This is a genomic window from Streptomyces sp. NBC_00012, from assembly GCF_045040875.1.
Classification (GTDB): domain Bacteria; phylum Actinomycetota; class Actinomycetes; order Streptomycetales; family Streptomycetaceae; genus Streptomyces.
In genome coordinates this window covers 343,625-399,776 of sequence record NZ_CP108309.1, presented here as the reverse complement: position 1 = coordinate 399,776, position 56,152 = coordinate 343,625, and the positions used below count along the sequence as shown (strand labels likewise).

Below are 56,152 nucleotides of genomic sequence, written 5' to 3'. Positions count from 1 at the left end.
GCGTTACGCTGCATTCGGAGTCCTTCCGTCTTGCTGATGCTTGGACGCCGCGCAAGGAGCCCTCTCGACCCATGGCCTAGGAAACCGCGTCGAGGAAGCGGGGCTCCTTTTGCGTTGGTGCGAAGTGTAGTTGGACGGTGCGTCAGACCGGTGATTCCGCAAGGGGACTTGACAGCACCAAGGGGAAATTTCAGACATTCTAGTACAGTGTTGGCTGGATTCTCTGGCACTGCGCATCACGAGATCTTTCGAGACCTCTCAAGGCTTTTCGAGACCCACGGACCCCGGCAGCGACTCCCGTCACATTCCCTTGTCGCTCTCATGAAGGGCGTGTCGTGGCATGCGTCGGCCCCACCAGCGGGGTGGCTGGTGGGGCCGGGTTGAGCCGCTGCGCGCCTGGGGGTGCCGCACGGTGGGCTCGGATGTGGTGGTTTGCGGCACGGCCCGTTGTGCGTCGTCCGGGCGCGGGGACACCGTGAGACTCGGCAGTCCGGGCCGTGCAGTACCAGCGTGGCGTACGACGGGCTGTTTGTCCGGGCTGGTATGCCCCGGTGATTCGCCGGCCCCGCCGGGAAGGCGGGCGGCCACCGTGAGCCAGGTGGTGCGGGCAGTGCGGGTCTGAGGTTCCCCCGAGATGTGGGGATGGGTGACAGAAGGTCAGATGGGTCTCATGAGAGGAGCCCAGACGATGCCTGCGCCGAGGAAGTACCCGCTGGAGTTGCGTGAGCGGGCGGTACGGATGTACCGGACCGCCGAGCCGAAGCCCGTGATCCGCCGCATGGCCGAGGAACTCGGCGTGCACCACGAGGCCCTGCGCAACTGGATCCGCCAGGCCGAAGCCGACGCCGGCGAACGCGACGACCTGCTCACCACCGCCGAGCGTGAGGAGCTTGCCGCCCTGCGCAAGGAGAATGCCCAGCTCAAGCGTGCGAATGAGGTACTGCGGACGGCCTCGGCTTTTTTCGCGGCCCAGCTCGACCCGACCCGGCCCAGGTGACAGCGCTCGTTGACGGGCACCCGCATCTGGGGGTCGAGCCCGTACTCCGGGAACTGAACATCCCTTCCTCCACCTACTACCGGTGGCGCCAGGCCGAGAAGGAACCGTGCGAACGGCGCCGCCGGGACGCCGAGCTGACCGGGCGGATCCGGCAGATCCACGACGAGTCCGGCGGGATCCACGGCTCACCTCGCGTGCACGCCGTCCTCAAGCGTGAGGGCGTCCACGTCGGCAGGAAGCGCGTCGAGCGGCTCATACGGGAGGCCGGCCTGGCCGGGATCAGCCCCCGCCGGGGCAAGGGTTTCACTCGCCGTGACCCGGACGCCGATCTGGCCCCTGACCTGGTGCAACGCGACTTCACCGCGAATGGGCCGAACCGGCTGTGGGTTACCGACTTGACCATGATCTCCACCGGGGAGGGGCCGTTGTGGCTGTCCGCGATCCGCGACGCGTTCTCCCGCCGGGTGGTCGCCTGGGAGACCTCCGCCCGCGCGGACGCCGACCTGGTCCTCACCTCGCTGGAGTATGCCCTGGCCAGCCGCGAGGTCGCCCCCGGTGAGCTCATTCACCACGCCGACCACGGCTGTCAACCCGGACTCAATCGGTTGTCGCAACACCGGCTTCTTGAGTCAAGAGTAGGTGTTCGTTGAGGGCTTCAGCGGGTGTCTTCCATCCGAGGGTTTTGCGGGGGCGGCTGTTGAGGGCGAGTGCAACGGCTGCGAGGTCGTCTGTCTGCCATCGGGACAAGTCCGTGCCCTTCGGAAAGTACTGCCGCAGCAACCCATTCGTATTCTCGTTCGTGCCGCGTTGCCACGGGCTGTGCGGGTCCGCGAAGTAGATTTCGAGGCCGGTGTCGACGCGGAGCCGGGCATGCTGTGCCAGTTCTTTGCCGCGGTCCCAGGTCAACGAGCGACGCAGCTGCTCGGGCAGCGTGGTGATCGTGGAGGCGATCGCGTCCCTGACGGCCTCGGCACCCAGACCGGCCAGCGCCGGCCCGTTCTTCACCCTCGGCCCGGTGCCAAAGCCTTCCATCCGGGGCAGGTGCAGCAGCATGGTAAACCGGGTCGTGCGCTCGACCAGAGTGCCGATCGCGGACTCGCCGGTGCCGATGATGAGGTCGCCTTCCCAGTGTCCCGGGACTGCCCGGTCCTCGGCCTCGGCCGGTCGTTGGCTGATCATCACCTCGGGGGTGACGTGCCCGTTCGCCACCCGTGGCGGTCCGCACGTCCGCGTCGACGCCGCCAGAGGTGAGTGGACACGATGGACTCCACCGCGTACCCGGCGCCCGGACCGACGATGTCCCGGGCCGGGAGTGGCGCCCACTCGGAGAGTGGAGCCCACCGTGGCGAACAACCGGATGGGAGTGGAGTCCACCCCGGCGCCATCGGATGGGAGTGGACTCCACTCCGGCGAGCACCGGCCGATGGGGGAGTGCTCGCCCTTCCGGCACCCGGTGCGCCACTCGCTCCGGTGGCGCGCATCGCGCGGTGACGATGCATGGCATGTGCGCACCGGTGCGCGTACGGACGATGCCGTGCGCTCCCGGCGGCCGCACCGGGTACGTACGGGAGGTGATGGTGCGCGCACCGGTGGACCCGGGCGCGCGCACCACATCCTCGCTGCGCCGCACCAGCGCACCGCCTGCCCGAGTCGGTGCGCACCACCCGGCCAGGACCGCCCTGCACGCCAATTTCCTGTGACCTGCCGCACAATCGGGGGTTGGTCAAGACGGCGGCCAGGGGACTGTGTGATACGGGAACTCGGTTCGATCCGGCTCTTCTTAGCGGTGGCATCGCGCGCCACTCGGAGCGCGCCGCGCGCCGCAGTACGCGTCAGGGAACTGGCGGTGCGCGCACCACGATGGGCGTCACCGGCCCGGGAGTGGACGACATCGTGCGGAGTGGACCCGATTCGGTGGGCACCACCGCACCCGATGCCCGGACGGTGGACTCCACTCGATGCACGACATCGGCCGGGAGTGCACGACATCGCGATGGGGGAGTGCACAGCATCGAGCCTCCGCCAACTTGAAGTCACAGGTCAAAGGGCCGGTGTGACCGATACTCGGGGCGCTCACTCTGGTCGTAGGCGGCAGTCTGCGCAGTAGATCATCTGTCAGCGATTGACTTCGAGATTCGTCAGGACGAGCAGGGCGCGCAGGAGGCGAGTGGCGCGGGCGGGGCCGAGCTGCTTCGGCTCGCTCACCGCCAGGAGCAGCGCGGGACGAGATGAACATGTCGCGGGCCGCCGACTACGGCGAAGTGGTGGCGCATCGCGGGGCGGGCGGCGAGGATCATCCCCATGGGTCGGGGAAGAGACTGGGGCGTCCATGCAGGGGTGGCCTGCTGCGTGGCCGTGGTGGTCTGGTTGGGCGCGCTGGCGGTGCGGGACGGTTGGGGAGAGGCGGATCCCGTCGCCAGTGTGCTGGGAGCCACCTCGGGCATCGTCGCCCTCATCGTGGCGTTGCGCGGGTCCGGTGCCGGCCAGCCCTCCGGGGCAGGGCTCCCACCGTCCACGGCGCCGGTGGTGCCCGACTGGGTGGTGGACAGGGCCGAGGTGAGAGATGTTGTAACAGCGGTGTGCCGTCGGCGGGGTGGTGGGGCAGTGGGCATCACCACAGGTCTCCATGGCGCCGGCGGTTTCGGGAAGACCATGCTGGCCAACGTGGTGTGCGCGGATCCTAAGGTCCGCCGCTATTTCCACGGTCGTGTTTACGTTGTCACGATCGGTCGCGAGGTGCGCGGTCGATCTGCGATCGCGGCGAAGGTGGCCGAGGTGACCCGGTATCTCACCGGCGACGCACGAGATATCGGCCAGGACCCCGACCTGGCAGGGCAACACCTGGCAGGCCTCCTTGCGCAGCGGCCCCGCATGCTGCTCGTCTTGGACGACGTCTGGGAGCCCGAACAACTGACACCGTTCCTGCAAGGTGCTTCTCGCACGTGCGTCAGGCTGGTCACCACGCGAAACCCTGGGGTACTGCCATCGGGATCGAGAGCGGTCACAGTTGACCGGATGTCGTCGCGACAGGCACTGGCTGTCCTAACGCACGGTCTGGATCTGCCTGACTCAATCGCACGCGCTCTGGTCGACGCCACGGGCCGGTGGGCGCTGCTCCTACGCATGGCAAATCAGCGTCTGGCCACCCAGGCCGCCACCGGCGCCGACCCCGCCGCTGCTGCCTACCAGCTCTTGACCAGGCTACGTGCACAGGGTCCGACCGGTGCCGACGATCCCGATGCCCCTTTGGACCTGAACGATCCCAAGCGTCGCAACGCTGCTGTGCGCGCGAGCATTCAGGCCGCCACCACCCTGCTGCCGACCGACGGCGCACGACGCTTCGCCGAACTCGGCATTTTCGCCGAGGACGAACCCATCCCCGTACCCCTGGTACTCCGGCTCTGGCAGGGCACCGACCATCTGGAAGAAGCCCGGGCTCGAGCCCTGTGCAAGCAGATGGCGGACTTGTCCCTCTTCTCTCTCGACACCACTGTGACCGGAGGCGTCATACGGGTCCACGACGTCGTCCGGGACTACCAGCGCGCCGAACTCGCCGGTGATTTGCCCGCGGTGAACCGCACGTTCGTGGATTCTTTGGCCGTGGACCTGCCCTTAGCTGTCTCCGCCTCGGACACTACGGCGCCTGTGGACAGAGCCTGGTGGCAGACCGATAGCCCCTACCTGCGAGATCACCTCATCGCACACCTTGTGGACGCTGGCCGGACAGAGGTTGCGCTGGCCCTGGCCGGCGACCTTCGCTGGATCAGGGCACACCTGGAGCGTCTGGGACCCAACGCCGCCATCCGCGACCTCGATCGCGTTCAAACCCCCGCCGCGCGCACCATGGCACGGGATCTGGCCCGTGCGGCGCACGTGCTCACGCCGACCGAACCACCCGAGGCCCTCGACGCCGTGCTCCACAGCCGACTTGGGCCGCTTCCCCATTGGGACACGCGCCACATTCCCCTCCCCACCTCCCACCCCACGCTGGTCAATAAATGGGCCCCACCGGACCTGCCCGACCCCTTGCTGATGCGCAACCACACCGACACGAACCACGGCGCGACCGCCTTGGCCGTCAACGCGCACGGCACGTGGTTCGCCACCGTCGGCCAGGACGGTGCCGTCCGCATCCGAAGCGTCAGCACCGACACGGAGATCAGGACCCTGGGAGGAGCCCAGAATGGCCCCCTGAGCACGCTGACGATCGGCCCGACAGACACGTGGCTGGCCACCGCCGGTGCGGACGGAAGCGTACGCGTGTGGGACACGGCGTCCGGAGCTCACGTGCATACCCTCGCTGGGAACACCAGCTGGGTGACCGCGCTGGTCGCGGATCCGAACGCGGCATGGCTTGCCACAGTCAATCGCGACGGCACCACACAACTGTGGAGCACCACCTCTTGGAGGCGGCTTCACACACTCGCCCTACCGACCGGCGCGCCAGCTACCTGGTCCCCGAACGCCGTGCGGGCGACCGGCGTGAGCCCTGATGGGACCCTGCTCACCACAGTCGATTCCTCCGGCACGGCGCGGACCTGGGATACCGTTGACGGCACCCTTCTGACCACCGTGACCTGCGGTACGGGACCAGTGCGCGCCGCCACAGTCAGCCCGGACGGCAGGTGGCTCGCCATCGCCAGAAGCAGCGGCACGGTAACTCTGCACACCACTGATACCGGCACCGAGATTCGGACGCTGGCAGCCCATTCCCGCGCCGTGGACGCCCTATCCATCAGCCCCGACGGTGCATGGGTGGCCACCAGTAGCTCTGATGGCACGGTGCGGCTGTGGGACGCCGCGACCGGTGCCGAACTCAACGCCCTGGCCGGAATCGATCACGTGCGGAGCATTGCTGTCAGCCCCGACCGAACTTGGCTTGCCGCCCTCACCCGAGACGGTGCGGTACGCATCTTTGACACGTCCGTCAGTACAGGGCCGACCGGCGGAACACGCCCGGTCGTCGCCGTGCGTACCCTCGCGATCAGCCCGGACGGCACCTGGCTCGCGACGACCGGCAACGATGGGCTCGCCCGCACATGGAACCCCGCGACAGGGGAAGAGACGGGAACACTGGCCGGCCATCGTGGCCACCTCGACGCGGTAGCCGTCAGCCCGGACGGCACCATGATCGCGACAAGCGCAAGAGACGGATCCGTACGCCTGTTCAACCGCATCACCGAACAGGAGTCGGTATCGAGTCGGCGGGGCAGGGCCCGAGCACTGGCCATCCGACCGGACAACACGTCGGTTATCACGGTCAACCGGGACGGCACAGCGAGCAGCCGAAGCTCTTCGATGGCGTACGGGTTCGCAGACCGCCTCGGCAGAGCCAACTCTGTGGCCGTCAGTTCCGACGGGACCTGGTTCGCGCTCGCCGCATCGTCCAGTATCGAGATTTACAGCGGGGACAGATGGTGGCAGGCGGAACGGCACGAGCTTCGCGACGGCGAGCGAGCAGCGAACACCTGCGTGGCGATCAGCCCCGATGACAATTGGCTGGCGGCTGGCCAAGACCGTGGAGTGATCCAGATCTGGGACGCGCACAGCCGCCAGATGCTACGGACGCTCAGTGGCCATAGCGGTCGATTGAACGCGGTGGCCATCAGCTCGGACGGCAGCATGATCGCGTCGGCCGGTGCCGACATGACGGTGCGAATCTGGGACCCCGGCCAGGAGCAGGCACTGACCCTCATGCGTACCCGCAGCTCCCTCCACGCCATTGTGTTCGGACCGGACGGAACGTCCCTGTACGTCGGTGGCGACCAGGGCCTATTCGGATACTCCCTCGATCAGGCCACAATAAGACGGTCCTGACGTAGGAAATGGGTCATAAGCAACCGGGCCTTGACCCAAGGCCGGGTAGCTAGGGCTGGCGGTGCGCGCACCGTCCCCGTACCGGGTGCGCACCGCCGCGCGCACCACGATGGGCGTCACCGGCCCGGGAGTGGACGACATCGTGCGGAGTGGACCCGACTCGGTGGGCGCCACCGCATCCGACTGCAAATAGAGGGCTCTACCTGCGGATTTCCCGCCCTGGCGCACGGTTTGGGGTTTCATGGCCCGCTGGGCCGCCGCCGGCGTGATCGGACAGATCCGCGACCACCTCTCCGGGCGGATCCGCCGTGAGATGGGCAAAGGCCCCCGGGCGGTCGCGACCGTGATCGACTCCCAGAGTGTCAGGGCCGCCGAGACCGTGGGCAGGGATTCGCGCGGCTACGACGCGGGCAAGAAAATCAACGGCCGCAAACGGCACTTGGTGGTCGACACCCGCGGCCTGCCCCTGCTGGTCATGGTCACCCCGGCCTCGCTCACCGACCGCGACGCAGCCAAGGAACTCCTCTTCCGCCTCCGCCTGATGCATCCCGAGATCACCATCGTCTGGGCGGACTCCGCCTATGCCGGAAAGCTCGTGACCTGGGCAAAGAAGTATCTCAGCCTCACGATCAAGACTGTGAGCCGTCCCAAGGGCGCCCCCGGGTTCATCGTGCTTCCCCGCCGCTGGGTCGTCGAACGGACATGGGCCTGGATGATGCACGCCCGCCGGCACGCGCGGGACTACGAACGGCTCGTCCAGCATTCCGAGACCTTGATCACTTGGGCGGCCATCACCCTCATGACCAGGCGTCTCACCCGAAGCGGACGGACGAGGAAGCAAGAGCCCTGACCAGCCGGACTGTCAGCCCGTCTCCCGGCGAGGGAAGAAGCGCCTCCGCAGTCGATCACCGACTTCACCTACGACAATCACCAGCACAGCACTCGCCGCACACCCCGCGAGGTCCGTCGGCTGGTCGAGAACCTTGGCCAAGAACCAAAAGGCCGCGGTAATAGCCGCCCACCACATAACCCACAAGCTGATCGCGGACCACCAGCGCCGTCTCTTCACGCCATCAAGATACGTCCCTCACGCTCTGATCTGAGCGGCCCGGGGTCAGAATCAGGTGCTCGCCTTCAACAGCACCATCATCGAGACCGGCACTCTCGGCGTCGCTTGAATTCTGGTTCTGGATCACTTTCCGTGCTCAGGCCACGGAGGGTCACCACAACCGCAATCATGAACGGCCTCCCGCCGCGAGGAGGACCCGCTTGCGGAGCAGATCGAAATTGGCCCGGCCGAACATCTGTCGCTTGAGCATCTTGATCTTGTTGTTGTGACCTTCGACGGCGCCGGAGCTGTAGCGGAGGCTGAGGCCGGCGACGACGGCGTCGAGGTCCTGGCCGAGGCCGTTGACGAAGGTGTGCAGGGCTGGCAGTTCGTCGGCCTGGACGTGCTCGATCCACTGGCCCAGCTGCCGACCCTGGCGGTTGTTCATGAGCTCGGCGAACGCGCGCACGTGTTCGGCGGTTCGGTCGAGCTCGGGGCAGCGGGCGAAGATCTTCTTGAGCTGCTGGGCCTGGTCGTCGTCGAGGCGGTCGGGGCGGCGGGTGATCCAGCTGGTCACGTCACGCGTGGACGGGTTCTTGCGGGGCGGATCGTCGTGCGGGAAGGCTTCCCGGAGCCGTTGCACGTACTTCTTGACGACGCTTTCGCCGCCGCGGTAGCCGCGCTCGCGGAGTTCCTCGAACAGGCGACGGGCGACGGTGCAGCCCTCGGCCCACCGCCGGTGCAGGTAAGGCTTGTAGGGATCGAGGATGCTGGTGCGGCCGGTCCAGCGTCCGACGAGTAGTTCGTCCGCGGTAGCCGCATGGGCGAGTCGGCGGACAGTATTGCGAGCCAGGTGCAACGCGGCCACCCGCGGCGGGCAGCTCGACTACCGGGCCTCGATCGCCCGGTGGAAGGCGGAACTGGCGGCACGGCGTCCGAAGACGCCGAAGCTCGTGGCCGATGAACGGCTGCGTGAGTATGTGCAGGACCGGCTCGCCGGGGATGTACGTCGTCCGGACGGAACACAGGTCACCGGGCCGAAGACGCCTCGGTGGAAGGGACGGAACAAGCCCCGCCGTCAGGACCGGCGGTGGGCGACGGCCTGGAGTCCCGAGCAGATCGCGGGCCGGCTCAGGACGGGTTTCCCCGATGATGAGTCCATGCGCATCTCGCACGAGGCGATCTACCAGGCGCTTTACATCCAAGGACGTGGAGCCCTCAAGCGTGAGCTGGTCGGCTGTCTGCGTACCGGGCGTGCGCTGCGGGTTCCCCGCGCCCGAGCCCGACGGCGGGCGAACGGGCACGTCACCCCCGAGGTGATGATCAGCCAACGACCGGCCGAGGCCGAGGACCGGGCAGTCCCGGGACACTGGGAAGGCGACCTCATCATCGGCACCGGCAAGTCCGCGATCGGCACTCTGGTCGAGCGCACGACCCGGTTTACCATGCTGCTGCACCTGCCCCGGATGGAAGGCTTTGGCACCGGGCCGAGGGTGAAGAACGGGCCGGCGCTGGCCGGTCTGGGTGCCGAGGCCGTCAGGGACGCGATCGCCTCCACGATCACCACGCTGCCCGAGCAGCTGCGTCGCTCGTTGACCTGGGACCGCGGCAAAGAACTGGCACAGCATGCCCGGCTCCGCGTCGACACCGGCCTCGAAATCTACTTCGCGGACCCGCACAGCCCGTGGCAACGCGGCACGAACGAGAATACGAATGGGTTGCTGCGGCAGTACTTTCCGAAGGGCACGGACTTGTCCCGATGGCAGACAGACGACCTCGCAGCCGTTGCACTCGCCCTCAACAGCCGCCCCCGCAAAACCCTCGGATGGAAGACACCCGCTGAAGCCCTCAACGAACACCTACTCTTGACTCAAGAAGCCGGTGTTGCGACAACCGATTGAGTCCGGGGAGTCCTCGCCCCTCCAAGTGGAAGTCGATCTGGCCTTGTCCGGGTGGGCCGGGAAGTTCCAGCACGGGTTCCTCCCAGCGCACCTGCGGGTGCAGGCCGGCCAGTACCGCACCGACACCGAGGTGTGCCATGGTGTGCACCCGCCAGGCACGGTCCGCGTCCAGTACGGCCCGCATACGGTCGACAAACGGGGTTACCGCGACTTCGTAGTAGGCGGACAGGGTGTCGGTCACCACGTCCAGCGTGTCGCGGTCCCCGTCGGCCAGCAGCTGTGCCCAAGCGGGCAGACGGTGGTGGCTCGACAGACGGCGCAGTTCTGCCTTGAGACGTCTTCGCGGCGTGCCTCGTATCGCGTCGAACACCCCCGTGGTGGGGGATGCGTGGTCGGGGCCCGGGGTGAGGAAGTCCGGAGCCCAGCCGGAGGCTGGCACCAGGGAACCGAGCAGCGACGCCCGCGCAGGCAGCTGCTTTCCGATACCGTGCCGCCACGCGGAGAACCGTGGCCCCGAGCCGCGACGGAGCGCTTGCAGACTCATCACGGCCTCACTCACCGGCAGCGAGCTGTTGTAGCCGATCGTCACCCGCGCCAGATCTTCCGAAGTGAAGTGGATTCGCAACATAAAGCCCCCATGTCCGAATTTCTGTGCGTGGTACGTGCTGGCCAGGGACATTCGGCTACAGCCGACGGTCTTTGTCGAGAGCACGCCCGGCCAAAGACGATGTGTCCAGGCCCAATTCAAGGCCGAGCATCGAGTAAGCGCTCGGTCGGGAGACGGCAACGGAGAAATTCATCTGCTTCGTGGCAGGAGAAAGTAAGCCCCGCGCGAGGCTTCTCTACTGCGCGACCGCGCCCGCATTGGGTGAAAAGGTCCGCAGAGAAGGAGAAACTATGCGTGCACGAATCTTGCTCACCGGCGCTGCACTGGGAGCCGCCCTGCTGACGGGTGGTACGGTCGCGACCGCGCAGGCGGCACCTGCCCCCTCCGAGACGCGGACGTACGTCGACGTCGGTACCTTCTCGTCCCAGAGCGCATGCCTGTCGTTCGGGTCGGCCGGCACCTACTCCGACTGGTACTGCAAGAAGAGCAGCACCACCAGCAACTGGCACCTCTGGGTGAACCTGGATTCGTAGGGCACGTCCGGGGCTTTGTGCGAGCCCTCTGCCTCACGTGGGTTGAGCCGGTCCTCGAAGAAGGGTGAGGGCTGGTTCAACGCCTCCGGGACTTCGGACGACGGCAGCGTCCGACACATGACCATCCCTACTAAGAGCGCCCGGCAGTAGGCGTGCACTGGTAGTTGGACTGGCTCCTCGGATGTGGAGCAGGCACGAGCCGGGGTGATCATGGAGTTCTCTACGCTCAGTGATCACCGGAGGGCTCCTGCCTGTCCTGCCATCATGCCTGCTCGAACCGTTGTGGAACCATTCGCAGCCCTGCTGCCCGAGCACGTGGACACCCGTTCCCTGGGCTGTCACAACTCAGGTGCGGTCTGGGGGGGGGCATTGGCGACTGCGAGTTCCGCGCTCACGTGGGATCCCTCGCCACGGCCGGTGGTGATGCACTCGATCAACAGAGCGTGGGCGGCGTTTCCGTGTCTGGCACCATGTTCGTGGGCAAAGCTGACCGATGAGAATAAGGTGAGATCATTCCAACACCAGACGAGCTTGAGGGCCGAAGCTGCTACGTGCTCGAGACCGCAAATGACGCCCAGATGGCTTGGAGCGTCTTCTTCGTCTACGGAGACCGCGAGCACATCCGCTTCCTGCTACGGAACATCTTCGTTGAGAACGACGATCCGGACATGGTCGACGCACACTTTGACCAGACGGCTGACCTCTGGTTGATCGAAAACGGGCGTCGTGTCGGACACGTCGATCTGCATTCCCTCATCTCGATTCCTGACGATGCAGGCACGGGACGGGTGTTGGTCGACTGGGTCCGCTTCGACGAGCTCGTCCCGGCCTTCCTGACCGGTTTGGTACTACGCCATGGCGAGGAGCTGCGGCTTCTGGACGCTCGAGACGATTTCGCCGACACTCAGAGCAACTTGCCTCTCCTGTACCCCGACACGCCGATTGGCTACGGGATGCAGGTGTGGGTGGACGGGGATCTGACCGACCAGCCATACGAGATCTATCCGGACCCTGATCCCGCAGAGAGCGGCTGATGCGTTCCCGCCTCCGCGAAACTGGGGGTCCGCGCGTGCTTGTACCGTCCGTCCGACATTAGACGTCACTTGAGCCTCCGGGTGGTGGGGCGTCCGTCCCAGCGGTAGAGGCGAGTAGCGCGGCGGATGAGGATGCGGAGTGTAACCAGAGTGGCGGCGAGGTAGAGGTAGAAGTCCACGACCTTGCCGCTCCTCTCGGTGCAGCGTCGTAGCTTGCCGTAGTCGTTCATCCATGAGTGCGTACGTTCCACCACCCCAGCGGAGCAATGCTCAAGACCTAATAGCTGTGCACGGTGACGGGTGACCCCTACTCAAGACCTGGAGCCGGACTCCTCTCCACAGGCAGAGGGCCCCGTCACCGTGCACCTGCCGAAGCACGTCGAACATCTCCACGATGACGTCATGATCGTGACCTGAGCCGTCCGTACGGCCACCTCTCCCTCACCACGATGAACGCGGCGACGCAGACGCAGTCCAGGAGGACGAACCGGATGGTGAGACCGCCCGGGAGGTCGCTTTCCGGTGTGTTCAGTACGGCGTTGACGACGACGATGAAGACGGACAGGGAGGCGATGGCCGCGGCCCGGTCCCACAGCCAGGCGCGGCCGGGGCCGGGCAGGATCCCGGCGGCGAGGGCAACCTTCGCGATCATCGCCTCGATGGCGATCTGCAGCTGGGCGAAGAGGAATGCAGCGTCCAGGGCGATGACGAACGCGCAGGTGAGGAACGCGGCCAGGAGCATGAAGAGTGCGCCGCCGACCTTATCCATCGAGGCCTTCTTCAGCGTGCCCGCGTTCGTCACGCAAGCCTTCTCGAACGCCGCGATGGGGCCCGCTGTGTGGACCTGTTCCAGCATCTGGGAGGTGGTGGCGTCGACGGTGGTGTCGACCATCCAGTTCTTGACGTTGTCGGGCAGCGCGATCCCGAAGCCTGGCAGGTCCTTGAGGAAGGACTTGCTTCTCCATCTTGGAGTCGACGAGCTGGTCGAACACGGCCTGCTGGATCCGCGAGTCGCGGAACTTCTTCCCGCAGCTGCCCTCGAAGGTCCGCCCGTAGGACAGGAGCATGGCCGGCCGGGCGACGAACGCGTCCACGAGGGCATCGGTGATGGGCCGGGCCAGCGCGCTCGGCGACGAACGGACCTGCGCGCGCCCACGGTCGACCCGGAAGGCTTCTTCTCCCACCCGTTGTCGGTGGTCGGCCGGCTCGTGTCGATGGCCTCCTTGTCCAGGACCAGGGCGGCGGTCTCGACGGCCAGCACCCGCACCGTGCCCACCACACCGGTGTCCTTGCTGAGCAGGAGCTGCGGGGGCGAGGCGAGAGCTCCGAGCGCGAGCGCGGAAATGACCAGGGCCGCCGCCATCTCGCCCCAGCCGCGCACGCGGTTCCCGAACAGCAGATGCCACGACGCGACGACCATCGTGAAGGTGAGGAACAGCGCCGGCAGACCCATCTGCACGACGACCCCGCCGTACAGCGACGTCGAGACCTGCAGCGCCGGCTTGAGCATCAGCCCGGCCAGGGAGAAGGCCAGGCTCCAGGTCAGGAGGAAGCAGGCGAAGCTGACGATCCACTTGTTCCCCATGAACGCCATCTCGACGAGGAACCCCTCCACGCTCAGGTCCCAGTCGTTCCAGTCCCCGGTGTCGGAGTAGATGCGGTACGAACTGACGGGATTCCCGTCCCGGTCGGTCACATTGAACGCGGACAGCACCCCGCCCTGTGCGGCCCGGTCCCTCTTGTACTTCGCCACGAGCTTGTCGAACTCGGTACGGGCAGCCTTCTCCTTCTGCTTGGCCTCCTTGTTCGCGTCCCGGATCAGCGGGGAGTCGTCCGGCCTGCCCGAGGCAGCCGGGTCGGGCACCATCGGGCTCGGGTCGAGAGGGTTGTCCGGGCCGGGCAGCGTCGGGCCCACCGAAGGCGTCGGCGACGGCGTGGGGGCCGCGCTGGCCGTCACGGTCGCCAGCACCAGCGACGTCAGGCACGACAGCGCCAGCAGCGCCAGGCCCACGGCCATGGACCGCCCAGGGCGCAGCCACCGCTTGATCCCCTGCAGCACCCGTATGCCCCGGTCCCGGGTGCGTGCTGTCGGTGTTCCCGCCGGTGCGGCGGCCCGCCTGGTCATGCCGCTGCGCTCTGCATGGGCTGGGAGTGGATGTGAGCGACGGCCTGTTCGTCGGCGGGCAGCGTGACCTGCATAGCGCCGATCCGCCCGGTCAGATCGCGGTGCAGGCACTCGCCGGCCCGCGCCGCGCGTTCCTCGTCGCTGAGCTCGGGGCCATTGGGCGACAGCCCGGTCGTGACCAGGGCGATGAGGTCTTCGTCGTCCGGGTTGCAGCCAAGGAAGCGCAGGGCCCGGCGGGCGAGGTTGGTGTCCGTGTGCCGGAACACGAACTTGCGGGGGATCAGACCGCGCAGGATCTGCCCGTTCTCGTTGTCGGCCGGGCCGATGTCGTCCTCGTCATGCCCACCGAAAAGGGCACCGGCATTGTGCTTGCGCCCGTCCTTGACCAGCTCCAGCGCCAGGGCCAGGCCCTCCGGACTGGAGGTCAGCCACCAGCACTCGTCCCACACCACCAGAGCGAACTCGTCCAGGTCCGCGTACGCGACCTTCCGGGACAGGGCAGCGATCAGGTACATCACCCGCACGCCCGAAGATCTTCTCGAACTCCATCTTGTCCAGCCGGTCCCCACCGCCGCGCAGTTCGCTCTTGGTGGGCAGCGCGAGCGAGGACACCGAGAAGACCAGGGTGTCGGCCGACGAGTCGCGGACCACGGGCAGCGATTCGTCGAACACCGCACGGGCCAGGTCCTTGCGCCTGACCGCGGACAGGCGGCGGGCAGCCATCGCCGAATGGGTGTCACCGGACGCACCGCGGTTGGTGAGCTCCTCGACCAGGACCCGCATCGACGGGTGGGGATCGGCCAGCACCGCCTCGACCGCCTCGGACAACGCGATGCCCTCATCACTCATCGGAGCCAGCCCCAGCAATAGTGTCAGAAAGCTCTCGGTGAAGCGCTGCGCTTCCCGCCCGGTGAAGATCCTCAGCGGGTCGAGGGAGACGGCGGCCTGGTCGTCGATGGTGATGCACTCGGTCTCACCCGGGCATGCCTGTGCGTAGCGGAGCCATTCCTGGCGCGGGGTCCGGTCCACGATCACGGCCCGGCCGCGCCGCGTACCGCCCCGCACCCGCCGGCCCGCGGCGAGCACGGAGTAGACGGCCGACTTCATCGCGGTCGTCTTGCCCGCACCGAGCTCCCCGAGGAATGCGGCGGTTGCCGAGGTGTTCTCCCGCGGGCCGCGCGTCCAGTCCGTCAGTACCGGACGGACCCCGCCGCCGGCCAGCTGCAGCCCGAACAGAGGCCCCGCGGCGTCGCCGAGTCCGCTGCCGGTGAACGGGCCGGCCATCGCGAAGTCCCGTGCCACCAGGTACTGCGCGTACTGGGCCATGACCTGCGGGGTGCGGGTACCGGGCAGCATCCCGTGCCAGAGATTTTCCTGTTCGCCGCGCGGCCGGGCGAAGGTGTACTCGTTGCCGGCGAAGTGCCCGGCGAGCTCCCCGGCCCGCCGCTCGGCCTCCTGCGGGGTGCCGCCCCACACGCACAGGGCGGTCATGGCACGGACCTCGACCTCTGTGCTGGAGGCGGTCAGCCGCTCGCGGTACTCGTCCAGGCTTCCCACCGCCTTGTCGACGCTGGCCGGGACACCCGCGGTCTCACCGTCGTACTCGTTGTACTGGTTGGCGAGCTCGCGCGCCTGACGCCGAGTCTTCGCCTCCGCCTCGGTGCCGGAAGAGACACTCAGGCGCACCACCCAGTCCACCGGGAACGAGAACGCGTCCAGCGACGACAGGTACTCGGACCCCGGGGACGCGAACGCCTCGGGCATCTCGGAAAGGGCGAGCATCACCTGATACGAGGGCCCCCACTCCGTGGTCACCTCCAGCCACCGCCGCGCAAAGGGATTCGCCCGCCCCGCCTTCCGCCGCCCCGCCTGTTGTGCGGTCCGGCCGGAGCCGGCAGCGCCGCCACTCAAAGCCTCTTCTTCGAGCAGGTTGCCCCCCTCGGCGAGCACCACCTGGCCGAGCGCTGCCGCACCCCGGCCCCGGCCCCGCATCCGAGGACCTGCCCCGTCCGGCAGGACTGGTTCGAGAATGCCGCGACGGGCACTGTGCCCGTAGATCCACAAGACCTCAGCAGTCGTCGCCGGACGCAGAGCAATGGCCGACGGCCACACCGACGCCACCCGCTGCGCCTGGGCCAGGCGCTCGTCCTCCTCGCGCGCCGACACCGGCCGCGGCAGCAGCCCCAGCTGCAGGGCAACGTCCGCACGCGCCGCCGCGAAGACCTCCCGCGCCGACTCCCCGCGCGTCATCGGCAGCGGCACCGCCAGCCAGTCCGTACGCCCCGCCAGATCCAGCTGCTCCAGCTGCCCCCGCAACACACCGGTGGCCTGCCGGTACCGGGGAGAGGCCACCAGGTCGATGCCCTCGGCCATTTTCGCGACCACGCTCGCCGGGTCGACGGCCGGACACAGACTCAGCAGCATCGACTCACCCTTGAGCGCCTTGACCAGCGCCTCCAACTGCTTCAGCCGCTGCTCCTTCGCCCGCCGCGACGTGTGAGCGGCATCCGCTCCCGCCACCCGGTAGTCTGCCCAGACCTGACCGTGCACGGTCCACATCATGTTCCCGGCCACATGCCGGATCGGCATCCGCATCGCGGATCACTCCCCTCGCTGCGCCACGGGCGCATCACTCGCGCTGAACTGGTTTTCGCGGCGCCGGGCGGCGAGCAACGCCGCCGCGACCGGCGCCGGCCGCCGGCCAGCCGCTCCACGGATTACGCCGACGTCCTCCTGGGCGACGGCCACAGGGACGGCTCTTGCCGTGGTGCTGCGGCCGACGCCCATCGCACGGGAGGCCGCAGCCTGTGACCGAGCCGGACGGAGCACGGGACGGCCCGCGCTCCCGCTACCTGCTCCGGGCTGCGATGCGGCCCAGGTGACGCTGCACACCCCGATCAAAGCCCGGTGACTGCCCAGCGCCCTGAGCGGACGCCCGCCCAACCGCCCCCCGGACGGCCTCGTCACCAGTGAGGCGGAGCTCGCGGCCACGGCCAGCGGATTACGGCCGTCGACCCGGATGTGGCGCACCAGCAGCGACAACCCGTAGGGCCCACCGAGCGCGATCGCGTAGTTGAACAGCCCGAAATACGCCCACAGCCCTCGCGTCAGCACCAGGCCCGCGAGCGAGACGGCCAAGACCACGATCTGCGGCACCGTGTACGGGCCACCCCAGATCCGTCCCCGCCCACCGGGCCACTTCCCGATCATCAAAGGGTGACGGCGCGCCCGGGTGTAGCACCGGCCGACCAGCACCTCCGGCGACGACTCCGCAGCGCCGCTCATCGCAGCTCACCGAACATCTGCCACACCGTCGCCGCGCTGACGAACACGGCCCCCGAAGCAGCCAGCAGGGAACGGATCTTGGCCCACACGTACGACACGGCGAATCGAGCGAACAGCACCGCCACACACCCGGCCAGGAATCCGTTCATCGCCGGTCACCGGGCACCGGCTCGATGACCCGGACCACCGAGTAACCGGCACCCGCGCTCTTGGCAGTGCCGCTGTCCGGCGCGATTTCCTCGCCCACACTGTCGCGGAACACCGCCGCGTTCATCACCGCGAACCACAGCGCGGCTCCGCCGGCGAGTGCCACGCCGGCGGACACCACCGACTTCGTCTTGGCCCAGGCAGCCACCACTGCCGCGACCACCATGAGCCCCATCACCGACCCGACCAGCAGCTCGGTGATCTTCTGAGTGAGCTGGTCGACGTCGTCGATCGCCCCGGCCTCCCCCGGCGCAAGACCCGGCAGGTCCACCTCCAGCACCGTGCCCAGGGCAAGTGATCCGATAACGCTGCTGCGGGAACGGGGTTTGTGACGGATCTTGTGAGCCATCGCCGCATTTCAGAGGCACTCCCGCGCTGTTCTGCCGGCGGAGAACACCGGCCCGACCGGGCTCGACGATCACTACGGTCCAGTCTCATGACGACGATTACAACGCGCACGGTCGAGTACCCGGCCGACGGCCTAACGATGATCGGGCACCTCGCGCTCCCGGCCGGCGTCGACCGCCGGCCCGCGGTGCTGCTCGGACCAGAGGGTCCGGGGCTCAGCGACGTCGAGCGCCGCCGGGCCGATACGCTCGCCGAACTGGGATACGTAGCGCTGGCCTTCGACGTCCACGGCGGGCGCTATTTGGGCGACCCAGACGAGATGCTGGCCCGTTGCATGCCGCTGCTCGCCGACCCCGACCGGATGCGGGGCATCGGCCACGCAGCGCTCGACGTGTTGCGCGCCGAACCGCGGACCGACCCCGACCGGATCGCCGCCGTCGGCTACGGCACTGGCGGCGCCATCGGGCTGGAACTCGGGCGCGACGGCGTCAACCTACGCGCGATCGGCACAGTCAACGCACTGACCACAGGCCGACCGGGCGAGACGGCGCGCATCCGCTGCCCAGTGTGGGCCGGGGTCGGGTCGGAAGACCCGATCATGCCACCCGCGCAACGGGACGCGTTCACCGCCGAGATGCAGGCCGCGGGCGTCGACTGGCGCCTCGTGGTCTACGGCGGCGCCTTGCACGCCTTCCACCACCCGCCGGTCGACCACACCGTGCGTCCCGGCGTCGGCTACCACCCACGGCACGCGCAGCGAGCCTGGCGCGACGTCATCGACCTGCTCACCGAGTGCCTGCCCGTAACGGAGTGATCTGGTCGGCTCTGTCACGTTGACTGACCGGCCTGGGATGATCTTCTGGTTGGTCGTGCTGGGAGGGGTCGTCCGTGGACAGCGCGCCGCCGTCGTGCAAGGGGCACCGGTACTCGGTGGAGATCATCGCGCACTGCGTGTGGCTGTACTTCCGTTTCCCGCTGTCGTTCCGCGAGGTCGAGGAGCTGATGCTCGAGCGCGGCGTGCTCGTCTCCCACGAGACGGTCCGCCGCTGGTGTACGAAGTTCGGGCAGGCCTACGCCAACGGCCTGGGCCGCCGGCGTGTGCAGCCGGGCGACAAGTGGCACCTGGACGAGGTCTTCGTGAAGATCAACGGTGAGCTGAAGTACCTGTGGCGGGCCGTCGACGCCGATGGCTGGCTCTGTACGCGACAGGGAAGGGACAGCAGATGTTCACCGCTTTGGGAGGCAGTTCCGAGGGCCGCGGCGTTCGAGTTGTTCACGGGATGCGGCAGCGCCGGTTGCCGGTGCTCAGTGGCGGTACGCGGCTGTCGCGATCTCGACGAAGGATCGGATCAACGGGTTGGTGTCACCTTCGTTCCACACCGCGACCACTCGGCTCGGCGTCATGTCGATCAGCGGTACCACGGCCAGCTCTGCGGGCAGGTCGTGTCCTAGCGGGGCCAGGCCGACCGTGCCGTTCCACAGCACGGCCTGCAGGCATTCCTGGACGGCGCGCACCACTGGGCCCTCGCGCGGCCTGCCGCCGTTCCAGTACGACTGCCAGATGGGGTCGGTGCCCTGCGGGAACTGGAACCAGCGGCGGTCGCTCAGCTCGGCCAGCCGCAGCCGGTCGTGGCGGGCCAGCGGATCGTCGGCGCGCAGGACCACGCCGACCGGATCGGTTCGCAGCGCACGCACCGTCAGGGCAGTCTCGTCGAACGGCGCCCGGGTCAGGGCGATGTCGACCAGCCCGGCGCGCAGCCCGCACGTCGGGTCGGTCAGGTCGGTGTCGCGGATGCGGATGTCGATGCCGGGGTGGCTTCGGCCGTAGGCGGCGGCCAGCCTGGATACTCCCGGGTCGGTGCCATCGCCCAGGATGCCGACAGTGATGGTCGCGACGCCGGCCGCTGCGCTCACGCGTACACGGACGCGGTCGGCGTGGTCGAGTAGGGCCCGCGCCTCGTCGAGCAGCACCGTGCCCACCGAAGTGAGCGTGACGCCGGTGGGCGAGCGGGCGAAGAGCAGGGCCCCGACATCGGCCTCCAACTGCTTGATCGCCCGGCTCAGCGGCGGCTGACTCATGTGCAGTCGGGTGGCGGCCCGGCCGAAGTGGAGTTCCTCGGCGACCGCCACGAAGTAGCGCAAGGTCCGTAGCTCCACGCTGCAACGATACCCACGGGGTATCGGCGCTGCGGGATGGGTCTTGGACACTGGCGGGGTTCCGGCGGTGCACTCGTGAGCATGACCGAAGAAGCGAAGACCAGCGAGCCGCAGACCGACCTCGCCGTATCGGTGGTGGGTCCCGGCGACGGCGAGACGATCGTTCTGGGCACCACGCGCATGCGCGTTCTGGAGGACGGCAGCCACACTGGGCACCGCCTCGCGATCGCCGAGTCCGTCCTCGCCCCGCACACCCAGGGACCGCCGCAGCACCGCCACGCCCAACACGACGAGGGCTTCTACATCCTCTCCGGCACCGTGCGGTTCACCGTCGGGGACGAGGACTGCGACGCCACCACGGGCACGCTCGTGATGGTTCCGCCCGGTACCCCTCACACCTTCGCCAACCCGACCGACCAGCCCGCCGTCATGCTCAGCACATTCACCCCCGACCTGTACGTGCAGTACTTCCGAGACCTCCAGGAGGTGCTCGCCGGCGGCCGGCCGCTGACGCGACAGGCCAACATCGACGCGATGAGCCGCTACGCGACCGAGCCCGCCACCGACCTCGCCTGAAGTCGACGGATTGAACGGCTCGGCCGCCCTCCTTTCGACCGCGCGGCCGTGCCACTCCCGTCTTTCGGCGGGTCCGACCCCTCGGACGACGGACCAGGCCTTCTCCAGGGCTCTTCTGGCCATCGACGCAATCGCGTGGCTGGCCCAGCGGCCCGGAATCGAGGTCGTGTGCCGCGCGCTGGTGCTCGATGAAGACCTGCGGTGCCCTCGCCAAGAAGCGCGCCTACCGGGCCAGGACGCAAACACCCGCCGACGGCGAGCAGGGCCGCCCCAAGGGTTGATCACCGAGCCTCGGCGCCCCTGCCCGCACCCGGGTCTGACGACGAGAACCCCCGCAGAGGACTGCGGGGGTCTGGTGCTGTCGTGAGGGTTGCCGTAGCGGCCCTGTACGTGGGTGCACCCTGCCCTGGGTTCGGAGGGCGGGGTGCGGGCTGTCCCGCGGGCAGGAGCGTAGCCGCTACCCGTGATCAGGTGGGGCGGGGCAGGTCGACGGGTCCGGGGCGGCCGGGTGGAGGGGGTTGTCGAAGGTGCGGAAGATCGCTGCGGATGTCTCGGTGCGGCGGGCTGTCCGGGCAGTGTCCGAGGTGCAGGTGCTGGTGCCCTGGGCTCCTCGTGGTTCAGGCATCAACGGGAATCGGCAGTCCGCGAGAATGCCAACAGGAGTGCGAGTGCGAACAGGACCACCGTGACCAGCCACGCAGTCATGCTGTCGGAAGGGTAGAGGGTAATGGCCCACCAGGTGTGGGTCGCGTAGTCATCGGGGTTGTAGACGCGGCCGAGCATGAGGTTGATGTTGAGGAGCATCAGTCCTGCTCCTGCTGCCGTGGCTTCGTTGGCGAGGCGGCGTGTGAGGAGTGCGAGGGCCAGAAGGAGAGTGACGTTGCGGGCGATGTCCATTCCCACCACCAGCCCGGCCGCGTGGGCGAGGGCCGCGGTGAGAATGATGGCACCTTGATCCAATACCGTTAGTTTAAGGTGCCCTTGATGTAGGTGTGATGGTTTGTCAGGTGCGAGGAGAGTTTGGTGCCGGGGGCTCGCGATGTCGTGAGTGTGGGGCTGTTGGCGCGGGTGTATCCGGCGGCGGAGATCGAGCGGGCGATCGCGGCATGCGGGCGGTCCGAGCAGCGGTCCAGACTGCTGCCGGCCCGGCTGGTGTTGTACTTCGTGCTCGGGCTGGCACTGTTCTCCCCGGACCCGTATCTGGAGGTCATGCGCAAGATGACCTTCGGGCTTCGTCAGGTCGGTCTGATGGGGGCCTGGCGGGAGCCGGCCAAGTCCTCGATTTTCCTGGCTCGTCGGCGCCTGGGCTGGGAGCCGTTTCGGGAGTTGTTCGCCGGCTCTGTGGTGCCGCTGGCCGAGCCGTCGGACACGTGGGCGTTCTGGCGGGTCTGCGGCTGATGGCGGTGGACGGCACCTGCGTTGACATCGCCGATACCCCGGCCAATGACGAGGCGTTCGGCCGGCACGGCGGACGGCCCAAGCCTGGGAAGCGGCCCTACAAGCGGGCCGCGTTCCCGCAGGCCCGGATCGTGGGGCTGGTGGAGTGCGGCACTCGCGTCATCGTGGACGCTGCGATCACGGAGTACAGCACGCACGAGACCACCGCGGCCAAGGATCTGGCCCGCTCCATGCGTCCGGGGATGCTGGTCCTGGCCGACCGCGGCTATCCGGGAGTTGGCCTGTGGCGGGTCTGGTCGGCCTCGGGCGCCCAGTTGCTGATGCGACTGGCGATCAAACGCTACAGTCTGGCCCCCGACCAACTCCTGCCGGACGGGTCATGGCTGACCACCCTCTACGGGTACACCGACCGCCGGCACGAGCACGGCATCCAGGTACGCGCGGTCGCCGTTCATCAACTCGAGTACCGCAGAACGCTCTTCGGCCGTCAGGGCCGACGGCTGCATCTGCGGGGCACGTGTTCTGCGTGGTGGTGGGGGCCGGAGCCGACGGTAATGCGTGGCGCGGGAGCGGCCGGTCAGCCGACAGGCGGCCGTGATGCCCAGCTGAACCTCGACGCTGGTGAACGCCTCGTCCACGACAGGGCCGGCGGCAGGCTTCAGTCCGCGCTCTCGGAGATCATTTCCAAGAGCGCGGAAGCTTTTCCCATCACCTCGAGTGCGGCCTTGTTCCGTGCCAGGTCCCTCTGCAACCGCTCCACCTGCTGCCGCAGCTTTTCGTTCTCCACCTCCGCGGCGGACTTCTTCGCACGGGCCGGGCTGGTCCGGCGGTCGACCAGGTTTTCCAGGGCCCCGGCATCCCGGGCGGCCCGCCACTCCTTGACATGCGAGTGGTAGAGCCGTTCCCTGCGCAGGACCGCACCCTTCTCGTTCCTGGGCGCGGCGTCGTACTCGGCGACGATTCGCAGCTTGTACTCCGAGGTGAAAGTGCGGCGCTTCGGCCTCGGCGCCGGCTCGGACCCGACGGGCTCTGTACTGGGCATAAGGGACGGTTCTCCTGTCGTGCCCTCTCAGGCTAACCCCGCAGAACGGGATGTCTCACCCAAGGCTGACAGAGAGGGATCGAAGCCGGAGGTGAGATGGAAGAAGAGGCGCCCGTCCTGGTAGACGATCGGCAGGTCCATTCCGGGCCCGGCCAGCTGTGACTGCATGTATGAGACCGCAAAGCCCTTGGGGAGCCTCAGGAGCTGCGTCCGCTTTCCGTCCGCGGCAGCAAGGTGGAGCACGCCGCTCCCGTCCCTGGTGGGGCCGGCGTTGCTGTAGGCGAAGAGCCCGTTCGCGTCGGCGCGCATGGGCAGCATCCTCTCCGCCCAGCCCAGTGCGGGTCACCCCCACTCGCACCCGATCCCGTCCCCATCGCGGTACCTGCCGTCCGGCGAATGCCCAGGCCAGCGGCCCAGTTCGAAGCGCATTTCGACACCGGAGGTCAATAACAGCTCAGCGGAAGGGACCGTTGGTCGCGAAGGCGTGGGCAGCAAAGCGCTTGCCCATTCGGCGGTACGCGGCGGCGGTGGGGTGAAGGCCGTCGGTCAGGTCGTCTGCCTCGTCCGGGCCGAGCAGCGCTCGTCCGTCGAGACAGTGGAGGTGGGGATCAGACGCCTGTCGTGCCGCAGCGATCCGGGCCAGCTCGGCACGGACCACCGTCAGCGACAGTGCGCCGCCGGCCACATCGGCCGGGTCGCCCAGGGCAGCGATCCTCCCGTCCGGTCCGGTCTCGGTCGGGCCGGGAACCTGTTCAAGGGCCGGACAGCTCACCGGGGAGATCAACAGCAGCGGGGTGTCCGGGTGACCGTCCCGGATCGTGTCCAGAAATCCGTGTACCGCCGGGCCGAACGTCCGCAGCCGGAAGGCGGACAGGCTCACGATGTTGATGCCCACCTTCAGGCTGATCAGGTCGGCGGGCGTGTCGCGGATCGTCCGGGCGACATAGGGATCCAGCAGCGCGTTGCCCGCCTGGCTGAGGTTGATCACCTCCACCCCTCCGAGCGCAGCTGCCACCACCGGCCAGGTCCCGGTCGGGCCGTCAGCCTCGATGCAGTGGCTGATGGAACTGCCGTGGTGCACCCAGCGGCGCCGCCCGTCCGGCAGCGGCGCCAGCACGTCGCCGTCAGCGCGCAGTGCCACCAGTTCCGTAGGGGTCTGCTGCGGAAGCCACAGCTCGACGTTCTTCATACCGGCCGGCAGTCCGGCGAACCGTACGGTCCCGGGCTTGCCCGGGATGAGTCGCTGTACGGCCCCGGGGCCCGCCATCCGCAGCACGTTGCCCACCGGCGCCTGCCGACGCCCGGCCAGGGCACCGTCCACCAACAACTCCAGCATCCCGGTTGGGCGAGGGTGGGGGTCGGCGTCGAGCTGGCCGGTGGAGGTGAGTACCTCGAACTCCAATGCGCGCGCATCGGTGCGGAACACCAACCGCACCCCCGAAGGCATCACGGTCACCCCGTAGACCGACGGGTCCTGGTACTGCTTCTTGGTCCACGCGGGCAACCGGCGCGGCATCACCCCTGCCGCTGTGGTCTCCAGGTCCAGCGCACCCCGTAACTCCACCGGCCCGCCCACCAATGGAACCGCCCGCATCGCCACCATCACCGCTCCTGTCCCAGGTCAATGCGCTCCGGAGATGGCATCGGCCCGGTGCCTCCGTGGTTCATCGACGCCCGCCGAACTCCCAGTCGTGGACCTCGATGTCCGCGTACCGGTCCGGAGTCAGGGCGGCGCGTGCCGAATCCGGGTTTGGGGCCCTGAGCAGCACCGCCGTACCCAGCCATGTGTCGCCCTCGTCGGACAGCAGCGGCCCGTACGCGATCAGCTCGTCCTGGTCGGGCGGCAGGGCGAGGTCTGCGGCCAGGCCCTCGCCGAGGCCGAGCACCAGGTACCGGTTGCCACCGCTCCGGCCACCGGGAAAATCCCACATGGTGCGCCCCAGCACGTTGCGCCACCGGCGCAGCAGCACGTCCCGGTACGCACCGGCCTGGTAGTTGGGCTCGTCGAAGGCGAACGCACGGGCAGCGGCGGGATCGGGCAGATCGACGATATGCACGCTTCCAGTGGGCGTTTCACCATCATCGGCGAAGGTCGGACCGCGAGCGATCAGCTCCTTCGCGTACCGGTCCATGTAGGACCAGTGCTCCTCCAGCAACTCCTCGCGTAACGCGAGGGAGCCCAGCCGGTCACGGTGGTAGCAGAAGTACTCCATGACCACAGACCCTTCCTCACCAAGGGCACCATCTCAACCGGCTTTGTCGCCGAAGACCCCGCGTTCCAAATGAAACAGCATTCCGTCAAACGGCGTAGCCACCACGGCTGCGCGGTCTCAGCCAAGTGGCATGCGCTGCTCTGCAGTCGAGTGACAGAGATGGTCTACATGATTATGTGGCATTCTGCGTATATTTGCATCTCTACTGCGGGTCGTCCAGGGACTTCCGGGTGTCAACTCGAGTTCCAGCCAACTGCTGGCCCCTGCTGGGCAGCAGACGCTTCGGCAACGCCATCACCGTCGAGGGGCCCGGCTCCCGGCTCTTCACCCGTGATCACTACGTACTGACGGGCCTTCTCATTCCCCGAGCTTGGGGGGCGCTGTGATGCGGTGCTGGGTCGGGGTGATGCCGCGGAGGCGCTTGAAGGCGACGCTGAGCGCGAAGGTGTTGGCGTAGCCGACTTGCCGGGCGATCGAGCCGACCGTAGCCTCTGTTTCGCGCAGCAGGTCGGCCGCCAAGTCGATGCGCCACGAGGCGAGGTAGGTCATCGGCGGTTCGCCGACTTGTGCGGTGAAGCGACGAGCCAGCGCAGCGCGGGACACTCCCGACTCGGCCGCCAGGCTCGCCACGGTCCACGGATGGGCCGGATCGTCGTGGAGAAGTCGCAGAGCGTGGCCTACCGCTGGGTCCTTCATTGCGCGATACCACGGCGGCGCGTGGGCCTCGGACTGGTCGAACCAGGTCCGCAGCGTGGAGAGGAGCATCAGGTCCAGTAGCCGGTCACGCATCACCTGCTGCCCGGGTCTGTCCGTGACGAACTCCTGGACCACCAGATCAAGCAGCGGGCAGCGGCCGTCGGCGTCGGGGATCACCAGCACTTCGGGCAGTGCTTGGAGCAGCCGCTCGCTGATCTCGCCGCGGCCGGTGTAGGCGCCGCTGAGCAGCAGGGTCGAGCCGTCCGGGCCGTCGCCGGTCTCATCATCGGTGGCGCGCCTACAGTAATCGGCGCTTTTGATCACTACCTGCGGCGGGGTGCCCGGATCATCTGCGACCGTATATGGCGCCCGGCCGCGGATGATCGCGATGTCTCCGGTGCCGACCGGCACCGGTTCGCCATCGGCGGGGACGATCCACGCCTGTCCGCGCAGCATCGTGGCCAGTGTCAGCGGTGACCCGCTGGCGAACCGTAGGGACCACGGCCCGCTCATGGTCGTCTGCCGGAACAGGGCACCCCGCGCCCTCACTCCGTCCAGCAGTTCAGAGAGCACATCCACACCCCCACAGTAGACGTGCAGACATCGAAGTGAGCTTGGTAGCCATGGACTGTCTCGCGAGAAGTGTCTTGACTGGCCTCATGACCAAGCATCCGATTCTGGTAACTGGCAGCACAGGCAAGTCCGGCAGCCGGGTCGTGTCCCGGCTGCGGGCACAAGGGGCCCCGGTCCGCGTGGCATCGCGCTCCGGTGAGCCGGCCTTCGAGTGGCGCGACCGCACCACGTGGGACTCCGCGCTGGAGGGGGTGCAGGCGGTATACCTCGTGCCGCTCGACGGGCACCTCCTCACTCGCCCCTTCATCGAGCGCGCCGCGCAGCTGGGAGTCGAGCGCGTCGTGCTGCTGTCGGGGCGCGGCGTGGATGTGCCGGGCTACTCCGGCGAAGCCAACATCGCAGGTGCCACACACGTGGACGGTGAGAGCGCGGTGCGCGAGAGCGGTATCGCGTGGACGATCCTGCGACCCGCCTGGTTCGCACAGAACTTCAGCGAGGGCATCTTCCGGGACGCGATCCTTGCCGGTGAACTGAGACTACCGGCCGGGGACGGCGCAGTCTCCTTCGTCGATGCCGAGGATATCGCCGCGGTCGCGGTCGCAGCGCTCACCGAGGACGGCCACGCCGCGCAGACGTACGAACTCTCCGGGCCCCGGGCTCTGACCATCGCCGAGGCCGTCACCGAGATCTCCGAGGCGACCGGCCGCCGCATCCGCTATGTCCCGCTCTCCCACGGTGAGTTCGTCGCCGAACTCGCCGGGCAGGGATGGTCGGCCGCCGAGGCGGAGGACTACGCGGAGGCTGTGAGCCCGATCCGGCGCGGAATGGACAGCCATATCTCCGACGGCGCATGGCGCGCACTCGGCCGACGGCCGCGCGACTTCACCGACTACGTCAAAGCGGCTGTGAGCACCTGGCACGACTGAACACGCAGCTTCGTCAGCGTGATCGTGCCCCCGGTGATCAGTGAGTCGCTCATCTCGGGGAGGCGTTCGTGGTCGCGGCAGTGCCAGCGGGGACTCTGGCATTCCCTTTGCCCAGGGTATGAGCTGGTTCCTGGCGTAGGCGTAGGCGGCCGACGATCTCCGGGTGAAGGAACACCGGCAGGCTGGCGCAATCCACGAACGCGTAGGGACAGTTCAGATACGCGCCAGGCGCTTACATACTGGAGAGAAGGCAAGGGAGTCCGATCGGCCGGCTGGGGGCGGAAACGGCGGGAGCCTCGTCGATCAGCGGACGCGGTTGGTGATCGACGAGGCTCCGTCCGTTTGCCGGTCAGTGGCTCCGCGGACTCGGGCGCGGCGCTGGTGAGGCGGGCCGGCAGCGCAGTGGTGTCCTCCTCCAACAGGTCCCGTCCGCAGGTTTCGCCGATGCGCCAGATGGCGATCGCGGTGAAGTCCGCAGCCCATGGCCAGGGTGGCGAGGGGAGCGCTGGAGACGCCGCCCGAGGCGGAGAGCAGACTGCTGGCGAAGAGCGGGGTGAAGCCGCCGCCGATGAGCGCGGCCAGTCGGTAACCGAGAGAAGCCCGGGTGTAGCGGACCCGAGTGCTGAACATCTCGGACAGTAGCGGGCCCAGCGGTGCGTACATCGCGGACTGCAGCACCTGGCCGAGGACCATGCCGAGGATCAGCAGGGTGACGGACTTCGTGTTGATCAGGGCGTAGAGCGAGAAGGCGAAAACCGACAACCACCCGAGCAGGACATCGCATGAAGACCGCTGCCGTTCCAGAATCCCGCACAGCCGCGGCCCTGGCCGCCCGCCAGGAAGCCGGCGTCGCGCGAGGGGTCCAGATCGACGACGTGGCCGTGCAGGATGTTGTAGAGCTTGGTCTGCAGATCGAACGTGGCCCAGGCCAGGGAAGCCCCGTACCAGTCCATGTAGTTGCGTTGCTCCCATGACCGCAGGCGGCGTTGCTGCCAACAGCTGAAGAGCGCGGCAACCGCCGCACTGCAGACGGCGACGATCGCCGAGACCAAGGACAACGAGTCCATGCATCCCCCGGGGCCACGGTGTCATCATGCGCCGCCAGGTTATGGGACAGCCCTGTCCACGTTCGATGGCGCGAACCGCACAGCCGTGGTCAGCTGACTCGTGACCCGGGCGCAAGACCGGCATCACACCCAGGCACTCACCGATCACTGCGCAGCAATTCGCTCAGCGGCCAGTGGTAAGGGGGACGAATGTGGAACTGCCGGTGGCATCGTCAGCGAAGGCGGGCCCATGCGCCTGCCGTCGCCGAGCGTGGGCGAGGAGCTTGAATCTCGCTCTCCGCTTTTGCCCAGCTCAGCGCGGTCATCGTCACCTGTACGGGAAGGTCGCGGGGTGTGTTCGGGCCGTGGCCAGTGTGCGCACTGAGGTTGATCCTTTGGAGTGGACACCCTGACAATGGATCTTGATGGTCCAGGGAGGGATGTCCAGGTGGGACGCAAGTCTCCGTATCCGGAGGAGTTCAGGAAGGACGCGGTCGCGCTCTACCGCGCCGCGGGCGGCAGGCGCACATACGCGGCGGTGGCGGCGGACCTCGGTATCACCGCCGAGCGCTGCGGACGTGGGTCCGCAAGGAAGACGAGTCGCAGGAACTGCCCGAGCGCCGCGAGGCCGGGGGAGTCCGGCTGAGGAACTGGCCCGGTTGCGGGCGGAGAACGCCCGGCTGCTGAAGGCGGAGAAGGAGTGGCAGCTGGAGCGCGAGATCCTGCGCCGGGCAGCCGCCTATTTCGCCCGGGAGGTGAAGTGAGCCCCCGCCGCTGGGACTTCATCTCCGAGAGTCGCGCCGACTTCGGCGTGAAGCGGATCTGCTGGGTTCTGGGCGTCTCCCGCTCCGGCTACTACCAGCACCGGGCCACTGCAGACGCCCGTGCCGAACGAGCCGTCGAGGAAGAGCGAACAGTGTCGGAGATCCGACAGATCCATGCCGACCACCAGGGCGCCTATGGCGCCCCGCGCGTCCATGCCGGACTCCGCTCCCGCGGAAGAAAGATCAACCGCAAGCGCGTGAGCAGACTGATGAGGATCAACCGCATCGTCGGACGGCACCTGCGGCGCAGGCGTTGTCACGTTGGTGGGGTGTTGATCGGTTGAGGGCGCGTCAGGGCGTGTGGGGGTTGGGTGGGGTCCTGGGTCACGCTGCGGTGGGTGGGGCGGTGGCGCCGGTGATCTGGTCCCGGATCACGAAGCGGACGGTCATCTCGGTGCGGTGGTCGGGGGCGGTCCTCCGGTGCCGGCGTGGCCGGAAGTGGGGTGAGATGCCGCTGAACGCGGCCAGGAATCTCTGAGCTCCTCCGACGCTGCGGAAGCCTTTCATGGCGCGTTCGCGCTGCCTCGTTGGCTGGTGGGAGTTCTCGGCCCGGTTGTTCAGGCCTTTGTGGGAGCGGTGCTCGACCGAGGGCATTACCTCGCGGTGAGCGGCGCCGTAGGAACGGAGCTTGTCCGTGACGATCACCCTCGGCGCGGCCCCGATTCCTTTGAGGAGCCGACGGAAGAAGCGCCTGGCCGCGGCCTTGCGCTGGTTCTGGACGAGGATGTCCAGCACGTTGCTGTCCTGGTCGACCGCGCGCCAGAGGTACTTCTGCTCGCCGTTGATCGTGATGAAGACCTCGTCGAGATGCCACTTGTCGCCGGGACGGGGACATCGGCGGCGCAGCGCGTTGGCGTAGGGCTGCCCGAACTTCAGACACCACCGGCTGATCGTCTCGTAGGACACGATGCAGCCGCGCTGCAGCATCAGCTCCTCCACCTCACGGAATGACAACGGGAAGTGGAAGTACAGCCACACGCTGGGAGATCACCTCGACCGAGTACCGGTGCCCTTGCACGACGGCGGCGTACTGCCCACGGACAACCCCCTTCACCATGATCAACCCGAAGATCATCCCACCCGGTCAGCCAACGTGACAGTGCCCAGCGTGGGTAGGGCCCCAGTGGTCCGGGAGCCCTGATGCCTCACGCCTCGTCAAAGGCCTCGAGCAGGCGCTCGTACGCCAGCTTCGGCCGCAGGGCCGCGTCCCACGGCAGGGAATCGGCCGTGCGCGGAGGATAGATCTTGGTGTCGGCGGTGGAACCGTACCGGTCGGTGAATCCCCATGTGGAGAACGATGTGCAGTTCGGCTCCTCCAGGCAGACCCGCAGCTTGCCCACCATCTCGTCGGCCTGGGTCTCCCGCCCGTCCTCCTCGTCCTCGCCTATGGGGACGTCCATCTCCGACACCCGCGCCTGGACCCCGAGCTCCGCCAGATCCCGCACATGGCTGCGGAAGGTCTCCGGGTCTGTGCGGTCGCCGGGTGCGTACTCATGGTTCTGGAAACCCACGCCGTCGATCGGTACGCCCCGTTCCTTGAGCCTCTTGACCAGATCGTAAAGGGCGTCCCACCGTTCGCCTTCCTCCTCGACCCCGTACTCGTTGAGGAATAGCCGTGCCTTCGGATCGGCCCGGTGGGCGGCCCTGAACGCCTCGTCGATGTACTCCTCGCCCATGGCCTCGAACCACGGGCTCTGCTCGGAGCGCAGACCAAGATCCCCGTTGGTGTAGCTTTTCTCGTCGTCGGACATGGGCTCGTTGACCACGTCCCATTCCGCGACCTTTCCCTTGAAGTGACCGGCGACCGTGGCGATGTGCCGGAGCATGGTCCGGCGCACCTCCTCGGGATCGTCGTTCTCCCGCATCCAGTTGGGCAGAGCCTCGTGCCAGGCGAGGGTGTGCGCATGCACCTTCATGTCGTTTGCGCGGGCGAAGCGTACGAGTAGGTCCGCGTCGCGGAAGTCGTAGATGCCCCGGCGCGGGTGGAGGAACTGTGGCTTGAACGCGTTCTCCGGAGTGAGCATGGAGAACTGGCTCCCCGCGAGCGCCCGGTAGCGGGAGTCGGTGAGCAGCGGGTTCTCGGCTAGGGCGGCGCCGACGTCGAACGGCCGCCCCACATCTGCGGCCCGCGCACGCAGCGAGTCGTCGGACTGCTCCTGGCGTAGCTGCGGCGCGTTGACCACGCGGAGCGAGTCACCGCTCTCTGCCCGCGCGATCAGCTGCGTCAGACGCCATCCCTCGCGACGCTCGTCTTCGTCCGCGTCCGCCTCCAGACCGAACCAGACAGTGCCCTCGGCGAACACCCCCGGGTCCTGCACGGTTCCCAGAAGCCGCCCGTCGGCTTTCACGCGGAAGGTGTCACCGATGCTCGACACGGCGAGCGTCACCGTCCCGGAGCAGCCGCAGTCGAAAACCTTGGAGGTGGCTGGCTCGTCGCCCTCGCCGTCCCATATCTGTACCTTCACTTGTCCGTCGGCGGTCACGCCTACGCGGAGTGAGGGCCGCTCCTGCCGCCACTCGTCGTAGATGATCGGTACCCGTCCGTACAGCCGCAGCCATGAGTCGCCGTCATCGTCGCCCACACCGGACATGCGTGCGGTGACGGTGAAGTCGCCATCGGACCTCAGATGCGGGCCGGCCAGGTTCAGCGGGGGATTGGGCTGGCCGCCGGAGGAGTCCTGCTCCACGATGTGCCGATCCGATGCGCTGACCCGCAGGATGTCGTTCCGCGCGGTGGTGCCTGGCATCTGCGTCCAGTCGTGGTTCCGCAGCAGGTCTTTGTCGTTTCCGCCGTCCGGCCCTTCGGGCTGCCCCGTACACCCGGCCGCCACCGCCATGACGAGCACCACGGCGGTCAGTCGCTGCCACGTCCCCCCGCCAAGGTTCACGATCCCTCCAACTTTCTTGCCGAGACGAGATCAACATCTCGAAACCGGGCCCTAGTTCACCACACATGAGGTACGGCGGCCGGCGGCCCTGTGTGGCACGTCCCAGCTCGTGTGGCGGAGCGGGCCCGGATCGTTCTGGTCTGCGCGGAAGGCGCGTCAAACACGCGTGTGCCAGCGGATTACAGGGTGTCCACGGAGACGGTGCGCAAGTGGCACTCGCGTTCGCTGACCGGCGGATGGCACTCAGCGAGGCAGAGCGTGCGGAGCTAACGCGTTGGTCGCGGCGGGCGAAGCCCGCGCAGTTCCTGGCGCTGCGGGCGAAGATCGTGCTGCGGAGTGCGGAGGGCGGAACGAACAAGGAGACCGCGGCCGAACTCGGCATCGCCCACGCGACGGTGAACCGCTGGCACTCCAGGTCCATCGCCCTGCGTCTGGACGGACTGACGGACGAGCCCCGCCCCGGAAGGCCGCCCTCGGTCCTGCTCGGCGAGGTCGAGCCACCGACGACGACTCCGCCCGTGGCGTCGCTGTGCCCACCGATGTACTTGGTGGCGGAGTGCACTACCAGATCCGCGCCCATCGACGCGGATGTACTCCAGCTGGTCGCTGGAGAGCCACTGTGCCTCGTCCAGGACGAGGGTACGCGGGTGGGCGCGGCGAGTGTGGCCTTGAGGAGGTGGTCGAACGGCGTTGGTGAGAGGAACGGCTGGCTCGGGCCAGGCTGCGGCGCTGGAAGTACGACCAGTGCAGACGGCGCTCGCGGCTGGGCAGCGGTGGTTCGCGTCAGCTCCGCACGGCCGCGCAGATGGTGGCGTGGGCCGCTCTGCCTTCGGGTATCGGCAGAAGGGGGTAGACGTGCAGCATCTCCGGCGCCTCGTGGAAGTCCAGCTCGACGCCTGCGGTCGTGGCGCGGGCGGCCAGTCGCCGGGCGTCGGGGTTGACGATGTCGCGGGTTCCGCTGAACAACGAGATCGGATTCAGCCCGGTGAGGTCTGCGAGCAGAGGGCTGACGTGGGGGTGGTCGGCGGGGAGGGCGCCTCGGTAGAGGTCCCCGGCGTAGCGCGCGCCGGTGACGGCGAGCCAGGGGTCGCGGTCTTCGAGCTGGGCGGTGCGCGGGTCGGTCCGGGTGATGTCCAGCCACGGAGAGATGAGGACGGTGCGGGCGGGGGCGGGCAGTCCTAGATGCGCTCTTCCTTGGCCAGCACGCCGTCGGAGACCAGTGCGTACCAGACCTGCCGGATCGTGAGCGGCAGCTGGGCCGCGCAGCGTGCCAGAACCCGGTCCACGGCCGTCAGCAGCTCGCACGTGCGGGCGCGTGGCTTCCACTGTGGCTGATATCCACGGGACCTTGCGCAACGTCGAGCTGGAGGAAGAAAACGCCCGGCTGATCGAACGGCTTCGGCAGGCAGGCCGGAACGCAACCTCCCTGACTGCGCGGGGGCGCTCATGCCATGAAATCGAGCAAGCCGACGACAGAATGGGCCTTTGACAGGCAGTGATCCGGGCCGTCAGGACCGCTCCGACATTCGTCTACACCTGGGGCTGGTCGCTGTAGGTGCGGGCCTGCGCCCGCCACATGGCCGCGTACTCGCCCTCTTCGTTCTCCAGGAGCGACTCGTGGGTGCCCTCCTCCAGCAGGTGTCCGCCGTCGAGAACGATGATCCGGTCTGCGGCCCGGGTGGAGCCGAGGCGGTGGGTGATCAGGACGACCGTACGGCCCGCGCTCAGGGCCCGGATACGGTCGTAGACGGCTTCCTCCGTACGTGGGTCGAGCGCGGACGTCGGTTCGTCGCAGATCAGCAGCGGGGCGTGGTCGCGGTAGAGGGCCCGCGCGCCGGCCAAACGCTGCCACTGCCCACCCGACAGGTCGCGGCCTCCCCACTGTGATGGGGCGAGATTGGTGTCGAGGCCGTCGGGCAGGCGGGCGATGACGCCGTCCGCGCCGGACGCCTTCGCGGCGGCGAGCACCGCCGCCTGGTCGTCGCCGTGGCCCTGGCCGAGGGTGATGTTCTCCCGAGCGGTGACCTGCCAGCGGGCGATGTCCTGCGGCAGCATCGCGAGGCGTGACCACACCTGCTCGGGGTCGGCGGTGGTCAGGTCCACCTCGTCCCACGTCACGACGCCGTGGGTGGGGGTGTAGAGCCCGGCGAGGAGCTTGGCGAGGGTCGACTTGCCCGAGCCGTTCGCGCCCACGATCGCCAGGACTTCGCCGCGGCGGACGGGGACGCTCACGTTCTCCAGCGCGGGCAGTTCGCTGCCCGGGTAGCGATGACGATCTTTCCGTTCTCGGTCTCCTCGACCGACCTTGCCCTGGCGAGGCTGTCCACGATGAACAGCCCGCGCCCGCTTGCGGCCACCGCCCCTTCGCCAACAGACGCGTTCGAAGGTCGGGCAGGGACGGCAGTGATGTCGGCACCGCGGTCGACGACGCCCAACGCCGCACCGAACTCGTAGACCTCGACCCTGATGAGGACCGCGCCGCTGCCGTGCTGGATGGCGTTGGCGATGAGCTCGCTGGCCAACAGCATGGCATCGAAGAGGTGACCCTCCGCCTTGCCGTCCAGGACGTCGGCCAGGACGGTACGGGCGGCGCGCTGCGGAGCATCGAGTCCGTCGAGCACCACATCACGGTGGACCAACAGGTCTCCGAGGCTGCGGTCATGCACCAGTTCACCAGTGGTCGGGGGCACCCTCGTCTCCCCACATCAAGAGGGAGCTACGCGGAGACTGCGTCCGTGGCCGCGGTGTCGTCGTCGAAGGTCATCTCCGGTGCGGGCTGGCGGAAGCCCTTGGTCAGGACGGCCAGGTAGACGACGCCAATCGCCAGCCACACGCCGCCGATCTGGAGCGCGACGTGACCGAGCTTCGTGAGCAGGTAGAGGGAGACGGCAGCGCCGATGGCCGGCATCACCAGGTACGAGAAGAGGTGGGGGGTACGGCCGTGTCTGCGCTCGCGGACCAGGTGGGCGATCACGCAGAGGTTCACCAGGGTGAATCCGAGGAAGGCGCCGAAGTTGATGAACGAAGTGGCCGTGGTCAGGTCGAGTTTCATGGCGATGACACCGGCGGCCGCGGTCAGCAGCAGGTTCAGGACGGGCGTGCCGGTCTTCTTCGACAGGTTGCCGAAGACGGCCTTGGGCAGTGCGCCGTCGCGTCCCATGACATACATGAGGCGGGCGGCGGAAGCTTGCAGGGCGATACAGGAGGCGATGGATCCGGCGATGGTGACGAAGTTGATGATCTCGGCGTACGCCTTGCCGCCGACCTGCACCTTCAGGTGGTAGGCGGCCGCGTCGACGTCGGCGAACTTCGCACCGGGGTGGACCAGTTGCATCACGAAGGACAGCACGATGAAGATCGCGCCGGCGACGATGACGCAGCCGATGATGCCGCGGCCGATCGTCCTCGCCCCGCCCCTGGCCTCCTCACCCAGCGTGGAGACGGCGTCGAAGCCGAGGAAGGAGTACGCGGCGATGGCGGCGGCCGCAGTGACCGCGCCGATCGACGTGCCGGAGTTCCACAAGGCGTCCGTGGCAGGCGCGGAGGAGCCGTGGTTGCCGAGGAAGACGACACACAGGGTGGCGAAGAGGACCAGCGACCCCAGAGCGATGAACATCAGGACCTTGTTGACGCGGTCCGCGAGCTTCATGCCGAAGACGTTGATGGCGGTGGTGACGCCCACCGAGACGATCAGCCAGACCCACTTGGGTACCTCGGGGAACTGGGCATGGAAGTAGATCGCCGTGATCAGCCAGCCGACCATCGGGATGAAGAAGTAGTCGAGCAGCATCGCCCAGCCGGACAGGAAACCGATGCGGCTGTCGAGCATCCTGCGGGCGTACGTGTAGACCGACCCCGCGCCGGGCGCGGCGCGCGCCATCTTCGCGTAACTCAGCCCGGTGAGCAGCATCGCGACGGTGGCGATGGCGAACGCGGTCGGCGCCGCGCCGCCGCTGGTGGCGGCGACCACGCCGAAGATCGTGACGACGATGCCGGGGGAGATGTAGGCCAGGCCGAACAGGACGACGGAGAGGAGGCTCAGGTCGCCCTTCAGTCTCATGGTGCTCTCTGTGGTCTCGCTGCTCATCGTGGTGGCTCCTCGGTGGTGTGGGCGGGGTTCCAGGTGGCAGGGTCGATGCGGCCCCCGTACAGCGGGAGCTCGAGGGCCGGGTCGCCGGGGCGGAACTGGTCCCAGATCCGGTTGAGGCCGGCGGTGCCGTAGCGGCGTACGTTGCTGACCTCGTCGAGGTCGATCACGTCGGTGAGGGTGGAGTCGCCGGCGTCGACGGTTTCGGCGCGCACCGTGCCCTGGGGATCGATGACGAGGCTGCGGCCGATCCCGGAAGGGGCGGCGGAGTTGACGCTGGCGACGAAGACCTGATTGGCGATGGCGTTGGCGCGGTTGAGGACGACTTCCTGCGCGCGGTCGCTCGTCGTCGTGCGGACCACGTTGACGATCAACTCGGCTCCCATCCATGCCAGATGGCGGGAGATCTCCGGGAACCAGGTGTCGTAGCAGATGGACAGCCCGATGCGGCCGACCCCGGCGAGGTCGACGACCTCGAACCGGTTGCCGGGTGTGGTCGTCTCGTACGGGCGCCACGGGAAGACCTTGCGGTACGCGGCGAGGCGCTCACCCTGTGGTGAATAGACCGGTGTCGTGTTGTGGACGCGGTCGCCCGCGCCTCGCTCGTAGACGCTGCCGGGCACCAGCCAGATGCCCAGATCCCCCGCGAGCTCGGCGAAGGCCGCATCGCGTTTGCCGTCGAGCGGCTCGGCCCCCTCCGCCGGGGCGGCCGGGACACCGGGGGCGCTCTCGCCGAGGTGCAGTTCGGGGTAGACGACGAGGGCGCCGGGTACGCGCAGTCTCACGCGCCGCTCCACGTCGGCGGCAAAGCCCGCGAGGTCGTCGGCCGGGCGGCCGGGCGCCTGGGCGAGGATCAGGGGCAGGGGGCGGGCCATGCGGGAACACCAGCCAATCGAAGGAACTGTTCGAGGAGAAGTCGACGGAGATTCGGGCGCCGATCACCCGAAATTCCGGTGGGACAAGAATGCGGCTGGCCAGCCATAGCCTCAAATACTTGGAAGGGCTGGTTACCATGCCTCTGAGGCATGAACGTGTCATGCCTCCTACGGTCATGCCTCCTACGTCTCCCGAGGGACCACCGCCATGGAACTCCGAGTGCTGCGTTACTTCCTGACCATCGTGGAGACCGGTTCGGTCACCAAGGCGGCCGAAGTGGTCCGCGTCGCCCAGCCCTCACTGTCGCGCCAACTACGCGGCCTGGAGGGGACCTTGGGGATGACACTCTTCGACCGCGGCGGCAAGCAGATGGTCCTGACGGTGGCCGGCCGGCGCTTCCTTCCCCTGGCCCGCGACCTGGTCGCCCGCGCGGACGCCGCCGAGGCCGCAGTCGGTGCGCTGGCGGCCGGTCGTGCCATGCGGATCACCGTGGCGGCGCCGCCCACCACCATCACCGACGTGATCGCACCGTTCCTGGCCACCTGGGGGCCGGAGGATCCGCTCGTCACCGTGCAGGCGGAGAGCCCGGCACGTGCATACCAGGCCCTTGCGCGGGGCGCCGACGTAGCCATCTCCTCGTCACCTCCGAGGCGCCGTTTCGCCGGGCTCCCGGTGGCCCGCCTGCCGCTGTGGGCCTACGTCCGTGCCGACCACGCCTGGGCGGACCGGGACCGCGTCACCATCGGGGAACTTGCCGCGGAGCCCCTCATCGTCCTCACCCCGGCGCACGGCACCCGCCGCATCCTGGACCACGCCGTGCAGGACGCGGACGCCTCGTACGACATCGTGCTCGAATGCGACACCCCGCACGTCGCACAGGCCATGGCGGCTTCGGGCCACGGTGTCGCGGTGGTCTCCGACGACCCCCGCTTCGACCTGCACCCGCTGCTGATCCTCGACAGGACAGACAAACCCCTGCAGATCCACCTGCACGCGGCGTGGGACCCCAGCCACTACGCGCTGCACAGCATCGAGGCATTCGCCGCCGGGTTGTCCCGCTTTTGCGTCGAGCGGTACGGACCACAGGTCGCCGACCGCCTGTGAACCGCAGCGACGACTACACGGAGGTATGCCTGGCAGGCAGGTCTGACCAGACCGGGCAGGCATTGGACGGTGGCCCCGGTGCGCCCCACCATGCGGCGATATCCCGCATCAGCTGCCGACCCGAGAGGCTGGCGCAGCAGCTCGCGGGCCGTGCGCAGGACGCTCGCCGCGGTCTCGGGAGCGCTGGCGGGCACGACCAGGTCCTCAGCGAGGTGTGCATGGCATTTCTCTCAAGTCGCCGCAGACGGCCACGTCTCGTCCTGGAGCTCGACGATGCTGCCCTCGGCCGGCTGCTGAAGTCCCTCCAGGCGACGACAAGTACGGGCACGATCGCGACGACGGACCTGTGCATGACCCAGGTATCCCGTCTCCTGGACCAGAGCCGGGCCGACTGGGACTGCCGCACCCACCGGCTCTCCGTCCTCGCGTACCGCCTGTCCGCATCGCACGGGCCCCGTTCCTGGGCCACTCGTGAGCCGCGCAACGCGAGCGCGCTCGTCCTGTCCGCATGGGCGCAGCTCGAACACGGACGCTCCCGGGGGCGTCCGCAGGACGCGGCGACAGCTGTCTGCGCGCCGCCGAACTGGCGCCGGAGGACCCCACTCCCGGGGTGATCCTGTTGGGTCTGTCACGGCTCGAGCGCCGCAGTCAGCCGGAGGTGTTCGGCCTGTGGAACGAGGTACTGACCCGCGACTGCTGGAACCGCGATGCGTACCTGAGCAAGCTGCGCTATCTGGGGCCGCAGGAGATGGTATCGCGCGTCCAGGTACTGGACTTCGTCGACGCGCTCCGCGCCAGCACGCCCGCGAACGCGCCCTGCGCGGCCACCGAGCTCACCGCCGAGGTTTTGCAGTACCAGTGCGTCCTCGCCGGCGGCGGAGTCGAGGCGCTGATGGCACGCACCCACTGGTCCAACGCATCGGCCGCCCAGGCCCTCGACCGTGCGGCACGCACCTGGGCCCGGCCCGGGTTCTTCCACCGCGCGGCAGCCGTCGTCGACCTGAACCTGCTGGCCTACGCGCTGATGGCCGCCGAGCGGCGCGGCCAGGCCCGTCCGGTCTTCGAGGCGATCAACGGGACGGTCACGGCCTGGCCCTGGAGCGTCGGAGGCGACCCGGTGGCGGAGTTCGAGAAGGCGCGGATCAGGAGCGGGACCAGCATGTGAGTTGCGCGACTCGCCCCTCGGCATGGCGGGCGGACAGCTCTTGACGGCAGAAGAGCGTGGGAGGGGGTCCGGCAGATGCCGTCCCCCTCCCACGAGTCACCAGTGGGGACGTCAACTGCGGATGATGTTCCCGGCCTTGGGGTCCTTCTGACCATGGGCACTGGACACCGCGCAGCACGCAGTCGAGCAGGAACATGCAGAAGCCCAGGCTCGATCACCGGCCACCGGCTTCGATCCCGATGAAGGCGAACCGGGCGCCGCTGTGCGGCACTTCCCGCCCGTTGTTGGACTCGGCCTTGTCGTCCGCCGTCCACAGCGACGCCGTCCCTCTCGAGCCGCCGTTGCCGAGCAGCCGGCCGGCCGTGCAGGGTCGCCCCGCCGCCTCAGCCGCCTCCGCCGGTGACGGGCAGCTTGTACGCCTGCGCGGCCGCCGCCGACCAGCCGAACTCGTTGTTGTCGCTGAAGTAGTAGTACGTGGCGCCGTTGGGCAGCATCGCCGCGGTGATGCCGCCGAAGCCGGACATGAACGGCACGTACACCGGGCTGGTGAACACCGGGTCGTCCGCCGAGGTGAACTGCCGTGCCCACAGGCCGTCCTGGTGCTGGTAGGTCCTGCCGGTCGTGTCGGCGGTCGTGGTGAGGCCGCGGTTCGCCGGGTTCTGCTGCATCGCGTCGGCGAGCATCGTCGGGTCGAGCTTCTGCACGCCGCCGATCCTCCCGCCGTCGGCGTTCAGGAACCGGCTGACCTTGGCGATGTCGTCCTGCGTGTAGAACAGGCCGTACCCGCCCAACGGCTGCCCGGTGGCGCTGTTGCCGGTGCGCTCGGTGGTCAGCACGTCCGGGCTCAGGTGCAGCGGGACCAGCACCTGGTCACGGATCCAGCGGTAGATGTCGCTGCCGGCGCCGGCCTTGGACACCAGGTAGTTCTGCATCGCCCGAGCCAGCACGAAGGTGTCGGAGGAGTGGTAGACCCACTTCGTGCCGGGCGCGGCGGAGTGCGGGAAGGCCAGCGCGGCGGTCATCTTCGGCCCGTACGCCTCGGCGTCGAAGAACGCCGTCATGCCGCTGCCGGACTCGTCGGACTCGAAGGCGCTGGAGGAGTAGTTGCCGGTGGCCATGTTCGCGGTGTCCTGGAACGTGACGCCGCTCCAGGCGGAGGTGTCCGCCTCGCTGACCCAGTCGCGGATCAGCTGCGACGGCACGGGCGAGCCGTAGACCTGCGTCAGCCGCATCAGCACGATCCCGGCGAACATCGTCTTGGCCAGCGAGTACGACGGCAGCACCATCTGGTTGCAGTACGGGTACGCGCCCTGCCGGGTCTGGCACGCACCGACGTAGTTCACCCCGCCGTAGGACACCCCGTACGTGCTCAGCGCCGAGGCGGTGACGCCGCTGCCGAACGCACTGGTGTCGATGCCGGCGTTCGGGGAGTCGGTGCTCAGCGCGCTGATCGGCTTGGTCGGGATGCGGTGGGCGACCTCGGCGGCGTACGCGTTCTTCAGGTCGGTGTCACCGGTCACGGTGTGCCGGGAGTAGGTCGTGCCGACCTGGCCCCACATGTCGAACTGGAAGTACTCGCACGTCTCGTGCACGATCTGGTACCGGACCCGGGAGATCGTGCTGCCGTCGAAGAGGAAGGTCAGCAGGCCGTTGTGCACGCAGTTGGCGTTGCGCTCGACCAGCGCGAAGGGCAGCGAGACGCGGGTGCGGCCGCCGTCGCCGTTCTCGTTCCAGGCGCGGCCGCCCCCGACAATCAGGTTCCAGTACGCGCTCCCGGTGATCTGCAGGCCGCGGACGGCAGGGATGACGTGGCTGCCGTTCTGCACGAGGTCGATGCTCACCGGTGGCAGGTGCTTGAGCGCGGCGATGGCTGCATAGTGGTAGGTGTCCTTGATGGTGCGGAAACGGCCGGCGGTGGCCACGCCGTTGAGCGTCAGGGTGCCCTCGAAGGTGTGCGTCGGGGCGGCGGCCGCCGCGGGCAGCGCGAAGGCGTCGTCGGTGACGGTGCTGACCGCCGCTGGCCAGGTCGGCGGCGGTCAGCACCGACCTGGTCACGGCGCCGCTGCCGGTGAGCGGATCGCCGGGTACGGCGGTCGCGGCGTACGCGGGTCTCGCCGCCAACGGCGAGAACGGCACGAGGACCAGAGCCAGTACGAGGAAAGCCAGCGCGGCACAACAGCGCCGGGCGTACAAGAGGGACACGGTGAACTCCTCGGCAACGCGAAGGGGTAGTGCCCGTATTCTGGGGACGCGCGGTGCTGCCGTCGAAGACCCATCGGGGTTCGACGACATGCCTCGAAGGCATCGGCGGGGGTCAGGGTCAGAGGTCATGGGGCGCGCAATCGCCGATGGTGGGCAGCCGGTATCCGACGCCCATCTCCGACCTGCCCGGCTTACACATCGTCGACACCGGCGAGGAAACCACCCTGGTTCGTGCCGAGGTGGACGCGGCCTTGCACGGCAGCCAACAGGGCACGGTGCACGGCGGATTCCTGGTCGAGGTCGCCGACACGGCGATCGGGACGGCTCACTCGACCCTCATGGGGACCGGGGAATCGTTCACTGCACAAATTGCGGAAATTCCGTTGCGACACCGGATGCGGAACCGCAAAATGCGCACGCAAAGTACACATGATTTTCCAAGGATGAAGAGTGGCTGAGAACGACGAGCAGCGCCACACCCTGACCAATGGGCAGGGTGTGCCGGTCCTGACCTATCTGCAGGGTGTTCGGGAGGGGCACCCATGGGCGGACCTGGCCGAAGTGGTCGGCCCCGACCACGTGGACACCATCGTCTCCGGTATGTCCGGATGGGCAGTCTCGGGAGCCGTGGAGCTCGGTGAGCAACTGCTGCGCCGTGGCGCACGGGTGATGCGGCACGCCCATGAGATGCGGAGGGACTTGGTCGCGTGTCCGCCACCGACCGACTGGTCATCATGCGCCCTGGGTAACGGACTTCGGGCGGTCCCTTGTGACCTCGCTGCCGACGCGGTGTTCCCGGCATGGCGAGCCGCCTTTCCTGCCGACCATCCCGACCACCACTCCGGCAGCAACGAAGAAGCGCTCAACAAGCTTCTGGCACCCATCCTCGCGGGCTCCGTCCTCGGGCCGGTCCTTCCGTGCAGCGCCTTGGTGGTGGACGAGACGGACCGTGTTGTCGCTGGGGCCATCATCACCGACCGTGACGGACTGCCGTGGATCGCGGACGTGTTCCGCCGGCCCGAAGCCCGCTACGCAGGCCTTGGCGCCAATCTGCTGCGCCGGGCGCTCAGCGCTGCTGCGGCCGACGGGCTGGCCGACATTTCGCTCGTCGTGAGCGATGCGAATCCAGCCCGCCGCGTCTACGAAAAGCTCGGTTTTGAGCTGACTGGCACATCACTGACTGTCGTAGTGCCGTAGGTCTCGAAACCCCGTACATCCAGTGAGCTGAAGCGGATTTTGTGGCGATCCTGAAGGCAGACGTGATCGCCATCGGTACATGGGAGAACACAGGTCCGATGCCTGCACCACGGAAGTACCCGGACGAGCTGCGCGAGCGGGCCACCCGTGAAGGCTCACCGCGACCGCGCCGATGCCCACGCCGCCGAACGTCGTGGTGGACCGGCCGAGCGGGCGCGGCCCGTTGCCGTCCACCACGGCGAGGAACCCCTCGCGCAGGACGAGCCCTGCACGCCAATCTACGCTGGCGCAACGCCAACGCCCGCCACCGCGACGTCCTGGCCGTCGAACGCTAGGAACGCGCCCGCATCCGAAGCGAGAAGGGCATCCGTTGGGGCGGACGCCTCAACACCGCAGCCTGACCAACCGCGAACTTACACAGCCAAAGCGCATCATTGGCCCGCTCGTGGCCAAGCGCGGACGACCGAAGCGTTGTGAAGATGATCTCGGCTGGGCAGACCCGGAGCCCCGAACGGGGCCGGGTCAGGAGCCGGACGGCTCGATCTCCCCCGCGAAGACGATGACCTGGTCGATGAGGCTCCGCCGCAGATGGACGACGTCCGTTCCCGCCAGGCGGGGGCCTCCATCCGGCGTCGTGAAGACCCACTGGTACCGGGCCCACTCGTCCGGCATGTCCACCGCCGAACAGCGCACCATCGTGCCGGTCCCCGCGGGGTGGCGCCGGATGTCCAGCACGAACCGCTCGACCGCCTCGATCCCCTCACTGCGGCCCAACGGGCCCCAGAAGACCACGTCCGAGGTTAGGGCCTGGGAGAGCAGCGCAGTCACATAGCTGTCGTCCGAGGCGTTGAACGCGGAGATGAACGTGTCGATCGCTGATCGCGCGGTCTCTTCCTGCATGCACCATTAATACCAGTCGCCTTGCGGACCGCGCTCGTCCCGTGAGTCGCCTTCCGATCACGGTGAACCATCCCGGTCACAGCATTAGCCTCGGGCTTTCGCGAGGGTGGCTGTCCGGTACGTGGCCGGAAACGCGAGAAGTACTCCTGACCTGCAACGATGGGACCTGTCGGCTGCACGGAAAGAAGCACCTATTAGCTAAGGACAGGGCCTGTGACCGGCGACTCGGTGGAGTCGACCCAAGACACTGGCAACAGCGAGGTGCCCTGTACCGATGCCAGCCCTGTTGGCTCATCTGCGCTGGAGACCTTTGGGCCAGCCACCAGTCGCTCCCAACCCCCGAGGTCATCTGGCGGCGGACTTCTGGCGGCCTCACGGTGGAGTCTCTATCACCTCGCGAGCGCGCCGGGCGAACTTCTCCCGGCTCACTTCCACCGCGTCAACTGCGTCTTCGAGGCCGGTGCGATACCCATCATCCGACAACTCCCCTTCGAGTATCCCGTGGAGCACCCTTTCGAGGTAGGTCCGCAGGGACCGCACGTCCGACCACACGTTCACGGCCTCCGCAGCCACGGTTTCCGGCCCCATCAGATCGAGCCGCGCCTGTGCCTTGTAGAGCGCGTCTACCGCGGTACCGAGCTCCTCGACGGCTGCGTACAACACATCGGTCGGAGGCGGGGCGTCCCGGGCGGAGGCCAGTACACCGTCCTGGTGCGCGACTCGGTGCAGCACGCTGTCGACCGGCTCCGCCGCCTCCATGAATGCGAGGTACGCCTCCAGGCGTTCACTCCGCAGCGCCCGACCGTGTTCGACCGTGCCCTGGTCACGCGCCTGCCGCCGAGCGGACGTATACGTCAGCCACGAGGTGCACAGAGTGCCGATGACGCCTACTCCGGCTCCGGCCAGGGCCGCCCATCCTTGATCCATGCAGTCCATCCTTCTGCGGTATGCCGCCGCGCGAGACCTTTTCCCTAGATCTGGGCGCCTCCTAGACTCAGGGAGGTTGACCAGACGTCGCACATAGACGATCACGGGCCTTGACTTGGAGGACGGACAGGTGGCCGCAGCATCCCAGCCCCCATCGGGCGATCCGGTGGAGCGGTTCGCCTTCGAGTTACGGGCCCTCCGCAACTCGGCGGGCGGTCCGACGTACCGTCAGATGGCCGCGCGTACGGGCCAGTCATCCAGTGCCCTGTCCAACGCCGCGAAGGGCAGACAGCTGCCACCCCTCGAAGTCGCCCTGGCCTACGCCGAAGCCTGCGCCGGCGACCGCACGGAATGGGAACGACGGTGGCGAGCGGCGAAGGCCGAGCTCAGCACGGCACCGAGACGGCGGTGGCCGGTCGTTGCCGCCGCTGGAACCGTCGGGCTCGCATTGGTGGTCGCCGTAGCGGTTCTTGTGAGTCGGCTTGCGCACGAGCCGCCGCCGTCGGACGCTGCCGACCACTCTCCCCGCTTCTTCTCCAACGATGATGCCTTCAACCAGCGGCATCCGCGTCCCTACCTGTCGCCCGACTCTGCGCAGATGGTTGCCGACCTGCTCGCCCTGGGCCGGGTGGAGTTGTACACCGGCAAGGCTGGCTCCCTGGTGTACCGAGCCACCTCAAGCACCCCGACCTACGAAGTCACCCCCCGCAAGCACGTCGAGCAATGGGGGCCCAACCCCTTCGAAGGCGTCGGCTTTCCCTGGGACGCATCGTGGAAGGAACCGCCACCAGAGCGCCAATGGGCGGTGGTGATCACGCCGGACGGGCGGTCGGTGGAGTGCTGGCGGACTGAGGTGCAGGACGGCAGGCCGAGCTGTGAATGGGGAGCCGTGTCCGACACCCGCGGCTCATCGGTCTCCGTCACAGGCCAGGCCACCGGCAGCGGCCTGTCCCGCCTCGCCGGAGTGATCACCCGCGCGGACTGGAAGGCCGGCCGCATCGATCACGCCCTGAGCTTCGGCACCCCAGACAACAACGGCCAGTATGTTTTCCCGGCGGTTGGAAGCGATGGCCCGGAGCAAGGCCGCTGGCGCGAGGGGCAGTTCATCTGGCTGGACCGCGCGTACGACGTCGACGCCGACACCTCGCTCAAGCCGTACGAGCGGCTGGTCGCGAAGGCACTGCAGGAGTACGGAGCGTTCAACGTCAAGAACGCCGGGGAGTTCAGCTTCACGTCCGAGTACGGATCGAAGCCGCCAGGCACCAACGGCGATGCCTACGCGCCCCTCACCCACATCAAGTTCGCGAAGTATCTGCGAGTCGGGACGATCGCGCCTGCGTCGTAAGCTTGACTCTGTCGGGGATCTTGGACAGTCGGGCTCAGCTGCCGAGGGTTCGCCAGGACTTTGACCGAGGGATCTCGTTCTGGTCCAGGAAGGTCTGGAAGGCGTCGGTGGTCTCGGTACAGAGGGTTCCTCGGTCGCTGACCTGCTGCTGAGTCGTTCGATGTTCACGGCGATGGCTGTGAGGACGTGTTGCAGGTGGGCTTTCGGCTGTCCTCGGTAGCGGCAACGGCGCATGCCGTGTCCGTGGGCGAACTCGTTTGAGGATCCTGGTCTTGGGCCGGGTGGGGTTCTTGCCCAGCCGGACCGGACGGCCGTAGCGGCGCCCCCAGTCTTCGTCGACCAGGCCGGTCAGCAGATGTGAAGCAGTGCGGGCCACTTCCTCCAGCACGGCACGGTCGGCCTCGGTGACCAGTTCCAGCCGGGTCAGGTCACGCACCGCGGCCAGGACATGGGTGGAGTCGGTGCGTTGCGTGGTGCGCTCGCGTACGAGGCCGGCTTCCTTCAGGCGGGCGAGCGCCAGATCGAGAAGACGGTCGGCGCGGTCGTCCTGTGCGAGGCGCTCGCGGAAGTCAGCCAGCACACTGTGATGGAAGCCGGGATCGTCCAGCTCCATGGCCAGGGCGATCCGGCGCCTGCAGCTGACCGACCTCAACCGGTCCGCCGGCCGCCTGATCACTCCCCGCCGCGGCGACAAGCACACCGTCTACCTCGACGAGCTGACCTTGAAGCTCCTCACCGACTGGCTCCGGGAACGAGTCGAGCGCTGGCCCCGCAGCACCAACCCTCATCTGTTCGTCACGCAGGTCACCGCCCTCGATTCAGAAGGGCCACCAGTCGCGAAATACGGAATCCAACCGATCTTCACCAACCTTGGGATTCAGCCCGCGAAGTTGAGGATCGATCGGATCCTCGACGAAGCGCACGAGACCGCCGACCCCGTCCACCTGATGCGAGTCTTCGGGATGGCTCCCTCCACGGCGATGAAGTACGTCAAGGCAGCCCACCCCCACCGCTTTATCAAGGAGCCGGCCAGGGCCTGACCAGCCCCGGGAGTTGTACTCCGGTGCTACCTGCGGGTGCCACTTTGGAGAGCGTGACCGAACCCCCGCCTTCGCGAGCCTCCGATACCGAGCTGGCCGACCTGGTGGCCCTTCGTGGCGTCCGGATGAACCAGCTGTACCAATGGCGCGCCCACCGGGACCACGTCGCGTCGTACCTGATGGACGAGTACAACGACGGGAACACCGATCCCGAACCGGCCTCCGCCCGCCTAGTCGACCTCGCCGCCGGCAACCGAAGGAGGACGCGGCGCGCTGACCTGGGGTGTCTCACTCCGGGGTCAGTCGAGGGACATCGCTCGTGAAAAAGGGACCGATCGGTACGCGTTCGTTGACGACGCCACTCATCTCTGGCCCCGCTGGTCAGAGGCGACGTCGGCAAGAGCTCCGACGCTTCCCCATCGGGTAGCCGGCTCTGCCCCGGTGACTACCCGGGTGCTCATCCCTCAGTTCTGTCTTCCTTCGCATGCTGAGGGAGCACACGGCCGGATGAGCGGGCGAGGCGATGGGGGTGGTGCCGTGAAAGCCACTCCGGAGAAGTCGCCCGACAGCAATAGGCTTCATCAGTCTCCACGCGACGCACCCCAGCAGAGCTCCCCAGTTCCCGGCCAGGCATCCGCCCCGGTACCCCAAAACCGGCGGCTGAGCAGGCACACCGTTCAGTTACTTCAGGGAACGGCGGGGAACGCCGCTGTCTCCCGGCTGGTGGCGCAACGGTACACCGCTCCGGTCAAGACGCCGCCTTCTCAGGCGCCCGGCATGTGGCGGGGACCTGCTGGCGACGGGGCGGGGTGCACTCGCAGACGATTGCGAAGCGGGCGCCGGAGTGTCCGCTTCGCGGCGGGGCGACGGACTCCACGGTGGCTTCGAGCTGGACGCCGGCCGCGGCGTCGAGGGCGGCGATGACCTCCGCCCACGTCGCGGCTTCCGTATCGGACAGCGGGCACCGGCCCAGTCCGACGACACGGGCGGCCAGGGCCGGCACCGTGAGCCCGACCTCGCGGGCGAGCCGGCCATAGCGTTTGTTGTGCCAGCGCCGGTCACCGCCGCTGACATCGGTGATGTCCCGGGTCAGTGCCAGGCCGTGTGCGGCGTGGTGAAGCAGCCCTTCCATCAGAGGCCGGCCGCCGACGCCGAGAGTGCCGGAGGAGACCTGGAGCTCCATGGTCAGGCGTCCGTCCCGCTTGAAGCGGTGCCCGGTGCGCAGGGCGGTGCACTTGGTGGGGTCCTGGGCACCGGCGGCGGGAGGGACGGTGACGGAGATGTCGGGGACACCCGCGAAGCGGCAACGGATCTCCCGCCAGGCGGTCTCCGTCGGTCTTCAGGATCTGGCCCGGGTGGCTGGCTGCTGCGGAACAATCACGGGGCAGCCCGCAAGGCTGGGGGCGCAGGTTGATTGTAGTGATGGGCGGGGAACACAGGGGCAGCCCAGGGGAGTCTACGCAGGCCGCGAGGAGAATGTCCTGGCCGATGGCGCGGCCCATCATCTGAAGGGCGTGCTGGGCGTGCTGGGCGTGCTGGGCGTGCTGGGCGATTTGGGCGGTGCCATCGGGGCCACAGATGAGTGCATCGGTGCCGGGACGGTCCATCGGGGACCATTTTGCAACCAAATGAGGATGAGGAAGGAGAGACGAGCCCCGGTAACCCGCGGCCGGGTCCGTCGGCGTGTCAGGAGTGGGGGTCTACCAGGATCTTGACGGCCGTCTCGTTGTGGTGGATTAGGGTCTCGAAGCCTTCGGTGACGAGGTCGTCCAGGCGGATGGTCTTGGTGATGAACGGCGCCAGGTCGATGCGCCCCTCCTGCACGAGCTTGATGGTTTGCGGGTGGGAGTTGACGTAGGCGATCGTGCCGCGCAGGTCGACCTCTTTGAGGACGAGCTTCTGCATGTCGAGCGACGCGGGCTTGCCCCAGATTGAGATGACGGTGATGACGCCGCCCGGCTTGACGGCGTTCAGCAGTGTGTCGAGGACGACGTTGACGGACGTGGCCTCGAATGCGACGTCCGCGCCCTTGCCGCCGGTGAGGCGCCGGACCTCCTCGGCAACGTCGGTGGCGGCGGGGTCGATGACGTGGTCGGCGACCTTGGTGTCCAGCGCCTTCTGCCGGCGCAGCGGGCTGAGTTCGGTGACCGCGACCTCGACGCCCATCGCCTTGAGCACCGCGCAGGTGAGCAGCCCGATAGGGCCGGCGCCGCCGACGAGGGCGAAGTCGCCCGCCTTCGCGCCCGAGCGCTGGAACGCGTGGTACCCCACCGACAGCGGCTCGATGAGGGCCGCCTGGTCCAGCGGGACGTCTCCGACCGGGTGGACCCACCGGCGCTCGACGACGACTTTCTCCGCGAGCCCGCCGCCGCGGCCGCCCAGCCCGATGAAGTTCATGTCGGGCGAGATGTGATAGGTCGGGTTATTTTCGCTGGTGTCGACGTCGGGGCGCAGGATGTAGGGCTCGACGACGACGCGGTCGCCCGGCTTCAGGCCCTCGACGCCATCACCCACCGCGTACACGACGCCGGACATCTCGTGGCCAAGCGTCACGGGGGCGGACTCACCCGAGACCGGGTGCGGGTGGCCGGCCGGCGGGACGAAGATCGGTCCGTCGAGGTACTCGTGTAGGTCGGTGCCGCAAATCCCGCAGTACGCGACGTCGATGCCCACCGTGCCCGGTCGGACAGTGGGCTCCGGGATGTCCTCGATGCGGATGTCACCGCGGTCGTAGTAGCGTGCAGCCTTCACTTTGAGCTGGCTCCTTCGTCTATTTTCTGCTCACACCTCGTGTCGAGTCTGCCGTGGAGTGAGGTGTGTGCCTCGCGCGGCGCATTTACATTAACAATGAACAATACGGTTCGATACGGTCGGGCACGCGCGGCGGCCATGGCGGACCCCGAGAAGCGCACCGGCTGCACCCGCTGCTGAGCCGACGCTCGGCTTGGGCCGATCACCCCGTCGGCGACCTCCCGGTCATCTCAGGCACGGTCATCCGGCTGCAAGTCGGCCACCTGCCCATCCGTTCGTCGGCGACTTGGAACTCGACCAGGAAGCCATGAGTCTCCCGGACGAGAGCGGCCTGAGCGTGGTCCTCTACAGCGCGCCCCCCAACACCTCCGCCGAGGACGCCCTGAAACTGCTCGCCAGCTGGTCCGCCACGACCGGACAGGAGCAGGACACGGCATCCACGAGCAAGCCGTTGACCCGGCAGCCCTGACGGGCAGCATTGGCTCCTTTGGGTGCTCAGCGGCGACTGCCCCCGGCTCAGCAGACCAGCTAGTGAGTTCGGTGTTCGCCTCTGGGGACGGTGTGAAGCAGCGGGCAGACATTCCATGTCATCCTGGCCCGCACGTCGATGAAGGGCCTGTCCAGCAGTGCTTTCGCCATCCGGTCGGCTTTGGCGTCATTGGATTGGCGCCGGAGGTGCCACACATCAGATCGAACGGACCTACCACCGGCGCCGTCGGCAACTACGGCTGGGCCGATTGACCCCCATCGAGTTCGAGACCACTATGAAACCCGCCGCAGCCCTCGCGGCATGAAACCCCACTGTCACCTATCCGTGCAGCAGACCCTTTCTATGACTCAATTCAAGGCATCAATCCGAGGGGCGTAGATCCTGGCCCTGCCCCCAGTGGGTGGCGGGCCCTCTCCCCGCCTGGCATTCGTTTCCCGATGTAGAACACCGTCCAAGGCGGCGAGGCGGGCTGGGGATTCAGCGCCGTATCCGCTACGGGAATCCGGCTACAACATCGGATTTGCCCGCGGAGGCGCTGCCGCGCCAGGTTGAAGACGGCAGCACGGTCGGTTCGGACGCCCGCGCGAGTCTCTGCTCAGTGCGCGGAAGTCGCGCGGAGGAGACGGCGCGCCGCGGCGGAGACGTGGGCGCAGAAGTCGTCGGGTTCTTCGATGGTGAACTCGATGTCGGTGAGGACGAGGACGAGCGTGAGCCACTCATAGGAGTCGACGTACGCGATGTAGCGGCATCGGTTCTCGACGAGTGGTTCGAGTGCTTCGTCGATGCGGTACAGGCGTGATGCCGCTTCGGGGACACCCGCATGGAGGGTGAGCACGACGCGGTGCACGGTGCTGTCGTGGGAGCGATCTCGCAGGTAGCCGATGAGGTCCTCCGCGGGCGCATGCCTTGGGACGAATGTCGAGGTCATGGCCGCGGTGTCGGTGATCCGGTCGAGTCTGAACGTACGCCAGTCGTCCCGGTCGCGGTCCCAGGCGAAGAGGTACCAGCGTCGGCTCATACGCACGAGACGCACCGGTTCGACCGTGCGATGCTGCGCACCTCGCTTGCCGGTATGAGTGAAGGTGAGACACCGATGCGTCGAGATGGCTTCGGCGAGGGAACCCACCTGTTCAGGTGTCGGTTGTGGATAGTCGGCGCTGCCTACTTCGACGGCCGCAAGGACCTGATCGGTCCTGCGCGTCAGCCGTGCGGGAAGGATGCGCCGGAGCTTGCTGACGGCGCGTTGGGCTGCTTCGGTGGTGGCGTCGGTGCCGGTGCTGTCGGCGGCGGCGAGTTTGAGGCCGAGGATCGTGGCGATCGCTTCGTCGTCTTCCAACATCAATGGAGGCAGGGCCTGGCCCGAGACGAGCTGGTAGTGGCCGCCCGGTCCCCGGATGCTCTGGACGGGGTACCCCATCTCGCGCAGGTGCTCGATGTCGCGGCGAAGCGTCCGTCCGGTTGTCTCCATGGCGGTGGCGAGTTCGCCTGCGGGCCAACGTCGGCCGGTCTGTAGCAGCGACAGCAGTCGGAGCATCCGTTCCCTCGGTGCCGGCACAGCTTCATCTCCCCACCACAGGAAGTTGTGGTCATTATCCGTCCACAACTCATCGTAGCGTGGAGGGCATGACGAACATCGTGGCAACGGATGAGCCCCAGGACAGAAGGCAGTGGATCAGAGTCGAGGGGGCTCGGACGAACAACCTGCATGATGTCTCGGTGCGGGTGCCGAAACACCGGATCACGGTGTTCACCGGCATATCCGGATCGGGTAAGTCATCGCTGGCGTTCGGCACGATCGCGACCGAGGCGCAGCGTCTGGTGTCCGACACCTACCCGTTGTTCGTCCGCAACCGGCTGCCTCATGGGAGACCGGCTGATGTCGACCGGCTCGATGGGCTGATGTTCACCACGATCGTGGACCAGCGCCCGTTCACGGGCAACGCGCGCTCGACTTTGGGCACAGCGAGCGACATCGCACCCTTGCTGCGATTGCTGTTCTCGCGCATCGGCAGCCCGACGGCGGGTTTCTCTCCGGCGTACTCCTTCAACGACCCCGGCGGGATGTGCCTACGGTGCGAAGGTCTCGGTGTCGTGGACGACGTCGACCTGGACTTGCTGCTCGATCGGACGAGGAGCCTGCGCGAGGGTGCGATTAGGTTCCCGACATTCGCACCGGGAACCTACCGCTGGAAACGCATGGTCCACTCCGGGCTCGTCGATCCCGACCAGCCCTTGGCTGTACTTCCCGCTGCCGATCTGGACACGCTGCTCTGTGCAGAAGGGCTCCGTCTCGCCGCCCCCGATCCGCAGTACCCGAAAGCGGGGAGATTCGACGGTGTCATCCCGCGGCTGCGTGCCACCTACCTGCGTAGGAATCCCTCTCGGCTCACCGACGAGGAGAAGGCCGCTCTCGACCGGGTCGTCACCCGCTCCACGTGCCCGGAATGCGAAGGGACACGGCTCAACGCATCAGTCAGGGCCAGCCTGATCGACGGCCGATCCATCGCAGACTGGACAGTCACGCCCATCAGCGAACTGCGTCAGATCGTCTCTGCCCTTCAAATCCCGTCCGTCGGGCCGCTCGTCCAGACGATTCGAGAGCGGCTCGGCGCGATGGAATCGGTGGGTCTGGGCTACCTCAGTCTCGATCGCACGTCGAACACCCTCTCCGGTGGCGAGGCTCAGCGCGTCAAGATCGTCCGGCACCTCGGCAGTGCCCTGAGTGACGTCTGTTACGTTTTCGACGAGCCGAGCGTCGGTCTGCACCCACACGACGTCCACCGCCTGCTCACCCTGCTAACACTGTTGCGCGACGCACACAACACCGTTCTCGTCGTCGAACACCACCCGGCCGTCATCGCCGCCGCCGACCACATCATCGATCTCGGTCCCGGCGCAGGTGCGGACGGAGGCCGCGTTCAGTTCGAAGGCACGCCCGCCGAGCTCAGTGCGACACACACGGCAACAGGCCGGATGCTGCACACTCGGATCCGGGTCAATGATCACCCGCGCACCGCGGGCGGAGTGGTGACGATCAAACACGCCACCGTGCACAATCTCCACGACATCACCGTGGACGTCCCGCTACGGGTGTTCTCCGCAGTCTCGGGCGTCGCCGGCTCAGGCAAGAGCACCCTGATGGCCTCGGAGCTGCCGCGCCAACATCCCGGCTTCACTGTCATCGGGCAAATGCCGCTGCACGGAGGGATCCGATCGACGCCGGTGACCGTGCTCGACATCGCTGAGTCGGTCCGAGAGGCTTTCAGTAGCGCCACGGGGCTACACCCCTCGTGGTTCAGCGCCAATGCGCGAGGTGCCTGCCCCGTGTGCAAGGGAAAAGGCATCGTCATCACAGACCTGGCCTTCCTCGACGACGTGCGAACAACCTGCGAAGCCTGCGGCGGTAGCCGCTTCAACCCCACCGCACTCGCCATCGGACTCCACGGCCAGACCATTGCCCAAGCCTTGTCGATGAATGCCGCGCAGGCTACGGACCTGTTCTCCGGCCACCCGGAGATCACCCGACGACTTGCCTGGCTCGGCAAGGTCGGGCTCGGCTACCTGACCATCGGACAAAGCCTCGACACCCTCTCCGGAGGAGAAAGACAACGCCTCCTCCTCGCACGACAGCTCTCGACCACTGAGTCGGATCACCAGCAGATCGTGCTCGACGAACCCACCGCGGGACTCCACGGAAACGACGTCGACGACCTGCTGACGCTGCTCGACCAACTCGTCGACTCCGGCGCCACCGTCATCGCCATCGAACACAACCAGCGCGTCATCGCCCACGCCGACCACGTCATCGACATCGGCCCCGGCGCAGGCAATGACGGCGGGCGCGTCATCTACCAGGGACCACCTGCCGGCCTGATTGCCAGCCCCTACTCCTTGACCGGCCGACATCTGCGAGACATCGTCACGTAGGAGAGACCAGGAGGCAGCTACTCTTGCACCCCTACGGTGTACCCACCCCTTACACGCAGAGGCCGTTTGACGGCGGGGTACTCGGCGTCCTCCCGCCCCAGCAACTCCTGCGCGACTCCGGTGAAGTCGAAGGTGCTGAAGAAGGCCGGCTGCCAGCGCGGCATCGACGCGGAGGCCGAGCGGTTGCGCGAGTTCTTCCGACGCCCCCGCATGCGTCAACTGCCGCTGGTGGAGGAGGCGATGGGCCACCAGACCGTCACGCTGGTGCGGAAACTGGAGATTGCCTGCACCAGCGCAGACGACCTCGCCGCAGCGGCGGTGGAGTCTTTTGACAAGCACCTGGACGCACAGATCATCACCAGCTTTCCAGGGCTCGGGTCACTCACCGGCGCCCGGGTGCTCGCCGAGATCGGCGACGACCGATCCCGTTTCACCGACGCCAAGGGCCTGAAAGGGCACTGTCACGTTGACTGACCGGCCTGGGATGATCTTCGGGTTGGTCGTGCTGGGAGGGGGCGTCCGTGGACAGCGCGCCGCCGTCGTACAAGGGGCACCGGTACCCGGTGGAGATCATCGCGCGCTGCGTGTGGCTGTACTTCCGTTTCCCGCTGTCGTTCCGCGAGGTCGAGGAGCTGATGCTCGAGCGCGGCGTGATCGTCTCCCACGAGACGGTCCGCCGCTGGTGTACGAAGTTCGGGCAGGCCCACGCCAACGGCCTGGGCCGCCGGCGTGTGCAGCCGGGCGACAAGTGGCACCTGGACGAGGTCTTCCTCAGGATCAACGGTGAGCTGAAGTACCTGTGGCGGGCCGTCGACGCCGATGGCAACGTGCTCGACATTTTGGTCCAGGGCCGAAGGGACAAGACCGCGGCCAGGCGGTTCTTCCGCAAACTGCTCAAGAAGACCTGCTCGGTGCCGAGGGTGGTCGTCACCGACAAGCTGCGCTCCTACGGCGCGGCCCACCGCGAGGTCATGCCCTCCGTAGAACACCGCGCCCACAAGGGTCTGAACAACCGGGCCGAGAACAGTCATCAGCCGACGAGGCAGCGCGAACGCGCGATGAAGGGCTTCCGCAGTACCGGCGGGGCCCAGCGGTTCCTGTCCGCGTTCAGCGGCATCTCACCGCACTTCCGACCACGCCGCCACCTGATGACCGCCACCGAATACCGCACCGAGATGACCACCCGCTTCGCCATCTGGGACGAGATCACCGGCGCCACCGACCAACCCATCGCAGCGTAAGCCAGGCCCCCACCCGACCCCTACACACCCTGACGCGCCCTCAATCGATCAACACCGCACCAACGTGACAACGCCCTCTGGGCTCCTGGCGGGCCGAGGACTCCACCATCCCCGAACCCACCCAGAACTCCCTGATCACCCTGGAGTGGATCGGCCGCGCCGAGAATTTGGTGATCGCCGGCCCGTCGGGGACGGGCAAGAGCCACTTCACCGAGGGCCTGGCCCAAGCCGCGATCGAGAAGGACCTGCGGGTGTCCTGGTTCACCCTGGAGACGCTGAGCGCCGCGATCGGCAAATCGAAGGTCGACGGGTCCACCGCACGGACCGTTGCCCGGATCTGCCTCACCCCGGGAACACCCGCGGCCACACGCCTGGCTTTCTGATGGCCACCAGCCTGGGCCTCCAACGGCCACCCACCTGGGCATCTCAATGACCGTTGACAGCGCCGCCGCTTCGCCTGGACGTCGGAGGCGAACCGGCCGAGGCGGGCCTCAACCGGGCTCGCGGCAATCCAGGCCTCGGCGCAGCTCTTGTGGACGGGCTCCCCGGAGTGGGAGCGCATCGGCGTGGGCTGCTCGCACAGCGCTGGTCCTGCCAGCGGTCGAAGTGCTGGGCGTCGGCCAGTCCAGCAGGTCGCCGGGGACCGGGACCAGGCCCGG

The 56,152-nt window shown here is 67.9% G+C and carries 54 protein-coding genes and 12 pseudogenes; 33 read left to right on the top strand and 33 right to left on the bottom strand.

From position 1 onward, the window contains the following. Positions 1-688 precede the first annotated feature (688 nt). The gene (locus OHA19_RS02010) at positions 689-997 is read left to right on the top strand and encodes a transposase (RefSeq protein ID WP_176740405.1); all 309 of its coding nucleotides are present in this window, start codon (positions 689-691) and stop codon (positions 995-997) included. After that, positions 994-1,647, top strand: coding sequence for an IS3 family transposase (locus OHA19_RS02005; protein ID WP_405720578.1), 654 nt, complete (start codon positions 994-996; stop codon positions 1,645-1,647). The genes OHA19_RS02010 and OHA19_RS02005 overlap by 4 nt, the downstream gene beginning before the upstream one ends. Here the strand turns inward: OHA19_RS02005 and OHA19_RS02000 are convergent. Then, positions 1,595-2,194: pseudogene (locus OHA19_RS02000) on the bottom strand (IS30 family transposase); the annotation flags it as partial. The gene OHA19_RS02005 and the pseudogene OHA19_RS02000 sit on opposite strands and share 53 nt — an antisense overlap. Positions 2,195-2,499: 305 nt before the next feature. On the opposite strand from OHA19_RS02000, the gene OHA19_RS01995 reads away from it, so the two are divergent. From OHA19_RS01995 to OHA19_RS01985, 3 genes and pseudogenes are all read left to right on the top strand, one after another. Beyond that, on the top strand, positions 2,500-2,697 hold the full coding sequence (locus tag OHA19_RS01995) for a hypothetical protein (protein ID WP_405720580.1): 198 nt from the start codon (positions 2,500-2,502) through the stop codon (positions 2,695-2,697). A gap of 649 nt (positions 2,698-3,346) precedes the next feature. Beyond that, positions 3,347-6,814: an NB-ARC domain-containing protein gene (locus tag OHA19_RS01990; RefSeq protein WP_405720582.1), complete on the top strand. Its 3,468-nt coding sequence runs from the start codon at positions 3,347-3,349 to the stop codon at positions 6,812-6,814. Between the two features lie 193 nt (positions 6,815-7,007). Then, positions 7,008-7,647, top strand: a pseudogene (locus tag OHA19_RS01985) (IS5 family transposase); the annotation flags it as partial. Between the two features lie 402 nt (positions 7,648-8,049). Here the strand turns inward: OHA19_RS01985 and OHA19_RS01980 are convergent. Next, complete coding sequence (locus OHA19_RS01980; protein WP_405753190.1) at positions 8,050-8,505, bottom strand: transposase; 456 nt, start codon at positions 8,503-8,505, stop codon at positions 8,050-8,052. 208 nt (positions 8,506-8,713) lie between these two features. Between OHA19_RS01980 and OHA19_RS01975 the strand changes: the two are divergent. Beyond that, a pseudogene (locus OHA19_RS01975) lies at positions 8,714-9,763 on the top strand (IS30 family transposase); the annotation flags it as partial. On the opposite strand, the gene OHA19_RS01970 reads toward OHA19_RS01975, so the two are convergent. Continuing rightward, positions 9,711-10,442 carry a hypothetical protein gene (locus tag OHA19_RS01970; RefSeq protein WP_405720584.1) on the bottom strand — a complete coding sequence of 244 codons (732 nt, stop codon included), beginning with the start codon at positions 10,440-10,442 and terminating at the stop codon, positions 9,711-9,713. The pseudogene OHA19_RS01975 and the gene OHA19_RS01970 sit on opposite strands and share 53 nt — an antisense overlap. 218 nt (positions 10,443-10,660) lie before the next feature. Here OHA19_RS01970 and OHA19_RS01965 point away from each other — a divergent pair, with 218 nt between their 5' ends. Further along, positions 10,661-10,903: a hypothetical protein gene (locus tag OHA19_RS01965; protein ID WP_405720587.1), complete on the top strand. Its 243-nt coding sequence runs from the start codon at positions 10,661-10,663 to the stop codon at positions 10,901-10,903. Positions 10,904-11,454: 551 nt separating this feature from the next. Continuing rightward, a complete protein-coding gene (locus OHA19_RS01960) occupies positions 11,455-11,937 on the top strand; it encodes a hypothetical protein (protein WP_405720590.1) in 483 nt (160 codons plus the stop codon). Between the two features lie 65 nt (positions 11,938-12,002). On the opposite strand, the pseudogene OHA19_RS01955 reads toward OHA19_RS01960, so the two are convergent. From OHA19_RS01955 to OHA19_RS01925, 7 genes and pseudogenes are all read right to left on the bottom strand, one after another. Continuing rightward, positions 12,003-12,191 (bottom strand): annotated as a pseudogene (locus OHA19_RS01955) (IS5/IS1182 family transposase); the annotation flags it as partial. Between the two features lie 146 nt (positions 12,192-12,337). Then, entirely contained in the window at positions 12,338-14,062 is a 1,725-nt protein-coding gene (locus OHA19_RS01950) for a hypothetical protein (protein WP_405749166.1), read from the bottom strand. Next, positions 14,059-14,577 (bottom strand): ATP-binding protein, encoded by a 519-nt coding sequence (locus OHA19_RS01945; protein WP_405720596.1) that lies wholly within the window; start codon positions 14,575-14,577, stop codon positions 14,059-14,061. The genes OHA19_RS01950 and OHA19_RS01945 overlap by 4 nt, the downstream gene beginning before the upstream one ends. Before the next feature lie 85 nt (positions 14,578-14,662). Next, positions 14,663-15,346 (bottom strand): annotated as a pseudogene (locus tag OHA19_RS01940) (ATP-binding protein); the annotation flags it as partial. Between the two features lie 1,317 nt (positions 15,347-16,663). Continuing rightward, positions 16,664-17,347 (bottom strand): hypothetical protein, encoded by a 684-nt coding sequence (locus OHA19_RS01935; protein WP_331734634.1) that lies wholly within the window; start codon positions 17,345-17,347, stop codon positions 16,664-16,666. After that, on the bottom strand, positions 17,344-17,496 hold the full coding sequence (locus OHA19_RS01930) for a hypothetical protein (protein ID WP_405749163.1): 153 nt from the start codon (positions 17,494-17,496) through the stop codon (positions 17,344-17,346). The genes OHA19_RS01935 and OHA19_RS01930 overlap by 4 nt, the downstream gene beginning before the upstream one ends. Further along, positions 17,493-17,903, bottom strand: a complete 411-nt coding sequence (locus OHA19_RS01925; RefSeq protein ID WP_405720602.1) for a hypothetical protein — start codon at positions 17,901-17,903, stop codon at positions 17,493-17,495. The genes OHA19_RS01930 and OHA19_RS01925 overlap by 4 nt, the downstream gene beginning before the upstream one ends. An 87-nt stretch (positions 17,904-17,990) precedes the next feature. Between OHA19_RS01925 and OHA19_RS01920 the strand changes: the two genes are divergently transcribed. Next, the gene (locus tag OHA19_RS01920) at positions 17,991-18,716 is read left to right on the top strand and encodes a dienelactone hydrolase family protein (RefSeq protein ID WP_405720605.1); all 726 of its coding nucleotides are present in this window, start codon (positions 17,991-17,993) and stop codon (positions 18,714-18,716) included. Positions 18,717-18,790: 74 nt separating this feature from the next. After that, positions 18,791-19,093: pseudogene (locus OHA19_RS01915) on the top strand (transposase); the annotation flags it as partial. A gap of 114 nt (positions 19,094-19,207) precedes the next feature. Here OHA19_RS01915 and OHA19_RS01910 read toward each other — a convergent pair. After that, positions 19,208-20,059, bottom strand: a complete 852-nt coding sequence (locus tag OHA19_RS01910; protein ID WP_405720607.1) for a LysR family transcriptional regulator — start codon at positions 20,057-20,059, stop codon at positions 19,208-19,210. Between the two features lie 81 nt (positions 20,060-20,140). Between OHA19_RS01910 and OHA19_RS01905 the strand changes: the two genes are divergently transcribed. Next, entirely contained in the window at positions 20,141-20,635 is a 495-nt protein-coding gene (locus tag OHA19_RS01905; RefSeq protein WP_405720610.1) for a cupin domain-containing protein, read from the top strand. A 167-nt stretch (positions 20,636-20,802) separates the two neighbouring features. Further along, positions 20,803-20,916: pseudogene (locus OHA19_RS01900) on the top strand (CGNR zinc finger domain-containing protein); the annotation flags it as partial. A gap of 343 nt (positions 20,917-21,259) precedes the next feature. Here the strand turns inward: OHA19_RS01900 and OHA19_RS01895 are convergent. Then, the gene (locus OHA19_RS01895) at positions 21,260-21,595 is read right to left on the bottom strand and encodes a hypothetical protein (RefSeq protein ID WP_405720613.1); all 336 of its coding nucleotides are present in this window, start codon (positions 21,593-21,595) and stop codon (positions 21,260-21,262) included. Between the two features lie 63 nt (positions 21,596-21,658). Here OHA19_RS01895 and OHA19_RS01890 point away from each other — a divergent pair, with 63 nt between their 5' ends. After that, positions 21,659-22,033, top strand: coding sequence for a transposase domain-containing protein (locus OHA19_RS01890; protein ID WP_405720615.1), 375 nt, complete (start codon positions 21,659-21,661; stop codon positions 22,031-22,033). Then, on the top strand, positions 22,006-22,929 hold the full coding sequence (locus OHA19_RS01885) for a transposase (RefSeq protein ID WP_405720618.1): 924 nt from the start codon (positions 22,006-22,008) through the stop codon (positions 22,927-22,929). Before OHA19_RS01890 ends, OHA19_RS01885 begins: the two co-directional genes overlap by 28 nt. A gap of 173 nt (positions 22,930-23,102) precedes the next feature. Here OHA19_RS01885 and OHA19_RS01880 read toward each other — a convergent pair whose 3' ends face one another. The 4 genes from OHA19_RS01880 to OHA19_RS01865 all read right to left on the bottom strand — a co-directional run bounded on the left by OHA19_RS01880 (position 23,103) and on the right by OHA19_RS01865 (position 26,557). Next, positions 23,103-23,384: a hypothetical protein gene (locus tag OHA19_RS01880; protein WP_405749160.1), complete on the bottom strand. Its 282-nt coding sequence runs from the start codon at positions 23,382-23,384 to the stop codon at positions 23,103-23,105. A gap of 145 nt (positions 23,385-23,529) precedes the next feature. Next, a complete protein-coding gene (locus tag OHA19_RS01875) occupies positions 23,530-24,669 on the bottom strand; it encodes a GDSL-type esterase/lipase family protein (RefSeq protein ID WP_405722131.1) in 1,140 nt (379 codons plus the stop codon). A gap of 70 nt (positions 24,670-24,739) precedes the next feature. Then, positions 24,740-25,288, bottom strand: a complete 549-nt coding sequence (locus tag OHA19_RS01870; RefSeq protein ID WP_405722134.1) for a YciI family protein — start codon at positions 25,286-25,288, stop codon at positions 24,740-24,742. Between the two features lie 357 nt (positions 25,289-25,645). Continuing rightward, on the bottom strand, positions 25,646-26,557 hold the full coding sequence (locus OHA19_RS01865) for an AraC family transcriptional regulator (RefSeq protein ID WP_405753188.1): 912 nt from the start codon (positions 26,555-26,557) through the stop codon (positions 25,646-25,648). Between the two features lie 86 nt (positions 26,558-26,643). Here OHA19_RS01865 and OHA19_RS01860 point away from each other — a divergent pair, with 86 nt between their 5' ends. Then, positions 26,644-27,483: an NAD(P)H-binding protein gene (locus OHA19_RS01860; RefSeq protein ID WP_405720626.1), complete on the top strand. Its 840-nt coding sequence runs from the start codon at positions 26,644-26,646 to the stop codon at positions 27,481-27,483. Positions 27,484-27,786: 303 nt separating this feature from the next. On the opposite strand, the gene OHA19_RS01855 is transcribed toward OHA19_RS01860, so the two are convergent. Together OHA19_RS01855 and OHA19_RS01850 are read right to left on the bottom strand one after the other, a co-directional pair. Then, positions 27,787-28,245 carry a hypothetical protein gene (locus OHA19_RS01855; protein ID WP_405720628.1) on the bottom strand — a complete coding sequence of 153 codons (459 nt, stop codon included), beginning with the start codon at positions 28,243-28,245 and terminating at the stop codon, positions 27,787-27,789. Continuing rightward, on the bottom strand, positions 28,212-28,550 hold the full coding sequence (locus OHA19_RS01850) for a hypothetical protein (RefSeq protein ID WP_405720630.1): 339 nt from the start codon (positions 28,548-28,550) through the stop codon (positions 28,212-28,214). The genes OHA19_RS01855 and OHA19_RS01850 overlap by 34 nt, the downstream gene beginning before the upstream one ends. Before the next feature lie 427 nt (positions 28,551-28,977). Between OHA19_RS01850 and OHA19_RS01845 the strand changes: the two are divergent. Next, positions 28,978-29,607: pseudogene (locus OHA19_RS01845) on the top strand (IS3 family transposase); the annotation flags it as partial. 70 nt (positions 29,608-29,677) lie between these two features. Here OHA19_RS01845 and OHA19_RS01840 read toward each other — a convergent pair. Beyond that, complete coding sequence (locus OHA19_RS01840; protein ID WP_405720632.1) at positions 29,678-30,331, bottom strand: IS6 family transposase; 654 nt, start codon at positions 30,329-30,331, stop codon at positions 29,678-29,680. A gap of 167 nt (positions 30,332-30,498) precedes the next feature. Next, complete coding sequence (locus OHA19_RS01835; RefSeq protein WP_405720635.1) at positions 30,499-32,241, bottom strand: endo-1,4-beta-xylanase; 1,743 nt, start codon at positions 32,239-32,241, stop codon at positions 30,499-30,501. 90 nt (positions 32,242-32,331) lie between these two features. Between OHA19_RS01835 and OHA19_RS01830 the strand changes: the two genes are divergently transcribed. Both OHA19_RS01830 and OHA19_RS01825 read left to right on the top strand, forming a co-directional pair. Beyond that, the gene (locus OHA19_RS01830; RefSeq protein WP_405749157.1) at positions 32,332-32,511 is read left to right on the top strand and encodes a helix-turn-helix domain-containing protein; all 180 of its coding nucleotides are present in this window, start codon (positions 32,332-32,334) and stop codon (positions 32,509-32,511) included. Then, a pseudogene (locus tag OHA19_RS01825) lies at positions 32,478-32,663 on the top strand (helix-turn-helix domain-containing protein); the annotation flags it as partial. The gene OHA19_RS01830 and the pseudogene OHA19_RS01825, both read left to right, overlap by 34 nt. A gap of 113 nt (positions 32,664-32,776) precedes the next feature. Here OHA19_RS01825 and OHA19_RS01820 read toward each other — a convergent pair. From OHA19_RS01820 to OHA19_RS01795, 6 genes and pseudogenes are all read right to left on the bottom strand, one after another. Continuing rightward, a pseudogene (locus OHA19_RS01820) lies at positions 32,777-32,821 on the bottom strand (hypothetical protein); the annotation flags it as partial. Between the two features lie 203 nt (positions 32,822-33,024). Beyond that, the gene (locus tag OHA19_RS01815; RefSeq protein WP_405749154.1) at positions 33,025-33,546 is read right to left on the bottom strand and encodes an alpha/beta hydrolase fold domain-containing protein; all 522 of its coding nucleotides are present in this window, start codon (positions 33,544-33,546) and stop codon (positions 33,025-33,027) included. 225 nt (positions 33,547-33,771) lie between these two features. Further along, entirely contained in the window at positions 33,772-34,473 is a 702-nt protein-coding gene (locus OHA19_RS01810; protein ID WP_405749151.1) for an ATP-binding cassette domain-containing protein, read from the bottom strand. Continuing rightward, positions 34,470-34,931 carry an ATP-binding protein gene (locus OHA19_RS01805; RefSeq protein ID WP_405720647.1) on the bottom strand — a complete coding sequence of 154 codons (462 nt, stop codon included), beginning with the start codon at positions 34,929-34,931 and terminating at the stop codon, positions 34,470-34,472. The genes OHA19_RS01810 and OHA19_RS01805 overlap by 4 nt, the downstream gene beginning before the upstream one ends. Before the next feature lie 26 nt (positions 34,932-34,957). Further along, complete coding sequence (locus tag OHA19_RS01800) at positions 34,958-36,328, bottom strand: APC family permease (RefSeq protein WP_405720650.1); 1,371 nt, start codon at positions 36,326-36,328, stop codon at positions 34,958-34,960. Continuing rightward, positions 36,325-37,203 carry a carbon-nitrogen hydrolase family protein gene (locus tag OHA19_RS01795; RefSeq protein WP_405720653.1) on the bottom strand — a complete coding sequence of 293 codons (879 nt, stop codon included), beginning with the start codon at positions 37,201-37,203 and terminating at the stop codon, positions 36,325-36,327. Before OHA19_RS01795 ends, OHA19_RS01800 begins: the two co-directional genes overlap by 4 nt. 208 nt (positions 37,204-37,411) lie before the next feature. Here OHA19_RS01795 and OHA19_RS01790 point away from each other — a divergent pair, with 208 nt between their 5' ends. The 3 genes from OHA19_RS01790 to OHA19_RS01780 all read left to right on the top strand — a co-directional run bounded on the left by OHA19_RS01790 (position 37,412) and on the right by OHA19_RS01780 (position 39,473). Continuing rightward, positions 37,412-38,308: a LysR family transcriptional regulator gene (locus OHA19_RS01790; RefSeq protein ID WP_405720656.1), complete on the top strand. Its 897-nt coding sequence runs from the start codon at positions 37,412-37,414 to the stop codon at positions 38,306-38,308. 218 nt (positions 38,309-38,526) lie between these two features. After that, positions 38,527-38,922 carry a hypothetical protein gene (locus OHA19_RS01785; RefSeq protein ID WP_405720658.1) on the top strand — a complete coding sequence of 132 codons (396 nt, stop codon included), beginning with the start codon at positions 38,527-38,529 and terminating at the stop codon, positions 38,920-38,922. Then, the gene (locus tag OHA19_RS01780; RefSeq protein WP_405749148.1) at positions 38,919-39,473 is read left to right on the top strand and encodes a hypothetical protein; all 555 of its coding nucleotides are present in this window, start codon (positions 38,919-38,921) and stop codon (positions 39,471-39,473) included. The genes OHA19_RS01785 and OHA19_RS01780 overlap by 4 nt, the downstream gene beginning before the upstream one ends. Before the next feature lie 383 nt (positions 39,474-39,856). On the opposite strand, the gene OHA19_RS01775 is transcribed toward OHA19_RS01780, so the two are convergent. Further along, a complete protein-coding gene (locus OHA19_RS01775; protein ID WP_405749145.1) occupies positions 39,857-41,395 on the bottom strand; it encodes a hypothetical protein in 1,539 nt (512 codons plus the stop codon). Positions 41,396-41,399: 4 nt separating this feature from the next. Between OHA19_RS01775 and OHA19_RS01770 the strand changes: the two genes are divergently transcribed. The 4 genes and pseudogenes from OHA19_RS01770 to OHA19_RS01755 all read left to right on the top strand — a co-directional run. Further along, complete coding sequence (locus OHA19_RS01770; protein ID WP_405749143.1) at positions 41,400-41,705, top strand: hypothetical protein; 306 nt, start codon at positions 41,400-41,402, stop codon at positions 41,703-41,705. After that, positions 41,705-42,133: a PaaI family thioesterase gene (locus tag OHA19_RS01765; protein ID WP_405749140.1), complete on the top strand. Its 429-nt coding sequence runs from the start codon at positions 41,705-41,707 to the stop codon at positions 42,131-42,133. The genes OHA19_RS01770 and OHA19_RS01765 overlap by 1 nt, the downstream gene beginning before the upstream one ends. Beyond that, positions 42,126-42,872 carry a GNAT family N-acetyltransferase gene (locus OHA19_RS01760; RefSeq protein WP_405749137.1) on the top strand — a complete coding sequence of 249 codons (747 nt, stop codon included), beginning with the start codon at positions 42,126-42,128 and terminating at the stop codon, positions 42,870-42,872. The genes OHA19_RS01765 and OHA19_RS01760 overlap by 8 nt, the downstream gene beginning before the upstream one ends. Before the next feature lie 260 nt (positions 42,873-43,132). Then, positions 43,133-43,273, top strand: a pseudogene (locus tag OHA19_RS01755) (IS630 family transposase); the annotation flags it as partial. Positions 43,274-43,394: 121 nt separating this feature from the next. Here the strand turns inward: OHA19_RS01755 and OHA19_RS01750 are convergent. Both OHA19_RS01750 and OHA19_RS01745 read right to left on the bottom strand, forming a co-directional pair. Then, a complete protein-coding gene (locus OHA19_RS01750) occupies positions 43,395-43,772 on the bottom strand; it encodes a nuclear transport factor 2 family protein (protein WP_405720672.1) in 378 nt (125 codons plus the stop codon). A gap of 372 nt (positions 43,773-44,144) precedes the next feature. Further along, the gene (locus OHA19_RS01745) at positions 44,145-44,699 is read right to left on the bottom strand and encodes a hypothetical protein (RefSeq protein ID WP_405720674.1); all 555 of its coding nucleotides are present in this window, start codon (positions 44,697-44,699) and stop codon (positions 44,145-44,147) included. Between the two features lie 130 nt (positions 44,700-44,829). Between OHA19_RS01745 and OHA19_RS01740 the strand changes: the two genes are divergently transcribed. The 3 genes from OHA19_RS01740 (at position 44,830) to OHA19_RS01730 (ending at position 47,407) form a co-directional block, all read left to right on the top strand. Next, a complete protein-coding gene (locus OHA19_RS01740) occupies positions 44,830-46,044 on the top strand; it encodes a helix-turn-helix domain-containing protein (protein ID WP_405749134.1) in 1,215 nt (404 codons plus the stop codon). A 611-nt stretch (positions 46,045-46,655) separates the two neighbouring features. Beyond that, positions 46,656-47,084, top strand: coding sequence for a hypothetical protein (locus OHA19_RS01735; protein WP_405720679.1), 429 nt, complete (start codon positions 46,656-46,658; stop codon positions 47,082-47,084). A gap of 53 nt (positions 47,085-47,137) precedes the next feature. Next, positions 47,138-47,407 (top strand): hypothetical protein, encoded by a 270-nt coding sequence (locus OHA19_RS01730; protein WP_405720682.1) that lies wholly within the window; start codon positions 47,138-47,140, stop codon positions 47,405-47,407. A 425-nt stretch (positions 47,408-47,832) separates the two neighbouring features. On the opposite strand, the gene OHA19_RS01725 is transcribed toward OHA19_RS01730, so the two are convergent. From OHA19_RS01725 to OHA19_RS01715, 3 genes and pseudogenes are all read right to left on the bottom strand, one after another. After that, positions 47,833-48,267: a hypothetical protein gene (locus tag OHA19_RS01725; protein ID WP_405753376.1), complete on the bottom strand. Its 435-nt coding sequence runs from the start codon at positions 48,265-48,267 to the stop codon at positions 47,833-47,835. A 229-nt stretch (positions 48,268-48,496) separates the two neighbouring features. Then, positions 48,497-48,691 (bottom strand): annotated as a pseudogene (locus OHA19_RS01720) (substrate-binding domain-containing protein); the annotation flags it as partial. Positions 48,692-48,770: 79 nt separating this feature from the next. Next, positions 48,771-49,835 carry a 2,3-butanediol dehydrogenase gene (locus tag OHA19_RS01715; protein ID WP_405720684.1) on the bottom strand — a complete coding sequence of 355 codons (1,065 nt, stop codon included), beginning with the start codon at positions 49,833-49,835 and terminating at the stop codon, positions 48,771-48,773. A 193-nt stretch (positions 49,836-50,028) separates the two neighbouring features. On the opposite strand from OHA19_RS01715, the gene OHA19_RS01710 reads away from it, so the two are divergent. Further along, the gene (locus OHA19_RS01710; protein WP_405749131.1) at positions 50,029-50,304 is read left to right on the top strand and encodes a hypothetical protein; all 276 of its coding nucleotides are present in this window, start codon (positions 50,029-50,031) and stop codon (positions 50,302-50,304) included. A 616-nt stretch (positions 50,305-50,920) separates the two neighbouring features. Here the strand turns inward: OHA19_RS01710 and OHA19_RS01705 are convergent. Beyond that, positions 50,921-51,880 carry a helix-turn-helix transcriptional regulator gene (locus OHA19_RS01705; RefSeq protein ID WP_405749128.1) on the bottom strand — a complete coding sequence of 320 codons (960 nt, stop codon included), beginning with the start codon at positions 51,878-51,880 and terminating at the stop codon, positions 50,921-50,923. 68 nt (positions 51,881-51,948) lie between these two features. Here OHA19_RS01705 and OHA19_RS01700 point away from each other — a divergent pair, with 68 nt between their 5' ends. From OHA19_RS01700 to OHA19_RS01685, 4 genes are all read left to right on the top strand, one after another. Next, the gene (locus OHA19_RS01700) at positions 51,949-54,252 is read left to right on the top strand and encodes an excinuclease ABC subunit UvrA (RefSeq protein WP_405749126.1); all 2,304 of its coding nucleotides are present in this window, start codon (positions 51,949-51,951) and stop codon (positions 54,250-54,252) included. Positions 54,253-54,384: 132 nt separating this feature from the next. Continuing rightward, positions 54,385-54,726, top strand: a complete 342-nt coding sequence (locus tag OHA19_RS01695; protein ID WP_405720698.1) for a transposase — start codon at positions 54,385-54,387, stop codon at positions 54,724-54,726. 47 nt (positions 54,727-54,773) lie between these two features. Next, the gene (locus OHA19_RS01690) at positions 54,774-55,493 is read left to right on the top strand and encodes an IS6 family transposase (RefSeq protein WP_405749123.1); all 720 of its coding nucleotides are present in this window, start codon (positions 54,774-54,776) and stop codon (positions 55,491-55,493) included. A gap of 77 nt (positions 55,494-55,570) precedes the next feature. Further along, entirely contained in the window at positions 55,571-55,876 is a 306-nt protein-coding gene (locus OHA19_RS01685; protein ID WP_405753186.1) for an ATP-binding protein, read from the top strand. Positions 55,877-56,152 lie beyond the last annotated feature (276 nt).

What these genes read in the sequence shown, in the direction of transcription:
- OHA19_RS02010 (WP_176740405.1), top strand. Translation starts at nt 689, where the DNA reads ATGCCTGCGCCGAGGAAGTACCCGCTGGAGTTGCGTGAGCGGGCGGTA.
- OHA19_RS01995 (WP_405720580.1), top strand. Translation starts at nt 2,500, where the DNA reads ATGTGCGCACCGGTGCGCGTACGGACGATGCCGTGCGCTCCCGGCGGC.
- OHA19_RS01970 (WP_405720584.1), bottom strand. Translation starts at nt 10,442, where the DNA reads ATGTCCCTGGCCAGCACGTACCACGCACAGAAATTCGGACATGGGGGC.
- OHA19_RS01965 (WP_405720587.1), top strand. Translation starts at nt 10,661, where the DNA reads ATGCGTGCACGAATCTTGCTCACCGGCGCTGCACTGGGAGCCGCCCTG.
- OHA19_RS01950 (WP_405749166.1), bottom strand. Translation starts at nt 14,062, where the DNA reads ATGACCAGGCGGGCCGCCGCACCGGCGGGAACACCGACAGCACGCACC.
- OHA19_RS01945 (WP_405720596.1), bottom strand. Translation starts at nt 14,577, where the DNA reads ATGTACCTGATCGCTGCCCTGTCCCGGAAGGTCGCGTACGCGGACCTG.
- OHA19_RS01935 (WP_331734634.1), bottom strand. Translation starts at nt 17,347, where the DNA reads ATGAGCGGCGCTGCGGAGTCGTCGCCGGAGGTGCTGGTCGGCCGGTGC.
- OHA19_RS01930 (WP_405749163.1), bottom strand. Translation starts at nt 17,496, where the DNA reads ATGAACGGATTCCTGGCCGGGTGTGTGGCGGTGCTGTTCGCTCGATTC.
- OHA19_RS01925 (WP_405720602.1), bottom strand. Translation starts at nt 17,903, where the DNA reads ATGGCTCACAAGATCCGTCACAAACCCCGTTCCCGCAGCAGCGTTATC.
- OHA19_RS01920 (WP_405720605.1), top strand. Translation starts at nt 17,991, where the DNA reads ATGACGACGATTACAACGCGCACGGTCGAGTACCCGGCCGACGGCCTA.
- OHA19_RS01905 (WP_405720610.1), top strand. Translation starts at nt 20,141, where the DNA reads ATGACCGAAGAAGCGAAGACCAGCGAGCCGCAGACCGACCTCGCCGTA.
- OHA19_RS01880 (WP_405749160.1), bottom strand. Translation starts at nt 23,384, where the DNA reads ATGCGCGCCGACGCGAACGGGCTCTTCGCCTACAGCAACGCCGGCCCC.
- OHA19_RS01875 (WP_405722131.1), bottom strand. Translation starts at nt 24,669, where the DNA reads ATGCGGGCGGTTCCATTGGTGGGCGGGCCGGTGGAGTTACGGGGTGCG.
- OHA19_RS01870 (WP_405722134.1), bottom strand. Translation starts at nt 25,288, where the DNA reads ATGGAGTACTTCTGCTACCACCGTGACCGGCTGGGCTCCCTCGCGTTA.
- OHA19_RS01860 (WP_405720626.1), top strand. Translation starts at nt 26,644, where the DNA reads ATGACCAAGCATCCGATTCTGGTAACTGGCAGCACAGGCAAGTCCGGC.
- OHA19_RS01850 (WP_405720630.1), bottom strand. Translation starts at nt 28,550, where the DNA reads ATGGACTCGTTGTCCTTGGTCTCGGCGATCGTCGCCGTCTGCAGTGCG.
- OHA19_RS01800 (WP_405720650.1), bottom strand. Translation starts at nt 36,328, where the DNA reads ATGAGCAGCGAGACCACAGAGAGCACCATGAGACTGAAGGGCGACCTG.
- OHA19_RS01795 (WP_405720653.1), bottom strand. Translation starts at nt 37,203, where the DNA reads ATGGCCCGCCCCCTGCCCCTGATCCTCGCCCAGGCGCCCGGCCGCCCG.
- OHA19_RS01790 (WP_405720656.1), top strand. Translation starts at nt 37,412, where the DNA reads ATGGAACTCCGAGTGCTGCGTTACTTCCTGACCATCGTGGAGACCGGT.
- OHA19_RS01785 (WP_405720658.1), top strand. Translation starts at nt 38,527, where the DNA reads ATGGCATTTCTCTCAAGTCGCCGCAGACGGCCACGTCTCGTCCTGGAG.
- OHA19_RS01750 (WP_405720672.1), bottom strand. Translation starts at nt 43,772, where the DNA reads ATGCAGGAAGAGACCGCGCGATCAGCGATCGACACGTTCATCTCCGCG.
- OHA19_RS01745 (WP_405720674.1), bottom strand. Translation starts at nt 44,699, where the DNA reads ATGGATCAAGGATGGGCGGCCCTGGCCGGAGCCGGAGTAGGCGTCATC.
- OHA19_RS01735 (WP_405720679.1), top strand. Translation starts at nt 46,656, where the DNA reads ATGGCCAGGGCGATCCGGCGCCTGCAGCTGACCGACCTCAACCGGTCC.
- OHA19_RS01725 (WP_405753376.1), bottom strand. Translation starts at nt 48,267, where the DNA reads ATGGAGCTCCAGGTCTCCTCCGGCACTCTCGGCGTCGGCGGCCGGCCT.
- OHA19_RS01700 (WP_405749126.1), top strand. Translation starts at nt 51,949, where the DNA reads ATGACGAACATCGTGGCAACGGATGAGCCCCAGGACAGAAGGCAGTGG.